The 55,938-nt window shown below is 71.1% G+C and carries 55 protein-coding genes (1 of these 55 only partly in view); 34 read left to right on the top strand and 21 right to left on the bottom strand.

Features of this window, described 5'->3' with window-relative positions; translation table 11 throughout:
- Positions 1-961: 961 nt before the first annotated feature.
- The 3 genes from HH310_RS13670 (at position 962) to HH310_RS13680 (ending at position 2,916) form a co-directional block, all read left to right on the top strand.
- On the top strand, positions 962-2,299 hold the full coding sequence (locus HH310_RS13670; protein WP_248293991.1) for an amidohydrolase family protein: 1,338 nt from the start codon (positions 962-964) through the stop codon (positions 2,297-2,299).
- Between the two features lie 75 nt (positions 2,300-2,374).
- Entirely contained in the window at positions 2,375-2,737 is a 363-nt protein-coding gene (locus HH310_RS13675) for a helix-turn-helix domain-containing protein (RefSeq protein ID WP_169175902.1), read from the top strand.
- Entirely contained in the window at positions 2,734-2,916 is a 183-nt protein-coding gene (locus HH310_RS13680) for a hypothetical protein (RefSeq protein WP_169175903.1), read from the top strand. Before HH310_RS13675 ends, HH310_RS13680 begins: the two co-directional genes overlap by 4 nt.
- Before the next feature lie 339 nt (positions 2,917-3,255).
- Here the strand turns inward: HH310_RS13680 and HH310_RS13685 are convergent, their stop codons facing one another.
- A complete protein-coding gene (locus tag HH310_RS13685; protein WP_169175904.1) occupies positions 3,256-4,104 on the bottom strand; it encodes a sulfurtransferase in 849 nt (282 codons plus the stop codon).
- Between the two features lie 145 nt (positions 4,105-4,249).
- Here HH310_RS13685 and HH310_RS44805 point away from each other — a divergent pair, with 145 nt between their 5' ends.
- A complete protein-coding gene (locus HH310_RS44805; RefSeq protein WP_312034052.1) occupies positions 4,250-5,623 on the top strand; it encodes an FAD-binding oxidoreductase in 1,374 nt (457 codons plus the stop codon).
- On the opposite strand, the gene HH310_RS13695 is transcribed toward HH310_RS44805, so the two are convergent.
- Complete coding sequence (locus HH310_RS13695) at positions 5,599-7,515, bottom strand: alkaline phosphatase family protein (RefSeq protein WP_211192119.1); 1,917 nt, start codon at positions 7,513-7,515, stop codon at positions 5,599-5,601. The two genes, HH310_RS44805 and HH310_RS13695, sit on opposite strands and share 25 nt — an antisense overlap.
- Positions 7,512-8,081, bottom strand: coding sequence for a hypothetical protein (locus tag HH310_RS13700; RefSeq protein WP_169175906.1), 570 nt, complete (start codon positions 8,079-8,081; stop codon positions 7,512-7,514). Before HH310_RS13700 ends, HH310_RS13695 begins: the two co-directional genes overlap by 4 nt.
- 108 nt (positions 8,082-8,189) lie before the next feature.
- On the opposite strand from HH310_RS13700, the gene HH310_RS13705 reads away from it, so the two are divergent.
- The 4 genes from HH310_RS13705 to HH310_RS43790 all read left to right on the top strand — a co-directional run bounded on the left by HH310_RS13705 (position 8,190) and on the right by HH310_RS43790 (position 10,256).
- Entirely contained in the window at positions 8,190-8,666 is a 477-nt protein-coding gene (locus HH310_RS13705; protein WP_211192120.1) for a DUF6069 family protein, read from the top strand.
- A 3-nt stretch (positions 8,667-8,669) separates the two neighbouring features.
- On the top strand, positions 8,670-9,158 hold the full coding sequence (locus tag HH310_RS13710; RefSeq protein ID WP_169175907.1) for a hypothetical protein: 489 nt from the start codon (positions 8,670-8,672) through the stop codon (positions 9,156-9,158).
- 100 nt (positions 9,159-9,258) lie between these two features.
- Complete coding sequence (locus HH310_RS43785) at positions 9,259-9,774, top strand: hypothetical protein (RefSeq protein ID WP_169175908.1); 516 nt, start codon at positions 9,259-9,261, stop codon at positions 9,772-9,774.
- Positions 9,771-10,256: an RDD family protein gene (locus HH310_RS43790; protein WP_169175909.1), complete on the top strand. Its 486-nt coding sequence runs from the start codon at positions 9,771-9,773 to the stop codon at positions 10,254-10,256. The genes HH310_RS43785 and HH310_RS43790 overlap by 4 nt, the downstream gene beginning before the upstream one ends.
- Here HH310_RS43790 and HH310_RS13725 read toward each other — a convergent pair.
- From HH310_RS13725 to HH310_RS13745, 5 genes are all read right to left on the bottom strand, one after another.
- Positions 10,253-12,835: a LuxR C-terminal-related transcriptional regulator gene (locus HH310_RS13725; RefSeq protein WP_169175910.1), complete on the bottom strand. Its 2,583-nt coding sequence runs from the start codon at positions 12,833-12,835 to the stop codon at positions 10,253-10,255. The two genes, HH310_RS43790 and HH310_RS13725, sit on opposite strands and share 4 nt — an antisense overlap.
- 293 nt (positions 12,836-13,128) lie before the next feature.
- A complete protein-coding gene (locus HH310_RS13730; protein WP_169175911.1) occupies positions 13,129-13,428 on the bottom strand; it encodes an SHOCT domain-containing protein in 300 nt (99 codons plus the stop codon).
- A gap of 6 nt (positions 13,429-13,434) precedes the next feature.
- Entirely contained in the window at positions 13,435-13,893 is a 459-nt protein-coding gene (locus HH310_RS13735; protein ID WP_211192121.1) for a DUF6325 family protein, read from the bottom strand.
- 81 nt (positions 13,894-13,974) lie between these two features.
- Positions 13,975-16,626 carry a LuxR C-terminal-related transcriptional regulator gene (locus tag HH310_RS13740; protein WP_169175912.1) on the bottom strand — a complete coding sequence of 884 codons (2,652 nt, stop codon included), beginning with the start codon at positions 16,624-16,626 and terminating at the stop codon, positions 13,975-13,977.
- A gap of 183 nt (positions 16,627-16,809) precedes the next feature.
- Complete coding sequence (locus HH310_RS13745) at positions 16,810-17,322, bottom strand: DUF1269 domain-containing protein (RefSeq protein WP_169175913.1); 513 nt, start codon at positions 17,320-17,322, stop codon at positions 16,810-16,812.
- A gap of 162 nt (positions 17,323-17,484) precedes the next feature.
- Between HH310_RS13745 and HH310_RS13750 the strand changes: the two genes are divergently transcribed.
- The 3 genes from HH310_RS13750 (at position 17,485) to HH310_RS13760 (ending at position 19,680) form a co-directional block, all read left to right on the top strand.
- Positions 17,485-18,852, top strand: coding sequence for a hypothetical protein (locus tag HH310_RS13750; protein WP_248293992.1), 1,368 nt, complete (start codon positions 17,485-17,487; stop codon positions 18,850-18,852).
- An 11-nt stretch (positions 18,853-18,863) separates the two neighbouring features.
- Positions 18,864-19,076 carry a hypothetical protein gene (locus tag HH310_RS13755; protein ID WP_312034053.1) on the top strand — a complete coding sequence of 71 codons (213 nt, stop codon included), beginning with the start codon at positions 18,864-18,866 and terminating at the stop codon, positions 19,074-19,076.
- 67 nt (positions 19,077-19,143) lie between these two features.
- On the top strand, positions 19,144-19,680 hold the full coding sequence (locus tag HH310_RS13760) for a hypothetical protein (protein ID WP_169175915.1): 537 nt from the start codon (positions 19,144-19,146) through the stop codon (positions 19,678-19,680).
- On the opposite strand, the gene HH310_RS13765 is transcribed toward HH310_RS13760, so the two are convergent.
- Positions 19,681-21,075 (bottom strand): DUF2252 domain-containing protein, encoded by a 1,395-nt coding sequence (locus tag HH310_RS13765; RefSeq protein ID WP_169175916.1) that lies wholly within the window; start codon positions 21,073-21,075, stop codon positions 19,681-19,683.
- Between the two features lie 147 nt (positions 21,076-21,222).
- Here HH310_RS13765 and HH310_RS13770 point away from each other — a divergent pair, with 147 nt between their 5' ends.
- The 5 genes from HH310_RS13770 (at position 21,223) to HH310_RS13790 (ending at position 27,369) form a co-directional block, all read left to right on the top strand.
- Positions 21,223-22,710, top strand: a complete 1,488-nt coding sequence (locus HH310_RS13770; protein WP_169175917.1) for an MFS transporter — start codon at positions 21,223-21,225, stop codon at positions 22,708-22,710.
- Between the two features lie 4 nt (positions 22,711-22,714).
- Positions 22,715-23,977 carry a threonine/serine exporter ThrE family protein gene (locus HH310_RS13775; protein ID WP_169175918.1) on the top strand — a complete coding sequence of 421 codons (1,263 nt, stop codon included), beginning with the start codon at positions 22,715-22,717 and terminating at the stop codon, positions 23,975-23,977.
- Between the two features lie 157 nt (positions 23,978-24,134).
- A complete protein-coding gene (locus tag HH310_RS13780; protein ID WP_169176117.1) occupies positions 24,135-25,604 on the top strand; it encodes an APC family permease in 1,470 nt (489 codons plus the stop codon).
- On the top strand, positions 25,601-26,041 hold the full coding sequence (locus HH310_RS13785) for a hypothetical protein (RefSeq protein WP_169175919.1): 441 nt from the start codon (positions 25,601-25,603) through the stop codon (positions 26,039-26,041). Before HH310_RS13780 ends, HH310_RS13785 begins: the two co-directional genes overlap by 4 nt.
- On the top strand, positions 26,041-27,369 hold the full coding sequence (locus HH310_RS13790; protein WP_248293993.1) for a dipeptidase: 1,329 nt from the start codon (positions 26,041-26,043) through the stop codon (positions 27,367-27,369). The genes HH310_RS13785 and HH310_RS13790 overlap by 1 nt, the downstream gene beginning before the upstream one ends.
- Positions 27,370-27,414: 45 nt before the next feature.
- Here the strand turns inward: HH310_RS13790 and HH310_RS13795 are convergent, their stop codons facing one another.
- From HH310_RS13795 to HH310_RS13810, 4 genes are read right to left on the bottom strand one after another with little or no spacing between them, the layout of a single operon-like run.
- A complete protein-coding gene (locus tag HH310_RS13795; RefSeq protein ID WP_169175920.1) occupies positions 27,415-27,867 on the bottom strand; it encodes a hypothetical protein in 453 nt (150 codons plus the stop codon).
- 17 nt (positions 27,868-27,884) lie between these two features.
- A complete protein-coding gene (locus HH310_RS13800) occupies positions 27,885-28,334 on the bottom strand; it encodes a hypothetical protein (protein WP_312034054.1) in 450 nt (149 codons plus the stop codon).
- 11 nt (positions 28,335-28,345) lie between these two features.
- On the bottom strand, positions 28,346-28,564 hold the full coding sequence (locus HH310_RS13805) for a hypothetical protein (protein WP_169175921.1): 219 nt from the start codon (positions 28,562-28,564) through the stop codon (positions 28,346-28,348).
- Positions 28,565-28,582: 18 nt separating this feature from the next.
- Entirely contained in the window at positions 28,583-29,425 is an 843-nt protein-coding gene (locus tag HH310_RS13810; RefSeq protein WP_312034055.1) for a M48 family metallopeptidase, read from the bottom strand.
- 112 nt (positions 29,426-29,537) lie between these two features.
- Here HH310_RS13810 and HH310_RS13815 point away from each other — a divergent pair, with 112 nt between their 5' ends.
- Positions 29,538-30,827 (top strand): diacylglycerol kinase family protein, encoded by a 1,290-nt coding sequence (locus tag HH310_RS13815; RefSeq protein ID WP_169175922.1) that lies wholly within the window; start codon positions 29,538-29,540, stop codon positions 30,825-30,827.
- On the opposite strand, the gene HH310_RS13820 is transcribed toward HH310_RS13815, so the two are convergent.
- Positions 30,815-31,567, bottom strand: coding sequence for a metallophosphoesterase (locus HH310_RS13820; RefSeq protein WP_169175923.1), 753 nt, complete (start codon positions 31,565-31,567; stop codon positions 30,815-30,817). The two genes, HH310_RS13815 and HH310_RS13820, sit on opposite strands and share 13 nt — an antisense overlap.
- 17 nt (positions 31,568-31,584) lie before the next feature.
- Positions 31,585-32,421 (bottom strand): class II glutamine amidotransferase, encoded by an 837-nt coding sequence (locus tag HH310_RS13825; protein ID WP_169175924.1) that lies wholly within the window; start codon positions 32,419-32,421, stop codon positions 31,585-31,587.
- A 110-nt stretch (positions 32,422-32,531) separates the two neighbouring features.
- On the opposite strand from HH310_RS13825, the gene HH310_RS13830 reads away from it, so the two are divergent.
- Positions 32,532-33,416 carry a YhjD/YihY/BrkB family envelope integrity protein gene (locus tag HH310_RS13830; protein WP_312034056.1) on the top strand — a complete coding sequence of 295 codons (885 nt, stop codon included), beginning with the start codon at positions 32,532-32,534 and terminating at the stop codon, positions 33,414-33,416.
- On the opposite strand, the gene HH310_RS13835 is transcribed toward HH310_RS13830, so the two are convergent.
- Entirely contained in the window at positions 33,346-35,997 is a 2,652-nt protein-coding gene (locus HH310_RS13835) for an MGH1-like glycoside hydrolase domain-containing protein (RefSeq protein ID WP_169175926.1), read from the bottom strand. The genes HH310_RS13830 and HH310_RS13835 overlap by 71 nt on opposite strands.
- Before the next feature lie 140 nt (positions 35,998-36,137).
- Between HH310_RS13835 and HH310_RS13840 the strand changes: the two genes are divergently transcribed.
- From HH310_RS13840 to HH310_RS13855, 4 genes are all read left to right on the top strand, one after another.
- Positions 36,138-36,584 carry a hypothetical protein gene (locus HH310_RS13840; protein WP_169175927.1) on the top strand — a complete coding sequence of 149 codons (447 nt, stop codon included), beginning with the start codon at positions 36,138-36,140 and terminating at the stop codon, positions 36,582-36,584.
- Complete coding sequence (locus HH310_RS13845; RefSeq protein ID WP_312034057.1) at positions 36,568-37,746, top strand: AI-2E family transporter; 1,179 nt, start codon at positions 36,568-36,570, stop codon at positions 37,744-37,746. Before HH310_RS13840 ends, HH310_RS13845 begins: the two co-directional genes overlap by 17 nt.
- A complete protein-coding gene (locus HH310_RS13850; protein WP_169175928.1) occupies positions 37,743-38,237 on the top strand; it encodes a DUF1269 domain-containing protein in 495 nt (164 codons plus the stop codon). The genes HH310_RS13845 and HH310_RS13850 overlap by 4 nt, the downstream gene beginning before the upstream one ends.
- 453 nt (positions 38,238-38,690) lie before the next feature.
- Complete coding sequence (locus tag HH310_RS13855; protein WP_169175929.1) at positions 38,691-39,176, top strand: DUF6082 family protein; 486 nt, start codon at positions 38,691-38,693, stop codon at positions 39,174-39,176.
- On the opposite strand, the gene HH310_RS13860 is transcribed toward HH310_RS13855, so the two are convergent.
- Positions 39,163-40,068: an AEC family transporter gene (locus tag HH310_RS13860; protein WP_169175930.1), complete on the bottom strand. Its 906-nt coding sequence runs from the start codon at positions 40,066-40,068 to the stop codon at positions 39,163-39,165. The two genes, HH310_RS13855 and HH310_RS13860, sit on opposite strands and share 14 nt — an antisense overlap.
- Here HH310_RS13860 and HH310_RS13865 point away from each other — a divergent pair.
- Positions 40,037-41,236: an MFS transporter gene (locus tag HH310_RS13865; RefSeq protein ID WP_248293994.1), complete on the top strand. Its 1,200-nt coding sequence runs from the start codon at positions 40,037-40,039 to the stop codon at positions 41,234-41,236. The two genes, HH310_RS13860 and HH310_RS13865, sit on opposite strands and share 32 nt — an antisense overlap.
- Positions 41,233-41,901 (top strand): SDR family oxidoreductase, encoded by a 669-nt coding sequence (locus tag HH310_RS13870; RefSeq protein WP_169175931.1) that lies wholly within the window; start codon positions 41,233-41,235, stop codon positions 41,899-41,901. Before HH310_RS13865 ends, HH310_RS13870 begins: the two co-directional genes overlap by 4 nt.
- 9 nt (positions 41,902-41,910) lie before the next feature.
- Here HH310_RS13870 and HH310_RS44810 read toward each other — a convergent pair whose 3' ends face one another.
- From HH310_RS44810 to HH310_RS13890, 4 genes are all read right to left on the bottom strand, one after another.
- Positions 41,911-42,762, bottom strand: a complete 852-nt coding sequence (locus tag HH310_RS44810; protein WP_169175932.1) for an alpha/beta hydrolase — start codon at positions 42,760-42,762, stop codon at positions 41,911-41,913.
- Between the two features lie 980 nt (positions 42,763-43,742).
- A complete protein-coding gene (locus HH310_RS13880) occupies positions 43,743-45,755 on the bottom strand; it encodes an ATP-binding protein (RefSeq protein WP_169175933.1) in 2,013 nt (670 codons plus the stop codon).
- 49 nt (positions 45,756-45,804) lie between these two features.
- Positions 45,805-46,440 carry a hydrogenase nickel incorporation protein HypB gene (gene hypB, locus HH310_RS13885; RefSeq protein WP_312034058.1) on the bottom strand — a complete coding sequence of 212 codons (636 nt, stop codon included), beginning with the start codon at positions 46,438-46,440 and terminating at the stop codon, positions 45,805-45,807.
- A gap of 58 nt (positions 46,441-46,498) precedes the next feature.
- Entirely contained in the window at positions 46,499-46,828 is a 330-nt protein-coding gene (locus tag HH310_RS13890; protein ID WP_169175935.1) for a hydrogenase maturation nickel metallochaperone HypA, read from the bottom strand.
- Positions 46,829-46,988: 160 nt separating this feature from the next.
- Here HH310_RS13890 and HH310_RS13895 point away from each other — a divergent pair, with 160 nt between their 5' ends.
- The 10 genes in view from HH310_RS13895 to HH310_RS13935 are tightly spaced (at most 13 nt apart) and all read left to right on the top strand, a layout consistent with a single transcriptional unit that may run on beyond the window.
- Positions 46,989-48,029 (top strand): hydrogenase expression protein HypE, encoded by a 1,041-nt coding sequence (locus HH310_RS13895; RefSeq protein ID WP_169175936.1) that lies wholly within the window; start codon positions 46,989-46,991, stop codon positions 48,027-48,029.
- Between the two features lie 13 nt (positions 48,030-48,042).
- Positions 48,043-49,830, top strand: coding sequence for a nickel-dependent hydrogenase large subunit (locus HH310_RS13900; RefSeq protein ID WP_169175937.1), 1,788 nt, complete (start codon positions 48,043-48,045; stop codon positions 49,828-49,830).
- Positions 49,827-50,270 (top strand): hypothetical protein, encoded by a 444-nt coding sequence (locus HH310_RS13905; protein WP_169175938.1) that lies wholly within the window; start codon positions 49,827-49,829, stop codon positions 50,268-50,270. Before HH310_RS13900 ends, HH310_RS13905 begins: the two co-directional genes overlap by 4 nt.
- Complete coding sequence (locus HH310_RS13910) at positions 50,267-50,821, top strand: DUF5947 family protein (RefSeq protein ID WP_169175939.1); 555 nt, start codon at positions 50,267-50,269, stop codon at positions 50,819-50,821. The genes HH310_RS13905 and HH310_RS13910 overlap by 4 nt, the downstream gene beginning before the upstream one ends.
- Positions 50,818-51,444, top strand: coding sequence for a DUF6084 family protein (locus tag HH310_RS13915; protein ID WP_169175940.1), 627 nt, complete (start codon positions 50,818-50,820; stop codon positions 51,442-51,444). Before HH310_RS13910 ends, HH310_RS13915 begins: the two co-directional genes overlap by 4 nt.
- Positions 51,441-52,652, top strand: a complete 1,212-nt coding sequence (locus HH310_RS13920) for a hypothetical protein (protein WP_169175941.1) — start codon at positions 51,441-51,443, stop codon at positions 52,650-52,652. The genes HH310_RS13915 and HH310_RS13920 overlap by 4 nt, the downstream gene beginning before the upstream one ends.
- On the top strand, positions 52,646-52,768 hold the full coding sequence (locus HH310_RS44815) for a DUF6893 family small protein (protein WP_282438460.1): 123 nt from the start codon (positions 52,646-52,648) through the stop codon (positions 52,766-52,768). The genes HH310_RS13920 and HH310_RS44815 overlap by 7 nt, the downstream gene beginning before the upstream one ends.
- A complete protein-coding gene (locus HH310_RS13925; RefSeq protein WP_312034059.1) occupies positions 52,765-53,220 on the top strand; it encodes a hydrogenase maturation protease in 456 nt (151 codons plus the stop codon). The genes HH310_RS44815 and HH310_RS13925 overlap by 4 nt, the downstream gene beginning before the upstream one ends.
- A gap of 1 nt (position 53,221) precedes the next feature.
- Entirely contained in the window at positions 53,222-55,843 is a 2,622-nt protein-coding gene (hypF, locus tag HH310_RS13930) for a carbamoyltransferase HypF (protein WP_169175942.1), read from the top strand.
- Between the two features lie 11 nt (positions 55,844-55,854).
- Positions 55,855-55,938, top strand: partial view of a HypC/HybG/HupF family hydrogenase formation chaperone gene (locus HH310_RS13935; RefSeq protein WP_169175943.1) — the beginning only. Its footprint extends 204 nt past the window's final position; the window shows 84 of its 288 coding nt (coding positions 1-84); its start codon is at positions 55,855-55,857; the stop codon falls past the right edge of the window.

Raw genomic sequence — 55,938 nt, forward strand, 5'->3', positions numbered from 1 at the left:
ATAAACTCTCCAAGGTCCACAAAACGTCGGCAAAATTGGTCGAACAAGAGCCGCAAAAGGGGAGAAAGATACTTCCACATTGGACCCGTGTCTCACATCGCGGACCTCTCGTCCATGATGCGGTCGACAGTTCCGCACAACGGACACTTGTCCCACATCATGGGCAGCGAACCGACGATCAACCTCCGGGATCGTCGAGCGTCGATGCCCAGCGACCGATGGCGGACGCGCGCGGCGTGAATCAGCGAGCGGTGCAAGTTAGTCCGGGAGTCGTCGCGGGGCCGGACGCCGAACTATGCGGTGACGCCGGGCTGCAGCGAGCCGTTCCAGGATTCATTGCGGACGGTGACGGTCGAACCGGTGACTGTTGCGATGCCGCCCCCAGGTCTGGCTCAGGGTCTGGGCCGTGGAGAGGGTCCAACTTATCTGCCAGGGAGCGGAGGCGGGGAGGGGACACGGCATTTCCCTTCGGTGCGTGATGGACATCGACGGGAGCGCTCCCACGGTAAGGGTAGCGGACGGAAAGCAGCAAGCCCGGCGAAAGGAAGGACGGCGAGCATGCACTCGCCGCCGGCGGAGGCGGCCCGGCGGAGGCGGCGCAGCGGAGGCGGCGCAGCGGAGGCGGCCCGGCGCAGGCGGCCCGGCGCAGGCGGCCCGGCGCAGGCGGCCCGGCGCAGGCGGCCCGGCGCAGGCGGCCCGGCGCAGGCGGCCCGGCGGACAAGCGTGAGGGCGAGGTCGGCGCTGAAGCGCCAGAACGCGGAGGCGCTAGACCGCCACAACGCCAAGCAGGACCGGGGAGTGCCGGCGACCGGCCAACGAGGGCGGTCGACGCCGTGGCGTCGGTCACGTCGGCGGCGCGCGTGGGCGCGTAAAAGCAGCCCCCGGTGGCCTGGGTCACCCAGACCAGGGTGAACCCGCGGGCGCCCACTGCGTGAAGAAGGGCAACAGAAAGGTGATTGCCTTGACTCAGATTCCCTTGCGCCTGCGGGCGCCGGTTCTGCTGACCTGTGACGTCGTCTGTTCGGTCGTGCGCGACGCGGTCGTGGACATCGCTGCCGACGGGCGGATCGCCTACGCGGGGGCGGAGCGCGACGCCCCGGGCTGGAACGGGGCGGTGCGTGGCCTGACGGGCATCCTGATGCCGGGACTGGTGAACACGCACGCGCATACCCCGATGTCGCTGCTGCGCGGGCGCGGCGGTGACCTCCCCCTGACGGACTGGCTGCGGAACGCCATGTGGCCGGCCGAAGGGATGATGGCCGCGGGTGACACGCGCGCGGGCATGATGCTGGGCTCGATCGAGATGTTGCGGCGCGGGGTCACGACGAGCACCGAGATGTACGTCCACACGGACGAGATGATCGAAGCGGTCGCCGCCACCGGGGCGCGGGCCGTGCTGACCGAGGCGATTCTGGCCGGGCCCGCGGGTGCGTCGTGGGAGGCGAGCGTCGCGGACATCGGCAACCGGATCGACAAGCTGGGGCTGGTCACCGGGCCGGGCGGGCGGATCGAGCTCGGGTACGGGCCGCACTCGGCGTACGAGCTGCCGCTGCAGGCGCTGCGGGCGATCGGCGAGGAAGCGCACCGTCGCGGGGCGCTGGTGCACATCCACGTGGCGGAGACGGTGGGCGAGGACCGGCCGCAGCGGGCCGCGTTCGGGTCGGTACCGCAGCTGCTCGACCACGTCGGGCTCACCCAGGGGCGGCTGCTGGCGGCGCACGGGGTTCACCTGGATCCGCGGGACATCGCGCTGTTCGCCGAGGCCGGGACCGGGGTGGCGCACTGCCCGTCGTCGAACGCGAAGCTGGCGGCCGGCGTGGCGCCGGTGGTCGAGCTGCGTGAGGCGGGCGTCCGCGTCGGGCTCGGCACCGACGGGCCGGCCAGCAACGATCGGCTCGACCTGCTCGAGGAGGCGCGCAGCGCGGCCCTGCTCGCCCGGATGCACGGCGGGGATCCGGCCGCGATGAGCGCGGTGGACGCGCTGATGCTGGCCACCCGCGGCGGTGCGGAGGCGCTCGGTCGCGACGACATCGGAACCGTGGAGCGGGGGCGGTTCGCCGATGTCGTGCACGTGAGTGTCGATGACCCGGCGTTCGCGACCGGCCTCGACGTCCCGGACGACGAGCTGATCGCTAACCTGGTCTGGGCGGCGGGGTCGCGTACGGTCACCGATGTCTGGGTCGCGGGCGAGCGGGTCGTCGAGGCGGGTGAGCCGGCGCGGGTCGACCGGGAGGCCGTCGGTTCGCAGGTGGCGGCCGCTGCGGCGCGTCTGCGCGTACCGGCGGTGGCGGCACGATGAACGGACGCACGGGGAGAAATGTCGGGCGTGCGGGCCGTCACGTGAACGATAGCGGTAGAAATCCGTCATAAAGACGTGAGCCGATCACCGCTTACCACCGGAACACCGCTCTCGCCCGCCGTCGAGCTGATCTTCACGCGCTGGACGCCGCATATTCTGTGGCTCCTGCACATGAACGGCCCGGCGCGCTTCGGGGACCTTCAGCGTGGGCTGGCCCCGCTCGGCACGGCCATGCTCGCCCGGCGTCTGCGGGAGATGGAGTCGGCCGGTCTCATCGAGCAGCATCCGTACCGCATGCGGCCGCCGCGCGTGGAGTACTCGCTGACCGAGCTCGGCCGCTCGGTCGTGCCGCTGCTGTCGGCGGTCGAGCGCTGGTCCGCGGACCATCTGTCCACAACAGAGAGTGCGCGGAATTCGCATGGAGGGGACGACGAATGAAGCACCGGACCGAGAGGCCGGCCACGCCGGCGGACACGGCAGGCCGGCGAGACGACCAGGCCGAGCCACGCGACGTCGCGCAGACGTTCCAGGAGATCGTCGAGCGGGAGTGGGGCCGTACCGGCCGCGCGCCCTGGGAAGACCCCCGTTACTCCTGCGTAGCGCCTTTCTGGATCTGAGACATGCGAACGGCCCGCCCGGATTTTCCCGGGCGGGCCGTTACATTTTGCTTTTCAGACGATCCGGCGCAACAGGTGGAACGCGATTTCCTCGTTGACCGGTGATCGCATCGCGGAGATTGCGGAACGCGCTGGTTCCTGGATGTCGCGGTGAGCTGCCGGCCGGCGGTGTACTCGCTTGCGAAGTTTCATCCTACAGATTCCCCCCTTGGACTCTGCACCCCGTTCTGGAGAACACCATCCATTCTGCTCGGTGCTCACGAAATGACAACGAAATCAAGGCGTGAGCCCGCCCACGCAGCGAGGCACGAAAATGACAGATAGACGACAGAGAAAGGGTCAGGCGGTACCCGGCTCGTCCCCGAGCGCGACCGGCACGCCGATCAACGACCCGTACTCGGTCCAGGAACCGTCATAGTTCTTGACATTCGGCCGGCCGAGCAGTTCTTTCAGGACGAACCAGCTGTGCGACGACCGCTCCCCGATCCGGCAGTACGCGATCGTGTCCTTGCCGTCGATCAGCCCGGCGTCGCCGTAGATCTTCGCCAGCTCGTCGTCCGACTTGAACGTGCCGTCCTCGTTGGCCGCCTTGCTCCACGGCACGTTGATCGCGGTCGGGATGTGCCCGCCGCGCTGCGACTGCTCCTGCGGCAGGTGCGCCGGTGCCAGCAACCGCCCGGAGAACTCGTCCGGGCTGCGCACGTCGACCAGGTTCTGCACGCCGATGGCGGCCACCACCTCGTCGCGGAACGCGCGGATGGACAGGTCGGGCGGCGACGCCTGGTACGAGGTCCGCGAACGCTGCGGCACCGAGGTCACCAGCTGCCGGGCGTCGAGTTCCCATTTCTTCCGCCCACCATCGAGTAAACGCACATCGCGGTGGCCGTAAAGTTTGAAATACCAATAGGCGTACGCGGCGAACCAATTGTTGTTGCCGCCGTAAAGCACGATGACGTCGTCATTCGCAATTCCGCGCGACGACATCAGCTCGGCGAATTGCGAACCGCCGACAAAATCCCGGCGAACCGGGTCCTGCAGATCGGTCCGCCAGTCGATCCGGACGGATCCCGGGATGTGTCCACCGTCGTACGCGGTGGTGTCCTCGTCGACCTCGACGAAGACGATCCCTGGTGTCCGCAGGTTCTGCTCGGCCCAATCGGCCGACACGAGAGCGCTCTCACGACTCATACAAGCAACCCCCTAATAGATAGCCCTGCCGCCAATAACGGATGTGCACGGGGAAAGTTCATCTCCCAAAATGACCGGTCGTCTGATAACGAGATGCCGTCGAATGACCGACGTCGTCCGCGCACGGCACGCGGACAGTCATCTCGTGACAGACAAGTTCGACTGGCTGCGTGACCATGTGACCGGGGCGGTCTTCGTGCCCGGCGAGACCGGCTACGCCGCCGAGTGCTCCACTTTCAACCTGCTGACCCCCCTCACGCCGCCGGTGGTGGTGGGCGCGACCGGCGTGGCGGACGTGGAGGCCGCGGTGCGGTTCGCGTCCGCGAACGAGATGCCCGTCGCCGTACGCGGGGCCGGCCACAGCCAGCCGCACCAAGCCTCCGACGCCGTGCTGATAACCCTCGACCGGATGACCGCGGTCCAGATCGACGAGGACAGCGCGGTCGCCCGGATCGCCGGCGGCGCGCGCTGGGGGGACGTCGTCGACGCCACCGCACCGCTCGGACTGGCCGCCCCGGTCGGCTCGGCGACCACCGTCGGCGCCATCGGCTACGTCCTGGGCGGCGGGCAGAGCCCGATCCTGGGCCGCGCCTACGGGTACGCGTCGGACTACGTCACCGAGTTCGAGGTGGTGACCGCGGACGGGGTGCGGCGCACCGCCAACGAGGTGGAGAACGCCGACCTGTTCCAGGCCCTCAAGGGCTCGCGGGGCAACTTCGGCGTCGTCACCGCCATGCGGATCGCGCTGCTGCCGGTAGAGACCCTCGTCGCGGGGGGCCTCTACTTCCCGGGGAACGACGCGCCGCGGGTGATCCGGGCGTGGCGGGACTGGGCGGCGAAGCTGCCGGACGCGGCCACCACCTCCGTCTCCATCCTGCGGGTCGCGCCGATGCCGCATCTGCCGCAGGTGTTGCGCGGCCAATTCGTCACGGCCATCAGGTTCGCGTACGCCGGTCCGGTCGGCGAGGCCGTCGAACAGTTCGCGCCGATGCGCGCTCTCGGCCCGGCGATGCTGGACACGGTCGAGGAGGTTCCGTTCGCCACCGCCACGACCATGCACTACGACCCGCCGACCCCGGTGCCGTTCCTGGAACGCGGGATGGCCCTGTCCGACTTCACCGACGAGGCGATCAACGCGCTGATCAAGGTGGACGGGCCAGGGTCGTACAGCCCGCTCGGCAACGTCGAGATCCGGGCGCTGGGCGGCGCTCTGGACCGGGCCCCGGCGCCCGACGCGAACCCGGGACGCGGGGCGGCGTACCAGGTCGTGGCCGTGGGCCGGGGCACCGCGAACGACTCCCCCGCGGTGCTGACCGCGCTGGACGCGCTGGAGCAGGCGCTGCAGCCCTGGCGCGAGGACCGGCAGCCGCCCAACTCGATGACGCCGGAGCAGGCCGGCGTCGACGAGGTGCGGCGGGTGTACGGCCCGGAGCTCTTCGACCGGCTGGCCACGCTGAAGGCGAAATACGATCCGGACAACCTGTTCCGGGTCAACTACAACATCCCGCCGGCTCTCTGACCGAGGCGTTCGAGCCAGCCGACGAGCCGCCGGTGCACCGCGTCCGCGCCGTACAGCGGCGGCCCGTCCAACGGCCAGTCCGCCGGGTGTACCAGCATCGCCTCGTTCTGCCAGCCGCCGAGGCCGCCGTGGCAGCCGACCAGTTCCTCGAACGCGTGCACCTCGAAGGTGTGCGGGTCGAGCGTCGAATGCACGTACAGGTCGGGGGCGTTGCCCATGGTGCCGACCCGGAGCAGGTCGAAGCGGGCGTGCGGGCCGAACGGCGCGAGCGGGTCGCTCCCCTCGACGGTGTCGTCGGCCAGGACGTGGGTGCCGGCGCTGCCGATGGCGACCGGCCCGCGCGCGCTGTCCGCGACGAGAAACCCCACGCCGGACTCGCTGAGCAGACCCGGAATCAGCTTCGGGAAGCGTTCGGTGAGCTCTTCCAGCGGCACCCGGCCGGGCAGCCGCGGGAACCAGACCAGGCCCAGGTTGCCGGAGCCGACGACGACCAGCTCGGGCCGGCCGGAATAGGAGGCGGTCTGCGGTGACCCGACCATGGCGGCCGCCGGGCGGCCGGTCTCCGCGTCGGTGGTGTCCGCGACGACCGCGGACAGCCCGGAGTGCTCCCGCACCGCGTCCTCCAGCCCGCGCCCGGTGAGCTGGCGGAACGTCGAGCCCTGGCTCTGACCGTGGTCGGAGAGCACCACGAACCGGTAGTCGCGCGGCGCCGCCGCGGCCACCTTCTCCAGAAGGTCCAGCACCCCGTCCAGCCCGGCGAGCGCGGCCAGCGACTCCGGCCGCACCACCCCGGCGTGGTGGGCGATCTCGTCGTAGTCGACGAAGTCCACGAAGATGACCGGGGCGCCGGCCATCATGTGCTCGGCGACCAGCCCCACGTTGAGGTCGCGCAGCATCGCGTTGGTCAGGCCACGCAGAGCCACGTACGAGCCACGCCGCCGGATCCGGGGCTCCACGCCGCGCAACCGTTGCCGCCGCCCCTGGTACAGCTCCTTGGCCATTTCGCCGAGCGTGCGCACCAGCGCCCGCACGAAGACGAACGGACGGGCGAAGAAGCGCACGTACGCCGCCCCGTTGTGCTTTCCCGTACGGCTCATCACCATCTGGGTCGTCGGCGCGTCCCCGCTGAAGATGTTCGACACGCTGACCCCGCCGCCGGCCAGCAGCCCGCGACCGTCCGAGATCCGGGCCTCGATGACCGCGGCGTCGGCGGGCCGGTTGGCCACCAGCAACCTGCCGGACTCCTTCTCGTACCAACGGAACGCCGGGATCTCGTCGTTGCGCCCGTGCAGCAGCCCGGCCTGGCTGACCGGGGTGGTCGAGGGCACCCGCGCCCACCACTTCACCGCCTCGTGACTTCCGGAGCGCAGCCAGCGGGCCAGGGTCGGCAGCGCCCCGGACGCCAGCCCGAACCGCAGCACCGGGAACGAGACGCCGTCCCACTGCACGATCACCACGCCGGTCCCGGGGATCCGGTCGCCGGACGGCGGCCGCCGCCGGACCAGGTCGGCCACCAGGTAGGAGCTGTCGTTGACGCCGAGCAGCCAGCGCACCGCGGTGAGGACCAGCCCGACCAGCAGCAGGGTCGCCACCGTCGTGCCGGCTCCCCCGGTGGTGACCCCGGGCGCCACCAGCAGCGCCAGCTCCACCAGCAGGAGCTGGGCCAGCCCGCCGAGCAGCAGCGCGGCGAACGGGCCGGCGCGACCGGCCAGGGCACGCAACGGCGGGCGGGACAACGCGTCACCGACCGCCATCACCAGGGCCACCAGCACCGCCGTCCACCACGAGGCGAAGGCCAGCCCGTCCAGCACGGCCGCCGCGATCAGCAGCGCGGCGGCGGTGGCGACCAGCCCGAACAGGGCATCCCGCAGGTCGCGCGCGGTGGCCCTCACCGGTGTCTCGTCCAGCGCGGGCCGATCTCGCTCCACTCGTCCTGCCACGCCCGCATCCGCCGCCGGTCCAGCACGAGCCGCACCGTGGCCTTGGTCAGCACCAGCGCGCAGAGCACCGCCAGCACCGCCACCGTGGTGGCCAGCGCCGCCTCGGTGCCCGGGTGCGGCGGCTCGGGCGCGGTCACCGGTTCCCCGGTGCGGTCGATCCACAGCCCGATCCGGTCGCCCGCGGACAGTTTCCCGGCGACCTGGACCGCGCCGACGTGCTCGGCGCCGGACGGGGCCGACCAGCGGGCCCGCGCCACCCACAGGTCGGCGGGCATCCCGGTGCCGTCGCTCGGTGCGGGCTCGGACGCGTCGTCGAGCAGCACCGCCTCGACACGGGCGACGCGGTCCCGTACACGCGAACTCTGTCCCTCCTCGGACCGGTATGCGACGTTCCAGACCCATGCCCCTACCAGCGGTGCCACCAGGAAGAACGCCACCACGAGCAGCAGTCCGAGCCGGCCCTCGACGCGGTCGGACCGGCGGCTCATCTCGCTGCGGCGCCAGGCGAACAACCTCACGCGCCGAGCATCACCGCACCCACGGGGAGACGGCGTCATCCACGTTGGATGAGGTGACCTCGGCGGCGGTCGGCGAGCCTCGCCTGGACACCCCCATCGGGAGGACTCATGACCGAAATGTATCGATCGTCGGCCGCACCCCCGCAGCCGGCGCTCAACGCCGGCAAGCTGTGGGCGGGCGGCCTGGCCACGGCGTTGCTCGCGGCGCTCATCGCGGTCGTCGGCATCGTGATCGGCCGCGGCCTGTTCGACGTGCAGGTGCTGGCCCCCAAGGGCGACGGTGTGTGGGGCGACGCCAGCACCTTCTGGTATGCGCTTGGTGCGGCCGGCGGCAGCCTGCTCGCGACCGCACTGGTCCACGTGCTGGTCCTGTTCGCGCCCAAGCCGATGCGCTTCTTCGGCTGGCTCATCGCGCTGGCGACCATCGGCGCGATGGCGGCGCCGTTCGCCACCGACCAGGAGACCGGATCGAAGCTCTACACCGCGCTGCTGAACCTGATCCTCGGCGTCGCGATCGGCTCGCTGGTCGCCGGCTCGGCCCGGGCCGCGATCCGGCCGGTCGCGCCGGCTCGCGCCTACCCGTAGCCCATGCGCACCCTCCGCGTCACGCACCAGCACCAGGAGGCCACCACCGCGGGCATCTACGGGATCATCGTGGGTGCCGCGGTGGTGTCCACCTCCCCCGCCGAACGCGCCGTCGCCGTGGTGATCAGCGTGCTGGTCACGCTGGTCATCTACTGGGCCGCGGAACGCTACGCGCGCATCGTCGCCGAGCGGGTGCACGGCGGGCAGCGGCCGACCTGGCACACCGTGCGGGAGCAGGTGACCACCGGCTGGGAGATGATCACCGCGACCTTCCTTCCGCTGCTGGTCCTGGCCTTGGTACGTCTATTGGGCGCAACGTTGCTGACCGCGGAGATCGCCTCGCTGGTGTGCAGCACGATCCTGCTCGCCGTCGCCGGCTGGCGGATGGGCGCCAACGGCCGCCTCAACCCGGCCGAGCGGCTGGTATCGACACTGGTGGCCGCCGCGTTCGGCGCCGGGATGATCGTTTTGAAGGCCTGGCTCAAGCATTGACCGGTTCATCCCGCTCGGATGAGGCGGTCGCCGCCGCGCCCGGATGGGATCGCGGCAGCGCCGGCCATCCCGGGCGCCGCCGCAGCCTGAGGAGGACACGATGGACGACAACAAGCTGACCTTCGGCCCGGGACAGGTGCGTGACGTCGCGGTGGGTGCCGTGGCCGAGGCCGAGGTGGTTTCCGTACGCGTGTTCGCCGTGATCCGCCGCGGGATGGCGGATCCGCGCGCGACGCTGAGCGGCGGCGCCGCCCTGGGCATGACCACCCTCCGCGCCCGGATCGCGGCCCTCGCCGAACGCGGCGCCGCCGAACGCGCCCGCGGCTGGGACTGGGCCACCGCGCGACTCAACGCCGCGGTCCGCTCCGTGGCGACCTCCCCGCCCGTCGACCGGGCCGTGGACGCGCAGCTCGAGCGCCTGCTGCGCCCGCTCGTCTCGACCGTGCTGGACGACATCCTGGAGATGCTGGAACGCGATCCGGAACGGATCCGGGCGCTGGTACGCAGCCAGCGCACCAGCATGGTCGACGAGCTCATGGACCGGGTCCGCTCGGGCGCCGCGGCCGGCGACCACAGCGTCGACCGGGTCACCTCGAAGGTGCTGGGCGAGCGGTGACGACCGCCGCGCGCCACGAGTATGCCGGGATCGTCAGCCGGTCGGTGGCGTACGTGGTGGATGCTCTGATCGTGGTCTTCGGCGTCTCCGGCGGGATCGCCGTGATGGGCGTGGTCGCCATGGTCGCCGGTGCGGCCGCGCGCGACATAGCCCAGGCGGCCGCGTCGGCGTACGTGTTCTTCCTGCCGGCCGTGCTGGCCGTCTACTGCGCGGTGTTCTGGCTGCTCGCCGGGCGCACCCCGGGAATGGCGCTGCTCGGCGTGCGGGTGATGCGCAGCGACGGGCGGCCGGTGGGCTGGCTCGGCGCGTTCGTCCGCGGCATCCTGCTGGCGCTGTTCCCGATCGGCTCGCTCTGGCTGCTCGTCGACCGGCGGCATCAGGCCGTGCACGACAAGGTGGTCCGCACCGTGGTCGTCCGCGATCCCGGGCCGTCATCCCGGCTGGATGAGGTACCCGTGCGGGCCGGATCGGAGGCGGTTTAGAGCAGGCCGATCTGGTGCGCCCGGACCACCGCCTCGCGACGCCGGGCGGCACCGAGCTTGCGGTAGATCGAACGCATGTGGGCCTTGACGGTGTTGACCGAGATCTTGAGGTCCGCGGCGATCTCGTTCGCGGTCAGCACGCTGGGCAGGTACCGCAGGACGTCGCGCTCGCGGTCGCTGAGCGGCTCGGCCGGCGCCGGGGCCTGCCTGGCCGGGATCACGTCGGCCAGGATGTCGCCGGCGACCGGGGCGACCGCTTCCTGCAGCCACTGCAACCGCTCGCCCAGCGCGGCCATCCGCTCGTTGTCGAAACGGTGGAACGGCCGTCGTACGCCTTCGGTCTCGGCCCGCGCGACCGCCCGCGCGAAGGCGTCCGCGGACTGACGGGCGTGCCCCTGCGCGTCGGCGATCAGCGCGGTCACCAGCCATGCGGTCGTCACCGAGACCGCGTCGGTGCTCTCCCGGACCCGGGCGAGCAGGATCTCGGCCGCCGCGTACTCGCCGGACATCTCGTACGCGCGGGCGAGCATCACCTGTTCGGCCGGCAGCATGACCTTGCCGGCGGCGTACCGGTCGATGACGGCGTCGTGATCGCCCAGCGCGAGGTCGGCCTCCGCCTCGGTGAGCGCCAGCCAGCGGTCGAGCAGGGGGGCGACCAGCGGCCAGCGCAGCCACGTCCGGCACCGGTGCAGCAGATCCCGGGCGGCGACCGGTTCCCCGGTGGCGAGCAGCGTCTGGGCGCGCACCATCGAGGCGACGACGCTCAACGTGGTCTCCGGCCGGTCGCCGGCGGCGTGCAGGCCACGGCGCAGGGCGTCCTGAGCCTCGGAGACCCGGTTGCGTTCCAGCTCGATCAACGCCCGGGTGAGGTGCGCCGCGGTCGACTCCACGGTCAGGCCGAGGTCGTGGCGGCGGGTCAGCTCGTCCACCGAGTCGATGTAGTGCTCCGCCTCGGTCAGCGAGCCCTGCAGGTAGACGAGCACGGCCAGATGGGCGTACGCGGTCATCTCGACGAGCTCGACGCCGGCGGTGCGCGCCGCGGCCGACGACGCCCAGAGGAACCGGTCGGCCAGGTCGGTGCGGCCGGACCAGAGCAGCCCGATGCCCTTGAAGCTCAACGTGATCGCACGGTATTGCAGCAGGGACGGCAGCCGGTCCATCCGCATCGACCCGAGCAGCGCCAGGATCCGCGACGTGTCCTCGATCAGCGCGGGCATGTCGCCGTCCATCCGCGGCGCCACGACGACGCCCATCACCGCGGCGGCGAGCTGCTGCGCCGGATCGCCGTCGATCATCGCGCCCACCCGGACGAGCTGATCGCGCACCCCGGCGTAGTCGCCGCCGGCGAACAGCAGCAGGGCGGCGCACAACGCGAGGTCGGCGTTGTCGGCGAGGTGCTCGGCCGGGATCCGGCGCAGGATGCCGACCAGCACGGCGCGCTCGCTCGACACGGCCATCGGCAGGGCGTGCTCGACCACCAGCCGGGCCAGGAACGGCCAGTCCCCGGCTTCCGCCGCGTGTTCCAGCGCGTCCCGGACACTGCCCTGCGCGGCGTACCAGGTGGCGGCGCGTACGTGCAGCTCGGTGACCAGGCCGGGCGAGCGTACGTCGGCCTCGTGGCGCAGCACGTCGCGCAGCAGGCCGTCGTAGCGGAACCACTGCCGTCCGGGACCGTCGCCGCGGCTCACGAAGCAGTTCGCCCGCTCCAGTCCCTCCAGGATCCCGGCAGCGTTCGGCGCCCTGGTCAGCGCCTCGGCCAGCGAGCCGCAGACGCGCTGGGCGACGCTCGTACGCAGCAGGAAGTCCCGGGTGTCCGGCGGCAGCGGATCGATCACCTCGCGCATCAGGTAGTCCCGGACGGTGTCCGGCCAGGTGCCGTCCGGCGCGGCCATCAGTGTGATGCCGACCGGCCATCCCTCGCTGCGTTCGACCAGCCGGGTGGTCTGGGCCAGCGACGCCGGCACACCGTGCATCATCAGCAGGTCACCCGCCTCCGGGATGCGGAACGCCAGCTGCGGCCGCCGGATCTCGGTGAGGTCGCCCTCGACGCGCAGCCGGTGCAGGGCGAGGTCCGGCTCGGTCCGGCCGGCCAGCACGACGCGGAGCTGATCCGGCAGGCCGGCCAGGAGCCGGGAAAGGCCGTCCAGCACCGGACCGGCGGGCAGGACCTGGACGTCGTCGAGGACCAGCACGGTCCGGGCGCTCAGGCCGGCGATCCGCTCGGTCAGCCACGGCGCGAACCCCTCGTCGCCGGGGCACAGCGGCAACGGGCCGCCGTCCGACGCGCCGAGCGCCGCCAGCAGGTGCGACCAGAAGGTGTGCGGGTCCGCATGCCGCGGTTCGAGGGTGAGCCAGGCGATCGGCGCGGGCACCATCTCCGCGGTGCTCCACGACGCGAGCAGGGCGGTCTTGCCCCAGCCGGCGCCGGCGCAGACCAGCGTCACCGGCCGCCGCGTCGCCGCGTCCAGCGTGCGCAGCAGCCGGCGCCGGATGAGCAGGGTGCCCGGGACGCGCGGACGCCCCAGCCAGGCCGCGGTTCCGGCCTGGTGGGCGAGCGCGGCGTCGTGCGCGCCGTTCATGCCAACCCCCTCACCGGATGGCCCGGCTGGACGACGGGCAGGCTCCCCTGTGGACACCCGCGTGCCGAACACTCTCAGTGAAGCGGTGCGGCGACCAACCCTGCGTACCCTTCCAGCTACGCAGAGCGATGTCGAGCCTGGTGGCGACGGTCGCGTCGCACGGCGCAACTCAGAGAAGTGGGCTGATCACTATTCGTGTATAACGAGCGCTTTGTAACCACCGCAGCACAACATGCCGCGATTCTCAAGGCCTAACATTGGGTCGTACTGACGACACTTGACGTGCAGTTTTCCTAACTGCCGAGAATCTGGGCCTTTTGGCGTTCCAGTTCCTCGTCGGTGAGCAGGCCCTGCTTCTTGAGCTCGGCGAGCTGCTGCAGCTGGTCCAGCCGGGTCTGCATGGGATCCTGCGCGGACGGCGGCGGTGCTGCCGCGGGAGCCGGAGCCGGCGCCTGGGCTTGCTGTTCCTGTTCCTGCTCCTGTGCTTGGCGCGACCAGCGGCCGGCCTGACGACGGGAGACCCGGTTCGACACCGACGTCGCGGTGCCGGCGATCACCGCCGTACGAGCGATGCCGCGCAACAGTCCGGGCATGATCGATCACCCCTTTCCCGCGGTTACCGGCGCGGTCTCGGCCTCGGTGGCGTCCAGTGCCGCCAGAATCGCCTGGACGTGGATCCGCCCGCCGGCGACCAGTTGCGCCCCGGCCCGTCGCAGCGCGGTGGCCAGCGGCGCGGCCCACAGGTTCTCGTAGACCATGATCACCGCGGTGGCGCCCGGGGTGAGCACCGCCTTGGCCTCCTCGAGGTCGTCGCCGCCCAGGATCCCGGACGACGCGCCGTGGAAGACGCCGAGCCCGGACTCCTCCAGCTCGTGCCGGTCGATGACGACGATCGAGCCGTCCCGGCCGCGACGCACGAACATCATGTCCAGCACCCGGATGATCCCCCGGTCGACGAGGTCCACCAGCCGCGGCAGCGCTTCGCCGTTCAAGCCGCCCGGCGGGAACTCGACGCAGAGGTAGTCGACCGGCCCCATCTGCTGTAGATCGTCGGTCATGGTTCCCCTTCCGAAGATGTCGTGGGCCAGCGTCGCCCGTCCGGGCAAGGCGGCACGTCATCCCGGGCGAAGGAACGGCCCTCAGATCAAATTGAGCGAACGGGCCCGCCGCACCGCCTCGTTACGGCGCGACGCGGACAACTTGCGCAGGATGCTGCGCACGTGCGTCTTCACCGTGTTGATCGAGACGAACATGGACGCCGCGATCTCCTCGGTCGGCAGCATGGCCGCCATCCCGCGCAGCACCTCCAGCTCGCGCTTGCTCAGCGACTCGACCAGCACCGGGTCGGTGTTGCGCTCGGCGCTCTCCCGCGCCGAGGCCTCGCTGGGCGCGCCCAGCGCGTGGTATTCGACCACCAACTCGTCGTCCTCGCGCAGCACCCGGCGCAGCTGGGTCCAGGCCTGGTTGAGCATCCGCCGGTGCGCCTCCGGGGCGGCGGCGCGCAGGGCACGGCGCAGCGACTCACGCGCCGCCGGCACGTCGTCCATCCCGGCCGCGCGCATCGCCAGCAGCAACCACGCGTCCACGGCGACCGGCGCGGTCACCCGCGAGCTGTCGGCCACGGTCCGGACGATGTCGTACGCCTGTTGCGACTCCCCGCCGGCCAGCAGCAACGCCGCGCGCACCACCGACACGTCCGGCTCGCGGGAACCGGCCAGCCGGTCGAGCAGCTCGCGAGCCTCGTCCAGGTGACCCGCGGCAACCGTCATCCGGACCCGGGCCAGCAGGTTCTCCCGGACCAGCCACTCGGGCGCGCCGCGCACCGCCTCGGCCTCGCGCAGCACCCGCATGGCACCGCGCAACTCGCCGCGGGCCTGCAGCCGCCGGCTCTTCACGATCGCGAACGCGGCCACCGCGGTCGGGTCGCCGCCCGACCGGCAGCGCGGCTGCGCGATGCGCAGATGCCGATCGGCGGCCTCGACGTCGTAACGCTCGAGCTCGATCCAGGCGAGCGCGAGCCGGCCCGCGACCGGACGGCGCTGCACGGTCAGCCCGTGCTGTTCGGCGAGCTCGATGGCTTGCCGGGCGAGCGTCTCGGCCCGGTTCAGATGACCGCGGTATGCCTCGATCAGGGCGAGCCGGCCCATCGAGTCGATCTTCGGAAGCTCGCAACCCGGCTCGGCGCCGGAGATCGCCGCGGTGAAGCTGGCCGCGGCCCCCTCGACCGCGCCGGCCCGGCTCTGCACGACACCCTTCGCGGCGAGCAGCAGCACCGGCAGCTCGGGATGGGCGTCGCGATGCTCCGCCGGCAGGACGGCGAGCAGCGTCTCGGCCTCCCGGATCGCATCGGCCACCACGTCGGCGTCCCCGGCGACCGCCGGGTGGACCTGGACGAGCAGCCGGGCCAGCCGGAGAGCGTCATCCTCGCCTCCGCTGAGCCGAGCGCACCGCTCGGCGTACCCGGCTGCCGCCTCACCCAGGCCGTCGGCGACCGCGAGTGCGGCTCGCACGACGGCGGTCTCGGTGCCGTCGGCCGTCTCCGGCATCGTCCGGAAGACGCCGCCCAGCCGCCCCCGCATCCCGTCGGTCACCAGCTTGCCGACCGCGTGCGCCCCGACCACGATCCGGGCCGCCTCGGTCCAGTCACCGGCCCGCGCGGCATGCCCGGCGGCCTCGGTGACCGCGCCGCGTTCGGCCAGCCACTGCGACGCCCGCAGGTGCAGCCCGCGCCACTGGTCCGGTTCCTCCCAGGTCAGCTGGGCGCGCAGCAACTCCGCGAACAGGCGGTGATAGCGATACCGGCCGGTGCCGCCGCCGACCGGTTGGATGAACGCGTTCTCCCTGGTCAGGTTCATGAGAATGCGCCGTGCGTCGCAGCGCCGGGTGACCGCCTCGGCCAGCTCCGGCGTGAAGTCGTCCAGCACGCTGGTCTCGACCAGGAACCGGCGTACCTCGCTCGGCTGGGTGCGCAGCACCTCGCCGATGAAGTATTCGGCGATGGTGGTGTCGTCGCCGGAGAGGGTCGCGACCACCTGCTCCGGGTCCCGGTGGCTCTGCAGGGTGCTGGCGCACAGACGCAGGCCGGCCGCCCAGCCCTCGGTGTGTTCCAGCAGGGCCGCGAGGGCGTAGTCGCTCAGCTTGACGTCGTGCAGGTCGAGCAGCCGTGCGACCTCGTCGGCGTTGAACGCCAGGTCGCCGCTGCGGATCTCGGTGAGCCCGCCGGCCAGGCGGTACCGGTACAGCGGCAGCGGCGGGTCCCACCGGCCCACCAGGACCAGCCGTAACCGCTGGTCGGCGTGCCGGAGCACGAACTCGAGATCGGCGGCCCACTCGCGGCCGTCGAGCTGGGACACGTTGTCGAGCACCAGCACGATCGGGCGGGGCAGCTCGCCCAGGGCGGCGGCGAGCCGGCCCAGCGAGGAGCGTTCGAGCGACTCGGACGGAACCAGCGCGGGCAGCTCGGCCAGCGACGGCGCGGCCCGGCGCAGAGCTTCGATGACGTACGTCCAGAAGCTCGACGGCTGGTCGTCCTCGTTCTCCAGCGTCACCCAGGCGGGCGCGTCGGCCGGTGCCCGGCCCGCGGCCCAGGACGCGACGAGCTGGGTCTTGCCGCATCCGGCCGGGCCGGTCACCACGGTGATCGGTTCCTGGGCACCGGCCGCCAGCCGGGCGACGAGCCCGGGGCGCGCGACCCAGAACGGTGGTGCCTCCGGGGTCGCAAACTTGGATTCAAGGATGGGACTTTCCGGATATGTCGTCGATGCCTGCGGAGCGATCATGTCGATGGTCATGCCGTAGCCCCCTGGTCATCCGGCAACTCCCGGATTCACGCTTGTTCACCCGAGGGGCACGCACATCGTTCGGATCGGATAATTCGAGGCCGCAACCTCGCACTTTTCGCAGTTGGCGAAGCTTGAAGCGTCCAGAAAGAACGCCGCCCGCGACCGGCGGACGGCGTTCTGGAACGATTCCGTTCAGGAGATCTCCACCTTCTCCGGCTTGTCGCCGCCGTGCAGCGCGTCCTGCAGTTCGGCCTCGGCCTCCTTGGACAGCGACGACTTGAGGACCCGGCCGCCGTACTTGCTGAGCGCCTCGACCGCCTTGTCCGGCGTGACCTGCTCGACCACCAGGAACAGCGCGGACGTGCCCGGCTCGAGCATGTCGCGGACCTGGCTGGCGAACTGCTTGTCGATCGAGCCCTTGGTGAGCTTGCCCATCAGTGCACCGAGACCCGCGCCGACCGCCATGCCCATCACCGGGATGAAGAAGAGCAGCCCGAACAGCAGGCCCCAGAACATCCCCCAGCTGGCGCCGCCGCCGACGGGGTGGTGGTTGGTCGTGACGTGGAACTTGCCTTCCCGGTCGCGAATGATCACGGCGATCGCGTCCGGTTGGATGATGAGGTCCTTGGCGAGCCGGTCCGCCTCCAGCGATGCGGCCGTGGCCGTCGTCTCGTCGGGGTACCCGATGGCGACCAGAGTTGACATGTCGTGTCCTTCCTCCTGTACGCGTCCCGGTCAGTCAGCCATGCCGGGGCGGCACCGGTCCTCATGCGGAACGGATGAAAGAGGGCCGCTCATCACGCGCGGGTGAGGTGTCGCGCCCGGTCGCGGGGTGAGAGTCGGGGACGGACGCGAGGGAGTTCTGTCATGACTATTCCGACCAGCCCGCCGCCCACCGTCGTCGACGACCGGGACGCCGCGGAGATTCAACGGCTGCGCGCCGAACTGGAGACGTTGCAGGGCCGGCTCGACACGCGCGCCAGGCGTGCCTCCCGGGTCCGGACCGCCCGCCGGATCGCCGCCGCCGTACTCGTGGCCATCGCCGCCTTCGCGCTGGTCATCAGCGTGGTCGGGGTGTGGTCGGCGCGCACCGCGCTGAGCACCGACCGCTTCGTCTCGGCGGTCGCGCCACTGCCGCAGAACCCTCAGGTGGCGGCCGCCGTCTCGACGTACGCCACGGGTCAGATCTTCGAGGCGGTCGACGTCGAGCAACGGTTGCGTGAGGTACTGCCCCAGCAGGCCGGGTTCGTGATCGGGCCGCTGGTCGGGCAGCTGCAGACGCAGGTGCGCAACACTGTCGACAACGTGCTGCAGAGCGAACGCTTCCAGCCGATCTGGACCGAGCTGGTGCGCCGGACACACACCCGCGTGATGGAGATCGTCAACGGCGACAGCGCGATCGTCCAGTCCGCCGGCGACCAGGTCAACATCGACCTGTTGCCGCTGATCAACCAGGTGCTGCGCACGATCAGCGCGGAGCTGCCGACCCTGTTCGGCAAACAGATCACCCTGCCCGACCTGAGCAGCGGCGCGATCCCGGACAACCTGCGGGTGCGGGTCGAGGACGCGCTCGGTGTCACGCTGCCGGCGAACTTCGCCCAGTTCACCGTCTACGACTCCGGCAAGCTGCAGGCCGCCCAGGACGCGGTGGTGGCGGCCAAGCGCTACCTGGCGCTCGGCGTCGCGGCCACCATCCTGCTGCTGGTCCTGGCCCTGGTCATCTCGCCGGCGCGCCGGCGCACCGTGCTGCAGCTCGGCTTGTGGCTGGTCATCGCCGCGATCGCGGTCACCGCGATCCTGCGCGCCGTGCGCCGCGAGCTGCTCGCCCAGGTCCCGGAAGGGGTGTACCGCGACGGCTTCGCGGCCACCCTCACCACCGTCCTCGGCGGCCTGCGCGAACGCGGCACCCAGCTGATCTGGCTCGGCGCGATCATCGCGGTGGTGGCCTACCTGGTCGGTCCCGGACGGCTTCCGGTCTGGCTGCGCCGCCAGGTCGTCCGCGGCGGCCGGGCGGCCGGCCGGGGCATCCAGGTCGCGGCCGTGCACGCGCCCGACTGGATCGCCGACCATCTGGACCCGGTACGGATCGGCGGCGCGGTGGTGGCCGGCATCCTCGCCCTGATCCTGTCGTCCTGGCTCTCGCTGCTGATCATCGTGATCGTCCTCGCCGTCTTCGAGGTCGCGGTCACCCTGATCGCCCGCGCGCGGCCCCGAACCTCGGAGGCCACCTCATGAGAGAGCGCTACGTGCTTAGGATCCGCGGCATCATCGGCCCGCTGCTGCGGATCTCGCTCGGCAACGTGCATTATCGCGCGGTGCCGTGCCAGACGACGATCACCGGGGCGCTCTCCGAGGCCGCTCTGCACAAACTGCTCACCCGGCTCGACGAGTCCGGCCTCGAGGTCGTTCACCTGCAACGATTCCCGCTGCGAGCGGACACGCTCACTCCCGCCGGATGAACCGCGGACCACCTCGCGCGTCGCACGCTGGCCGGAGCCATGACGTGAGACCAGAGAGGTGACAGCCATGACGATCGGACCGGTACAGCTGCTTCTGCTCGGCTTCCCGCGGCCGGAGTTCCGCGGCGAGGTGATCGAGGAACTGGAGCGGCTGCGCGCCAGCAACACCGTGCGGGTGATCGACTCGCTCGCGGTCTACAAGGACAAGCACGGCGAGATCACCACCGAGCACCTGAGCAACCTCACCCAGGAGGAGGCAACCGAGCTCGGCAGCAAGGTCGGTGCGTTGATCGGCCTCGGTTACGGCGGTGAGGCGGGGCTGGCAGCGGGTGCCGAGCTGGGCGCGGCCGCGTCGGCCGACGGCGTGCACATCCTCGACGAGACGGACGCCTGGGACGTGCTGGCCGACATCCCGAACGACTCGGCCGCCGCGCTGCTGCTGATCGAGCACCACTGGGCGGTGCCGCTGCGCGACGCGATCGCGCGGGCCGGCGGCTTCCGGATCTCGGACGGCTTCATCAGCCCGTTCGACCTGGTCGGCATCGGTCTGCTCGGTGCCGAGGAAGCTGCACAGGTCGCCGCCTTCGAGGGACAGCCGGCCTGATCAGAGCTGCTTCGCGGCGACCATCGCGGCGTGATCGCTTTCGGTCTGGTCGGCGTACCGCTCGGCGAATTCGGCGACGGCGTGGTCAAACTCCGCGCCGTCGCCGAGGTACGCGGCGATGGCGATCCGGTCGCCGGTCCGCGCGTGCGCCCTGGCCAAGGTCCAACCACAGAGTTCCCCGTACGCCCGGAGCCCCTTCTCGTCCATCTCCTCCACCGTGATCGCGCCCTTCCAGTCGCGCAGCTGCCGCACGTAGAAGTCGCGGCCCTCCACGGTGGCCCAGCCCAGGAAGATGTCGCCGGTCGCCTGCATGAGCCGCTGCCCCTCGACCACCCGCCGGCCCTGACCGCCCGGCTGCGGCCACGACGGCGGCAGGTGGCGCGCCACGACGGGCGTACCGGCCTCCTTGACCTGCAGGAACAGCGGGTCCTGATCATCGCGGCCGGTCATCAGCACGATCCAGCACCGGGTGCCGACGCTGCCCACCCCCACCACCTTGCGCGCCATGTCGACGAACGCGAACGCGTCGAACAGGTGCCGCCGCTCGAACGCGAGGGTGCGCCGATATTCCGCGAGCACGCCACGCAGCCGCTGCTCCAGATCGTCGCGCTCGGCCGCGTCGCTCAGCATGTCGCCGACCGGGACGATCAGCGGCGGGTCCGACACGATCCGGCGCTGCCCGTCCACGACCGCGGTGAGCTTGTGGAACGCCTGCAGGCTGTCCCGGGAGCGCGCCTTCTCGGTCATCTTGCCGATCTTCTTGCTGCGCGCGCGGCCGAGCTGATCGGCGAGCGTCTCGCGGAGCTCGTCGATGTCGGCGTGCGCGTACCAGACGTCGAGCTCGCCCTGCCCGGCGAACCAGGCCATCGCCGTGCGGTAGCGCCGGGCCGTCGCGACCACCACGGCGGTGCGCGCCTTGCGGCCGAGACCGTTCTCCCGGCCGGCCACCGCGAGGCTCGCGACCAGCCGCTTGACGTCCCACTCCCAGGGGCCCGGCGCGGTCTCGTCGAAGTCGTTGATGTCGAACACCAGACGCCGTTCCGGCGACGCGAACATCCCGAAGTTGAGCAGGTGGGCGTCGCCGCACAGCTGGCTGCTCAGCCCGGAGACCGGGGTGCCGGCCAGATCGGCGGTCATCACCGCAGCGGATCCGCGCAGGAAGGCCAGCGGCGAGGCGACCATCCGCTGGTAGCGGATCGGCACCAGATCGCTCAGCCGGTCGGTGTCCTGCGCGGCGAGCGTCTTGATCGGATCCTCCCGGCCGCTGGGCGCGAAGCCGGCGTGGCTCTCCAACGGCGCGCGGCGGCGCGCGGCCAGGCCGGAGGCGGCCCGGTCGGCGGCGTCTCGCGGGCGCGAGGCACCCGGCGCTATCGGTTCGGCGGTGCCGGGGCTCATGGCGGTCCCCCTTCGACGACGATCCGGCAATGAAACTCCTGGTCGGCGGCCATGTCGTCATTCCCCGCGGGTGACAGCCATCCGTGGCGGGTGAGGTCACCGGATCGCTGCTCTCGCAAGCTGAGAATCCCCCATCGAGGAGAACTGATGGCTGAGCTCGACTCCAAAAAGGCGGCGGCCGGCCTCGGCGTGCTGCTCGCCGCGTGCATCTCGGCGCTCGTGGTCAACGCCAACACCTCCGCCGTGACGATCCTGCTCCCGGCGATCAGCGACGACCTGGGCGCACCGCTCTCCCAGCTGCAGTGGGCGGTCACCGGCTACTCGCTGGTCGGCGCCGCGGTGATCGTGACCTCCGGCGCGCTCGGCGACGTCTTCGGCCGCCGCCTGGTGTTCCTGGGCGGCCTGGTGCTGTTCGTCGCCTCGTCCGTCCTGATCGCCCTCTCCGCCGGCGGCGCCGGCGTGGTCGCCGGCCGGATGATCCAGGGCGCGGCCGGCGCCACGATCCTCGCCTGCGGGATGAGCCTGCTCTCGGTCGACTCGACCGGGGCCGCGCAGATGCGCGCGATCACCCTGTGGGGCGCCGCGTCGGCGGCCGGCGCCGCGCTCGGCCCGCTGGCCGGCGGCGCGCTCGTGGACGCCACCGGCTGGCAGGGACTGTTCTGGATCGACGCCGCGGTCGCGGCCGCCTGCATCCCGATCACCCTCGCGGCCGTGCGGGAGTCGCGCGACCCGGACCGGCCACGCTCGATCGACGTCGCCGGCACCGTCCTCATCGCGGTCATCCTGGTTCCGCTGGTACTGGCGCTCAGCGAGGGCGGCGACTGGGGCTGGGCCTCGGCCCCCACGCTCATCTGCTTCGTGGTCGCGATCCTCGGCGCGGTCGGCTTCGTCTGGGCCGAGAAGCGGGTCACCGCTCCCCTGGTCGACCTGCAACTGCTGCGCAACCGCGTGCTGGTCGGCGCCACCCTGGCGATCCTCATCGTGGCCGGCACGGTGAACGCGCTGATGTACGTGCTCAGCCTGTACTTCCAGGACCCGGCCGCGTTCGGGCTCAGCCCGCTCGAGGCGGGGCTGGCCACGCTGCCCGCCGCGGCCGCGATGATCCTGATCACGCCGATCATCACGCCGCTGGCCGTGAAGATCGGCTCGCGCCGCGCGGTCGTGCTGGGCTTCCTGGTCGCCACCGCCGGTTATCTCGTGCTGTGCTTCACGCAGGCGTCCTGGAAGTACGCGGTGTTCGTACTCCCGCTCATCGCCATCGCGGCCGGCCTCGGGCTGGCCAACGGCCCCGCCTCGTCGGCGTCCACCTCGGCGGTCGACGAGGCCGAGGTCGGTCAGGCCTCGGGCATCTCGAACATGGCCCGCTACGTCGGCGCCGCGCTCGCGGTGGCCGCCACCGCCGCCGTTTACAACAGCGCGATCGAGACCCACACGGCGGCCGGCGAGAGCGCGGGCGACGCGCTGGCCGCGGGACTCTCCCGGTCGGCCATCGTGATGGGCGGCATGGTGGCGTTCGGCATCCTGCTGGCCGTTCTGATGAAGCATCACCGGCCGCGCCGCCCGACGATGGCCGATCGGGCCGCCGCCTCGGCGGTCACGGCACACACCATCCCGGCCACCTTCGCCAATCGCTGAGCACATGGACGAGGTGGCCACCCGGGCCGTGGGCGACCGGGAGCTTCGGGAGTTCCTGCTCTATCTCGGCAGCGCGCTCACCGCTGCGGGCGAGGCGACCAACGAGATCGAGGATCGCCTGCGCCGGGTCGCGGCCGCGTACGGCGCGCCGTACGCGAGGTTCAGCGTGCTGCCCACCTACGTGGTGCTGTCCCTGACACCCGGCGGCACGGCCACCCTGGAACCCACCTACCAGCTGCGCGGCGGCCTGCGCCTCGACCAGATGACCGCGCTCTACGACCTGCTGCGGGCGGCCGGGGACGGGCGGGTCGTGCCGGCCGAGGGCAGCCGCCGGGTGCGCGACGTGATGGCGATGCCACCCCGGTTCCGCCGCGCCGTGCAGGTGTTCGGGCACGCCGTGCTCACCTTCGGCATCTGCCTGATCCTGCAGCCCACCTGGGGTGATCTGATCCTCGCCGCCTTGTTCGGGGTGCTCGTCGGCGTCCTGAAGCTGGGCAGCGCACGCTGGGAAAGCCTGCAGATGATCATGCCGGTGGTCGCCGCGTTCACCGTCGCCTCGCTGACGTTCGTCCTGGCGCGCACCGACTGGGCGAACGCCGACCTGCGGGCGATGGTGGCCCCGCTGGTGACGTTCCTGCCCGGCGCCATGCTGACGATGGCGGTGGTCGAGATGTCCGCCGCCGAGATGGTCACCGGGGCCAGCCGGCTGGTGGCCGGCGTCCTGCAACTGCTGCTGCTCGCCTTCGGCATCATCGGCGCCACCCAGACCATCGGCGTCCGGCACGGCCAGACGCCGGACGGCACCCCGGAGAACGCGCTGGGCTCCTGGGCGCCCTGGCTCGGCGTGCTGGTCGTGGCGATCGGCAGCTATCTGCTGCAGTCCGGCCCGCCCCGGTCGTTCGGCTGGCTGCTGCTGGTCCTGTACGCCGGATGGACCGGCCAGTTCCTCGGCAACATGCTCGTCGGTGGATACCTCAGCGGTCTGGTCGGCGCGCTGGTGCTCACCGTGACCGCGTACATCGTCGAGCGGCGGCCGTCCGGCCCACCCGCGCTGGTGTCGTTCCTGCCCGGCTTCATGTTGCTGGTGCCGGGGGCGTTGAGCCTCATCGGACTGACCGAGTACCTCAGCCGGGATTCGGTGCGCGGTGCCGAGGATCTGCTGGGCGCGCTCGGCTCGATGATCGCCGTCGCGTTGGGAGTCCTCTGCGGACACCCGCTCTACCGGTCCCTGTCCGCCTTGTTCGCGCGGCTGCGACGGGTCCGATGACGACCGCGCCGCCGGAATAGGGATGCTCGTCGCTGCCGCGGCGGTCATCCGGTCCGGATGAGGCCGCCGGTCGGTCCGGGAGTGACGCTCTGGCTGCCGGGCACGATCGTGCCCGGCCGGTTGGGCGTCGACACCGAACGGAGGCAGCGTGAGCACGATGGATGTGCCCGCCAGGCGGTCGGAAGCACCGCCGGTCAAGGCCGCGGGCGACAAAGGACGGACCGCGCGCGCGGTTCCCTACATCTCGTGGGTGGCACTGGCGTTGATGACCACCAGCTCGGTGGCCAGCCTCCGCCCGTCGCCCACGATGGCCGTCTACGGACTGGCCAGCATCTTCCTGTACGTGGTGCCGGCCATCGTCTTCCTGCTGCCGACCGCGCTGGTCTCCGCCGAGCTCGCGTCCGGCTGGAACGGCGGCGTCTACAACTGGGTGAGCCAGGGCGTGTCGAAGCCGATGGGCTTCCTCGCGGTGTGGTGCCAGTTCGCGATGACCATCTTCTACTACCCGAGCCTGCTCGGATTCGTGGCCAGCACGCTGGCGTACGTCATCAACCCCGACCTGGCGTCCAGTGGCGTGTGGACCGCCGTCGTGATCATGGTCTGCTACTGGGCCGGCGTGTGGGTATCGTCGCGCGGCACCAGCGGGGTGGCCGGGCTGGCGAGCGGCGGCCTGATCATCGGCACGCTGGTTCCGGGCATCCTGCTCGTGGTGCTCGGCGTCGTCTTCCTGGGCCAGGGCAACGCGTCCGCGGCGCCGATGACCGCCTCGCACCTGTTGCCGGCGTGGGCCGGGCTGTCCAGCCTGGTGCTGATCGTCAACAACTTCCTGTCGTACTCGGGCATGGAGATGAACGCGGTGCACGTGTCCTCGCTGCGCAAGCCGGCCACGGAGTTCCCGCGGGCGATGTTCATGTCCATGGGCCTGGTCCTGCTGATCTTCATCCTGCCGGCGCTGGCGATCTCCTGGATCGTGCCGGCCGACGAGCTGTCCCTGACCGCCGGCGTCATGCAGGCGTTCGACGCGGTGCTCGCGAACTTCGGCGCGCAGTGGCTGACCCCGGTGCTCGGCGTCATGCTGGTCGCCGCCTCGCTCGGCGGCATGCTGACCTGGCTGGCCGGCCCGTCCAAGGGCCTGCTGCTGATCTCGCGTAAAGAGGGCTACCTGCCGCCGTTCCTGCAGCGGCTCAACAAGCACGGCGTGCAGCAGAACATCCTCGTGACGCAGGGTCTGGTCACCACGGTCATCGCGCTGGCCTACGCGTTCATCCCGGACGTCTCCAGCGCGTACTGGATCTTCTCGGTGATCACCACCCAGGTCTATCTGATCATGTATCTGCTGTTGTTCGTGGCCGCCGTCCGGCTGCGCCGCACGCAGCCCGAGCACCCGCGCGGCTACCGTGCGCCGATGCTCGTCGGCCTGTGCGGGGTCGGCTTCGCGGCCTCGCTCGCCGCCCTGCTGATCGGCTTCGTGCCGCCCTCGCAGTTCGAGTCCGGCAACGTCGGCGTCTACCTGCTGATCGTGGCCGGTGGGGCGCTCGGCCTCGGCCTGCTCGTCCCGTACCTCTTCTACCGGTTCCGCAAGCCGTCGTGGAAGACCGACGACACCGAGGAGGTGGCGGTGGCATGAGCGACGACCGGAACGGCCACCAGAGTCATCTCACCCTCTACATCGTCTCCGGGCTCGTCTTCCTGCTCCTCGCGTTCGCCGGGATCCTCACCTACCGCGGCGCGCAGAAGAGTCAGGAGGCGGACGCGAAGGCCGCCCAGCTCAGCCTGGAGCTGAGCAAGGCCGGGCTGCGGGTGCCCACCACCGACGCGATCGCCGGCGTGCTCGGCGACGACGGCGGCGCGGTCTGCCAGGATCCCGGCAACGCGCTGCGCCGCGCCACCCTCTACGGCATGCTCACCAACGGCGCGGCCGGGCCGGGACTGCGGCCGATCGTGGCGGACAACAACGCGCTGCGGGGCCAGCTGGCCATCATGAAGGTCTACTGCCCGCAGCACCTCGAGACGCTCCAGCAGGTCGCCAACGAGCTCAAGCTGGCCAAGACGGTGCGGGAGTGATGGCGATGCAACTGCGTGAGCGGGTCGCGTCCCTGATGGACCGGGCGCACGGCGACCTGGCGGAACTGGTTGCCATCCCGTCGGTCGCCGACGCCCGGCAGTACCCGCCCGAGGAGTGCGCGCGGGCCGCCCGGTGGGTGGTCGACCACTTCGCCGAGGTGGGCTTCACGAACCTGGGGCTGCATGAGACCAGCGACGGCAGTCACGCGGTCTACGGCGAACGCCCCGGGCCCGGCCCGACCGTCCTGCTGTACGCCCACTACGACGTGCAGCCGCCGCTCGACGAGAAGGAGTGGCGCACCCCGCCGTTCACCCTCACCGAGTCCGGCGGGCGGTGGTACGGGCGCGGCGCCGCCGACTGCAAGGGCAACATCGTCATGCACCTGACGGCGTTGCGGGCGCTCGGCGACGACGTGCCGGCGCACCTGAAGCTCATCGTGGAGGGTTCCGAGGAGCAGGGCACCGGGGGCCTGGAGGACTTCGTGGTCAAGCACCCGGACCTGCTGCGCGCCGACACGATCCTGGTCTGCGACACGGGCAACGCGGCGGTCGGCGTGCCGGCCGCCACCGTCACCCTGCGCGGCATGGTCAACGTGGTGGTCACCGTGGAGGCGCTGGCCGGCGAACTGCACTCCGGGATGTTCGGGGGTGCCGCGCCGGACGCGCTGGCGGCGCTGGTACGCATCCTCGCGTCGCTGCGCGACGAGGCCGGCAACACCACGGTCTCCGGTCTGGACAACGGCCAGACCTGGTCCGGCGCCCCGTACGCCCCCGAGCAGTTCCGGTCCGACTCCGGCCTGCTCGACGGCGTCGACCTGCTGGGCAGCGGCTCGATCTCGGACATGATCTGGGCCCGGCCCGCGGTGACCGTGCTCGGCATCGACTGCCCGCCGGTGGTCGGTTCGGCGGCGGCGATCCAGCCGCACGCGCGCGCCCGGCTGAACCTGCGCGTGCCGCCCGGAACGGACGCGGTCAAGGCCCTGGACGCCCTCATCGCGCATCTGCACTCGGCGGCGCCCTGGGGCGTGCGGGTGACGGTGACGAAGGAGGCGCTGGGGCAACCGTTCGAGGCCCGCACCGACGGGCCGGCGTATCGGGCGTTCGCCGCGGCCATGGCCGAGGCGTACGGGCGGGAGATGACCACGCTCGGGCAGGGCGGGTCGATCCCGCTGTGCAACGTCTTCGCCGACACCTTCCCGCAGGCCGAGATCATCCTGATGGGGGTGGAGGAGCCGACGGCCGCGATCCACGCGCCGAACGAGAGCGTCGACCCCCGCGAGATCGCGTCGCTAGCCGAGGCCGAGGCCCTGTTCCTGCGGAAGCGCTGACAGCCGAAAACGATGAAGGCCCCGGTGACCGGGGCCTTCATCGGCTCAGTTGCGCACCTCGCGGCCGTGCACCGCCAGGGCGTAGATGACCAGGACGTCCAGGGCGATGACGATGGTGGCCCAGATCGGGTAGGCCGGCAGGAACGCGAGGTTCGCCAGCGCGCTGATCCCGGCGATGATGATGCCGATCACGCGGGCCCACATCTGGCCGAGGAAGACCCCGATACCGGTGAGCGCGGCGATGACCCCGATGATCAGGTGGATCCAGCCCCACGTGGTGTAGTCCCAGGTGAGGACCAGACCGCTGCGGGTGACGAGGAAGTAGTCGTCCCGGACGATCGCGACGATCCCCTCGATGACCTGGAACGTTCCGGTCATCAGCAACATCACGCCGGCGAACACGACCATACCCACCCAGGCGGTCGGCCCAGGGGTGGAACGGACGTTGTACGGCTCCTCGGCCGCGTGGGCCGACTGCTTCTGCTGAGTGTCGGACATGATCGATGGCCCTTCTGCTATCGATGGAAGCGCCGGGGTACCGGCGCCTTGGGGAGATGGGTTACGGCGGCGGCGAGGTAGGGGCCGACGAGCTGGGTACGCGACCAGTCCGGCGCGGCGACCTGGATCTCGCGGTCGCTCAGTGCCAGGCGTACGGCGACGCCGTGCTCGCCGAACGGGCGCAGCGGGCAGGGCGTCAGGTTCGCCGGCACGCGGGCGGCGAAGCGGACCCGGCGATCCAGGACCGGCCCGCGCCGGATCACCAGCACGTCGCCGTCCCACCACGCCCACCTGCGGCGCGACCAGCGGCGGCGCAGCAGCCGCCAGCCGGCCGGGGCACGGCCGAGCGCGCGGACCCGGCACTCGAAGACGTGCACGTCCTCGATCAGCCGGCGCCGGCGGCGCCGCTCCACCACGTCGGCGGCGACCAGCGCGGCCAGGACGGCGAGTGTCAGCAACGAGAACACCAGCGATCCCCTCACGGGAGGTCATCGGCGGGCAGGCGGCGCACCTCGATGAGCCGCAGCCCCATGCCGTGGATGCGGGAGATGAGACCCACGACCGCGGACTGGTCCGGCAGGTAGCCGTGCAGCACGGTCTCCGGCGGCTCCACGCTCACCTTGAGGTCCTGAAGTTCGGACAGCAGCTCGTCGGGAATCAGTCCCGAGACCCTGACCTGGTAGGTGGCGTCCGTCATGAAGAGTCCCCCAGTCCGTCACATGGTCGTTTCCGGTTCCGGCTCCCGCACCCGCGGGTGGAACAGACCGAGCCCGTACAACCGCTCCAGACGGCGGACGGTGAACGGGTGCGACTGCGGCAGCTGGGCCAGCCACACCCAGAAACCGTGCAGCTGACGGCCCTGCTGGACGAGCTGGTCGACGTCGACCACGTTCTCGGTGTGCCGGCCGGAGGCGAGCAGCACCAGACCGGTCGCCCCGAGCGGGCACAGCCGGGCACCGTGCCGGTCGCACGAGTACTCGCGGAAGCGCGACAGCGTCGGGCCGAGGATCGGGATCCGCTCCGAGTACGCGACCGAGAGCTGGTACCAGAGCGAGACGTGGTGCAGGCGGATGTGCCCGAGCTCGTGGCCCAGGATGAACCGGAGCCCGTCCCGGTTGCCGTGGTAGAGCTGCGTGAAGAGCTCGTTGGACAGCACCACGTAGTCGTGGCCGGTGGCCTGGGCGGCGAAGGCGTTCAGCGTGCCGTTGCCGTTGGCCAGGAAGATGTTCGGGCGCCGCGGCAGCTCCAGCTTGTGCGCGAACTCGTCGGCGGTGTGGTAGAGCTCCGGGTACTGCTTCGGGGAGAGCTGCACGGCGGTGCCCCGGATCGAGGCCCGTTGCGTCTCGCGAATGATGACCAGTGTCGGGACCAGCAGCAACAGGGCCCACGCCGCGGAGCGGATCGCGGTCCCCCAGCCCGAATCCTGGACGCGTTCCGGCAGGAACGGCAGCACCAGGGCGAACTGCACGATGAAGCCGATGATGAGCAGGTTGAGCACGACCATGAACACGTAGAACGGCACTTCGGCCGGGTGTCTCAGCTCGCGTGACCTCGACACGATCGCTCCTCTCCAGCGCGCCGACTGCCCCCGACGGTTCACCCGGTGATGTCCGCGCACCTCATCCCGGCGGTATGAGGCCGGACGCGGCGGCGGGGACGAGGCTGCGAGGATGACTTCACCGGTACGCGCGAGCTGGCTGGCCCGCCTGGCCCTGGTGCTGATGGCGGCGGCGACCGTGTTCGTCATCGCCGTCGCCGGGGCGCGCGGCAGCCTCGGACTCATCCTGATCGGACTAGGCGGCACCGCGCTCGGCCTGGCGGCCGCCTGGTGGTTCCTCACGCACCGCCGGTGGAAGCGCTGGCTCGCCGCGATCGTGGTGGTGCTGGCGCCGATCGCGGTGATGGTGCTGTTCGCGATCGCGAACCTGATCTGGGTCGTGGTCGTGTTCGGCGTCCTGTGGCTGACCGGCGTCGGCGTCGGCCGCCGCGCCCTGGTCAAGCCCGACGACTTCGCCACCGAGCGGGAGGCGGCACCACCCCGGCGACCGTTCCTGATCATGAACCCGCGGTCCGGCGGCGGGAAGGTGGTCCGGTTCGGCCTCGCCGAGAAGGCGCGCGAGCTGGGCGCCGAGGTCTTCCTGGTGGAGGGCCGGCAGGTCGACATCGAGGCGGTGGCGCGCCAGGCGGTGGACGACGGCGCGGACCTGCTCGGCGTGGCCGGCGGGGACGGCACCCAGGCGCTGGTCGCGTCGGTCGCCGCCGAGCACGGCCTGCCGTTCCTGGTGATCTCCGCGGGCACCCGCAACCACTTCGCCAAGGACCTGGGCCTGGACTGCGAGCAACCGGCGAACTGCCTGGACGCGCTGACGGACGGCGTCGAGGTGCGGGTGGACCTCGGCCGGGCCGGCGACCGGGTGTTCGTGAACAACGCGTCGTTCGGCGCGTACGCCGAGGTGGTGCAGAAGGAGTCCTACCGGGCGGAGAAGCTTCGCACGGCCCTGGACACGCTGCCCGACATCCTGGCCGGCGACCATCCGAAGACGCTGCGCATGGTGGCCGCCGGCCGCACCGTGGACCGGGCCGCGACCGTGCTGATCAGCAACAACCCGTACACCGCGCGCGGGCACCGCAACCGGATGGACACCGGGCGGCTGGGCGTGCTGGTGGTGACCGGGCCGCGGTCGGTCTACACCGACAAGGTCACCGAGGCGTCGGTGGAGGCGGACGGCGACAGCCCGACGGTGGCGGTCGGTGTGGACGGCGAGGCGCTGATGATGCCGTCGCCGGTGCGTTGCACGATCCAGCCCGGCGCGCTGCGGGTGCGGGTGCCGCGGCACCGCCCCGGCCTGCGCCCCCCGGAGCCCGAGCTGGAGTGGGCGCGGCTGTGGGAACTGGCCCTGCCCCTTCATTCGCGCGGCATGCGGAGCGCCCCGGCCGAGGACGTGACTCAGCTGGCGTGAAGCGGCTGGAAACCGGCCATCGGGCAGCGCACGCTCCGCCCGGTGTACCAGCCGTCCGGGCCCAGGTAGCGTTCGCGCACCTGGAGCTCGTCCGGCCCGACGGTGAGCAGGCTCCAGGACGGCGGGATGCCGCGCGTGCGGCGGCTCGTCGCCGTCCCGGCCACCACGAGCGTGCCGTGCGGCGGTAACGGCCGCACGGCGGGCAGGTGCGTGTGCCCGGCCAGCAGCAGGTCGGCGGCGGGCAGCCGGGAGTGCCACAGCAGCTGCGGCGGCGGGTGGTGCATCGCGAGCAACCTCAGGTCGCCGGCGGGGGCGGCGGCCAGGGTGGCGGCCGCCGCACGGGCCGGCCGCCGCGCCACCCGCCCCTGGGTGAACCGCCATCGGGTGCTCGACTGCAGACCCACCGCGGTGATCCCGCGGACCCGGACCACCGGCGCCAGGTCGTCGTCGATCCAGCGCCGGAAGCGGCCGTACGGGCTGAGCAGCCGTCGCGGGCTCAGCAGCGGCAGGTCGTGGTTGCCGGAGACGGCGAGCACCGGGTCGGGCAGGCTGTCGAGCAGCGCCGCGGCCCGCCGGAACTGCTCGGTGTAGGCCCGCATGACGAAGTCGCCGGTGACGACGGTCAGCACCGGCCGGGCGGCGGCCACGTCGGCGGCCAGCGAGCCGACCGCGGCCGGGTCGTCCGCCCCCAGATGCAGGTCGGACACGTGCGCCACCACCAAGCCGTCCGCGCCGGGCATGCGGCCACCGTAGCCGGTCAGGGCGCGACCGGCTGGAACGCGCCCAGCTCGTCCTGGCCCTTCTGGACCACGCCCCAGCTCGATTCCGGCACCGGGATCCACGCGCCTTCGAGGTCGCCCAGCGGTTCGGACACCACGAGCCGGGTCTCGTCGGACAGCCCGCGGAGCACGTCGACGTCGGGGTGGGTCGCCTGCAGGGCGGTGATGTCGTTGCTGAAGAACAGCGAGCGGCTGTCACGTTCGGTGGAGTAGCGGAAGCACCAGAGCCGGTCGCCGTCGGTGGTGGCCACGGTCATCTGCATCGGGAACTCGATGTGGTTGGCCCGCCCGATCGACTCGACCAGCCCGACCATGCGTTCCACCGCGCCGACCGGGCCGTGCTCGAGGCCCAGCGAGAGCGCCAGGAAGAACATCACCTCGGTGTCGGTGGACCCGGACATCTGCGGGTAGAGCTCGGGATCGATCGCGAACACCAGCTCCCGCTTGATCGTGTGGAAGTCGCGGATGGCGCCGTTGTGCATCCACAGCCAGTTGCGGTAGCGGAACGGGTGGCAGTTCGTCTGCTGCACCGGGGTGCCGGTGCTGGCCCGGATGTGCGCCAGGAACAGCGGCGAGACCGTCGAGCGGGACACCTCGCGCAGGTTGACGTCGCTCCAAGCCGGCCCGACCCCGCGCAGCAGCGCCGGCTCCGGGACGCCGTCGGTGCCGTACCAGCCGACGCCGAAGCCGTCCCCGTTGGTCGTCTCCACCCCGAGCCGGGAATGCATGCTCTGGTCGATCAGCGAGTGCTGCGGCTTGTAGAGCAACTCCTCCATGCGGATCGGCGTGCCGGAGTAGGCCAGCCAGCGACACATGACGGCTCCCTTCCTCAGATTCTGTCGGCATCGTGTCCGGCGGGCCGGGGCGACGGGCTCACCCCGGACGGATGAGGACCGGGCCGGGCGGCGGCACGGACCATGTGCCGGTGACAAGCCCGAGCGAACCGCAGGTGCGGCTGGACGCGGTGCCGCGCCGGCTGCGCCCGCTCGCCGAGGCGGTCCTCGCGCACCGGCTGGGCGCCCTGCTGCTGCGGGTCACGGGCGAGCTGATCCGGGTGCAGATCTTCGACCGCGCGATGACGCTGGCCGCGCAGGCGTTCACGTCGATCTTCCCGATTCTGATCATGTTGAGCGCCCTGTCCGGCGTCGCCGTCCGCAAGTGGGTCAACGACCGGCTCAACCTGCCGGCGCAGAGCGAACGGCTGCTGCAGGAGGCGCTCGGCGGCAGCAACAGCAACGCGTTCGGGATCGTGGGCGCGCTCATCGTGGTCGTCTCGGCCACCGGCCTGGCCCGGGCACTGACACGGGCGTATCGGGTCATCTGGATGGTGCCGGCGCGCAAGGCCGGACCGGCCGCGACCGGGCTGCAGGTTCTCTCGGTCCTGATCCTGGCCCTGTTCGTGGTGGCGATCCGGCTGCTCGCCGATCTGACCGACAAGTTCCCGGAGCCGCGCCTGGCCGGGGCGGCCGTCACGCTGGTGGCCGATCTGGCGGTCGCGGTGGCCCTGCCGCTGATGCTGCTCGGCCCGCTGGTGGTGGCGCGGTGGCGGCTGCTGGTGGCCGGCGCGATCTTCGGCGGCATGATGATCGCGGTGCGCGCGGCCGGCGACGTGTACCTGCCGCGCGCCATGGTCAGCAGTTCGGAGAAGTACGGCACGATCGGCCTGGCGTTCACCTACATCGGCTGGCTGTACGTGCTCTCGTTCGCCCTGCTGCTGGCCGCGATCGTGGGCAGCGTCGTCACCGCCCCCCGAACACCCCCCGCATCCCCCGGGCCAGCAGATCCGGACCCGACAGACCCTCGAACATGACCGGGAAGATCGCCACCAGCCCGGTCCAGCCGGTCTGGTGCGAGGCGCCGAGCCCGGCACCGTTGTCACCGTGGAAATACTCGGAGTAAGTGATCAGATTCCGCCAATGCTCGCTCGCGAAGATGTCCATGCCGCCGTGGCAGGGCCGGTGGCCGGCGTCGTCCGGCACGAACACCCGGGTGAGCCGGTCGCCGATCTCGCGGGCCACCTCGAACAGCGTCATCTCGTTGCCGGATCCGGTCGGGCACTCCACCCGGAAGTCGTCGCCGTATCCGACGTAGAGGTTCAGCAGCGCCCGGACGAGCAGCGTGTTCACCGGGAACCAGACCGGCCCGCGCCAGTTGGAGTTGCCGCCGAACATCCCGCTGTCCGACTCGGCCGGCCGGTACGCGACGGTGTAGCTGTGGTCGCCCAGGTTCAGCGATAACGGTTCCGCCGCGTGGTGCCGGGACAACGAGCGGATCCCGTACGGGCTGAGGAACTCCTCCTCGTTGAGCAGGCGCGCGAGGATGCGGCGCAGCTGCGTCTCGTCGAAGAGCGTGAGCAGCCGCCGCTGGTGGTCGTCGGCCGCCCGGCCGGTCCGCAGCACCGACGCCACCTCGGGGTGGTCGGCGAGGAACGCGCGCACCTCCGTCATGATCCGCGGGTGCCGCTCGACGACCGCGGGCTCGAGCACGGTGACCGCGGCCAGCGGCAGCAGACCCACCATCGAGCGCACCCGCAGCCGGGTCGCGCCGCCGTCCGGCAGCCGCAGCAGGTCGTAGAAGAAGCCGTCCTGCTCGTCCCACATGGCCGCGCTGCCGGTCTCGTGGGCGACCGCGGTGGCGATCCAGACGAAGTGCTCGAAGTAGGTCAGCGCCTGCTCCACATAGCTCTCGTCGTCCTCGGCGAGCTCCAGCGCGAGCTGCAGCATGCCCTGGCAGTACAACGCCATCCACGCGGTGCCGTCGGCCTGGTCCAGATGGCCGCCGGTGGGCAGCGGCGCGCTGCGGTCGAAGACGCCGATGTTGTCCAGCCCCAGGAAGCCGCCCTGGAACACGCTGCGGCCGTCGACGTCCTTGCGGTTCAGCCACCAGGTGTGGTTGGTGACCAGCTTCTGGAAGACGCGTTCCAGCCAGGCGCGGTCGCCACGGCCGGTGCGGGCCCGGTCCAGCTCGTACACCAGGTACGCGGCGTTCGCGTGCACCGGCGGGTTCACGTCGCCGAAGTTCCACTCGTACGCCGGGATCTGCCCGTCCGGGTGCAGGTAGCGGCGGCTCAGCAGCAACTCGATCTGCGCCTTCGCGAACGCCGGGTCCACCACGCTCAGCGCGATCGCCTGGAACGCCAGATCCCAGGCCGCGAACCACGGGTACTCCCAGGTGTCCGGCATCGAGATCACGTCGTGCGCGTTCAGGTGGAACCAGGAGCCGTTGCGCAGGTCGCGCGCGTCCAGCGGATCGCGTCCGTGCTCGGTCAGCCACTGCTGCACGTCGTACTCGAAATACTGCTTGCTCCACAGCATCCCGGCCATCGCCTGGCGCACCACCCGGCGCCGATCCGGGTCCAGCCCGGGCCCGATCAGCTCCTGGTAGAACTCGTCGGCCTCGGCGCGCCGCCGGTCCACCACGGCGTCGAAATCGCTCTGGTCGCCGACGTGCTCGCTGAGCCGCACCCGCACGGTTTGCTGACCGCCCGCGGGCACCGTGAGGGTGATGTCGGCGGCCGCCTTGGTGCCGGTCCCGGCCGGGTTCACCGCGTCGGTCTCGCCGTGCACCACAAGCCGATCAAAACCGTCCTTCCCGTACGGCGTACCCGCGCTCTCGTTGTCGGTGAAATGGACGGCCTCGTCGCCGAGACAGATCCAGTACCGGGTGCCGAGCCGTTCGTGCGTCGCCTCCACCACGGACAGCCCGGCCGGCCCGTCCACGCGGCGCAGCAGCGGCTCCTTGCCGGCCCCGCCGGACCAGGTGTTGCGCCACCAGACGGTGGGCAGCAGACGCAGCGTGGCCGGCTCCGGCCCGCGGTTGTGCACGGTGATCCGCGCCAGCAGGTCCTCCGGAGCGGCCTTCGCGTACTCCACCTCGACGTCGAAATAACGGTCCTCCGCGAACACCCCGGTGTCCAGCAGCTCGTACTCGAAGTCCTCGCGGCCCCGCGCCCGGTTGGTCTCGATCAGATCCAGGTACGGGAACTCGGCCTGCGGATACTTGTAGACCATCCGCATGTACGAATGGGTGGGCGTCCCGTCCAGGTGGAACCAGTATTCCTTGACGTCCTCGCCGTGGTTGCCCTCGCCGTTGGTCAGCCCGAAGAACCGCTCCTTGAGGATCGGGTCCCGCCCGTTCCACATCGCCACCGCCAGGCACAGCAGCTGCCGGTCGTCGCTGAACCCGGCGATGCCGTCCTCGCCCCAGCGGTACGCCCGCGACCGTGCCTGGTCGTGGCTGAGGTACGCCCAGGCCTCGCCGTCGGCGCTGTAGTCCTCGCGGACCGTCCCCCACTGCCGGTCGCTGAGGTAGGGCCCCCACCGCCGCCACGGCACCTGATCGTTATCGGCCTCGGCCAGTCGTCGCTGTTCGGCACCCAGTTCGTCCGTCATGGATACCTAGCGTTCGGCCGGCCCGCCTCCCGGTCGTCATCCGGCGGGGATGAACCGGCCGTTCACCCCGCTCGGGTGAGGTAGCGCGGCGCGCGGTGGGCGACCGTCGGGACGACGCACCGACAACCCGGAGGACGACCATGACGCACACCGAGTCCCAGCGGGCGACAACCGACCCGTCATATCCCGTCCAGCGGACACCGCAAGTGACCCCCTGGGTCGGCATGGTGGTCTTCGCGGGCACCATGCTCATGCTGCTCGGCGGCTTCCAGATCTTCCAGGGCCTGGTCGCCCTGATCCGGGACGACTTCTACGCGGTCACCCGCACCGGGCTGCTGCTGGAACTGGACTTCACCGCCTGGGGCTGGATCCACCTGGTCATCGGGGTGATCGCCATGATCACCGGTGTCGGCGTGCTGGCCGGCCAGATGTGGGCGCGCGTGATCGGCATCATCATCGCCGGCCTCAGTGCCCTGGCCAACCTCGCGTTCCTGCCCGCGTACCCGATCTGGTCCACCATCATGATCGCCCTGGACGTGCTGGCGATCTACGCACTCGCGGTACACGGCCGTGAGGCCCGGTACTGAGGGGACGTCCCTGCCGCGCGGGGTGATCGTGCTGCTCGGCTGCGCGACCCTGGTGGTCGTCGTGGCCGGGATGCGCGGCGTGGCCGGGATCATCGGGCCGGTCTTCCTCGCCCTGATGCTGACGGTCACGGTGAGCCCGCTGACCGGCTGGCTGCGCCGGCGGGGCGTCCCGGTCTGGCTCGCGACGCTGGCCACCATCCTGACCTCGTACGCGATCCTGGCGCTGCTCGGCGGTGCCCTGGTGATCTCGATGTACCGCCTGGTCGGCCTGTTGCCGGAGTACGAGCAGCAGTTCGCCAACCTCCGTAATGATGTCATCGCGCAGCTGAACAACATCGGGATCAGCACCCAGCAGGTGCGCGACTGGATCTCCGGCGCGGACCCGCGCACGATCGCGAACTGGGTCGAGGCGCTGGCCGGCGGGCTGGCGAGCCTGCTGTCGAACACCGTCTTCCTGCTCGCCGTGCTGCTGTTCATGTGCATCGACGCGGTGAACTTCCCGGCCCGGCTGCGCTCGGTGGCCGGCGATCGGCCGCAGGTCGTCACCGCGCTCCGCTCGTTCTCCCAGGGCACCCGGCGCTACCTGCTCGTCTCGACCATCTTCGGGCTGATCGTCGCGGTCGTCGACACCCTGCTGCTGTGGGCGCTCGACGTGCCGCTGCCGGTCCTCTGGGGACTGCTGGCGTTCATCACCAACTACATCCCGAACATCGGCTTCATCATCGGCCTGGTGCCGCCGGCGCTTCTCGCCCTGCTGCAGGGCGGGGTGGAGCTGATGGTGACGGTGATCGTGCTGTACTGCGTGGTCAACTTCGTCATCCAGTCGGTGATCCAGCCGAAGATCGTCGGTGATGCGGTCGGCTTGTCCGCGACCGTGTCGTTCCTGTCGCTCGTGTTCTGGGCCTGGGTGCTCGGCGCGCTGGGCGCGCTGCTGGCGATCCCGCTGACGCTGCTGGCCAAGGGGCTGCTCGTGGACGTCGATCCGTCGACCACCTGGATCAACGCGTTGCTGTCCGGTGGCGCCGCCCCGAAGGCCGAGGCAGCCCCGAAGGCCGCGCCCGAGGAATCCTCGCCCCACCGGGATGAGGCACCTCCGGCGCCCGAATCCCACGATGGTGCCGCATCACCACCCCTTACCAAATCCCCTGGGAGTACGGCATGACCACGTTCACGGTGTGGAAGTTCGACGACCCGCAAGGTGCGCAGAAAGCCGAAACCATCCTGGAGTACGCCGCGGCCGACGGGCTCGTGAAGATCGTCGATCACGCGGTGGTCACCTGGCCGAAGGGCGAACCGCAGCCCAAGACCGAGCACAAGCACGACGACCGCCGGCGCGGTACCGGCTGGGGCGCGCTCTGGGGCCTGATGGTCGGCACGCTCTTCCTGGTGCCGGTGGTGGGCGCCGCGGTGGGCGCGTCGATCGGCGCGATCAGCAAGGCCACCGAGGGCACCGGCATCCGGCGCGAGGATCTCGAGAAGATCCGCACGAGCATCACCGAGGGCACCTCGGCCCTGTTCCTGGTGACCGAGAACGCCGATCTGGACCGGCTCGGCGAGCGGTTCCACGGGCTGCCGAAGACGTTGGTGACCACCAACCTCACCGACGCCGAGAGGGACGTGCTCATGGAGACCTTCGGCGGCACCAGCCACTAACCGTATGTAGTCGTACGGTCACGGAAACAACTGCAGGTCACGGGGCACGCCCGGTGAGTCCGTAATGCTCCCGTTCGCCATAATCGGCACTCACAGTGATGACCAAGGGCGCTCATCCGTGGCGGTGAATGGGGCCGGGCCTTCGACGGCGGCGCCCGGACGGGCCACAACATCGACGTGGATCCATCATGACCAGCGGACGGGTCAGCAAACCGCGACGGTCCAAGAGCGTCAAGAACGCACCTGCGTCGAATAATCCGCCTACTGGAAAGCGTCAGACAACGACGGACACGCTGTGCGACATGGGTTGCCGAGGCAGGGCTTGCGTGAGAACTTGCCCTGCATTGGCCCTACTCGTGACTGCCCGCCTTTGCCTGAAGCCGGAGGGCTCGTTTCGACCGAGCCGGCCGGTTCGATGGGTTGGTATGGCACCCAACGAAACAGAGAGTGGAGATGACCGATCTACCGACCATCATCTCGATTGCCGCACTTCTCGCCGTTGCGATCGCCCTGGTCGTTCAGCAGCAACAATCGCGCACCGCGCAAGCGGTGGACGTCAGGGAGCGGCACTTCGAGCTGATCAAACTGATGCTCGATCACCCGGAACTGGACTACAACGCCACCGAGCGACCACCCGCCGACGAGCGCATGACGGCGATCGGTATGAGTCTCTGGGTCGCACACTGGAACACGCTGTGGCACATGGGGAGCCTCGACGAGAAAGCGTTGCGGTTCAACCTCGACGACCTGTTCACCAAACCGGAGGCCCGGGACTGGTGGCACAAGGTCGGCAGCGGCTGGTCGTCGAAGGGCTCGCGCAAGGAGCGCAAGTTCATCGACATCGTGACCGAGGAGTGCACCTCGGCCACCACGCGTGCGAAGAAGTCCGCGCCATCGACCCCGCCGGCCGGGCGGGTGGAGAGCGTCAAGACCGCGTGAACAGGTAAGCGATCAGCAACAACGCCGGTACGCACGCGAGTGTGGACAGAAAGATCGCGTCCCGGATGAGCACCAGCCCGGCCGAGAAGCGCTGGGCGTAGAGGAAGACGTTCTGGGCGGTGGGCAGACCGGCCAGGACAGTCACCGCGTACGTGGCATGGTTCGGTAGACGCAGCGCGCTTGCCAGCCCGAAGGCTACGGCCGGCATGACCGCGGTCTTCATCACCACCGCGGCGATCGTGGCCACCCGGTCCGAGCCGGGAGCCAGCAGGCGCTGCCCGTGCAGCGACAGACCGAAGACGAGGAGCACGACCGGCACCGCGGCCTCGCCGACCGTGGCGATCGGATCGGCCACCACCGTGGGGAGGCGGACCCCGGTGACGGCCACCAGCGCGCCGAGGATGACCGCGGCGATCAGCGGGTTCTGCAGCGGCGTGGCGAGCACGGACCGCACCGACGCGCGCCCGACGGTGACGATCTCCAGCATGGTGAGCGCGACCGGCGTGATGACCAGCACCTGCAGGATCACGATCGGGACCACCAGCGCGGCGTCGTGCAGCACGTAGGTGGCGATCGGCAGCCCGATGTAGTTGGCGTTCGTGTAGCCCCCGGCCAGCGCCCCCACGATCCGCGTGCCCTTGTCCCTCCCCCTGATTATCAAGGGGTAGAGGGCGAAGCAGACGCACGCGGCGGCGGTCGAGACGAGCAGCGGCTCGCTGAACAGAACACCCAGGTCAGCCTTGGCGACGACGGTGAACAGCAGGCACGGCGCCAGCACCAGATAGACGAGCCGGCCCAGCGCCGCCACCGGGAATTCCACCCATCGGCCCACCAGCCAGCCCATGAAAACAATGACACCGATGAGCGCGAACCCCGAGAATGCCGAGATCATGTCGTTGATCCTGCCGCGCCGCCGGGCCTGGGCCGCGCTCGCCGTCCTGTCGCTCGCCGCCTTCGCCTTCGTCACCACCGAACTGCTGCCGATCGGCCTGCTCACGCTGATCGCGCCCGACCTGGACCGGTCCCGCTCCCAGGTGGGCCTGCTGGTCTCCGGGTACGCCTTCGTGGTCGTGCTCGCCTCGGTGCCGCTGACCGTCGCCACCAAGCGGGTCCCCCGCCGCCTGCTGCTCGGCACCACGCTCGCGCTGTTCGCGGTCGCCAATGCGGCCGGCGCGCTGGCGTCGACGTACGAGATCCTGGCCGTGGCCCGGCTGATCACCGCGCTGGCCCAGGCATTGTTCTGGTCGATCGTCGGGCCCACGGTCAGCGGCCTGTTCCCGGTCGGCATGCGCGGCCGGGTGATCTCCCTGTTCGGCGCCGGCGCGGCCCTGGCCCCGGTGGCGGGCGTCCCGATCGCGACCTGGGTGGGTCAGCAGGCCGGCTGGCGCGCGGCCTTCGCGGGGATGGCCGCCGCCGGCGTGGCGATCGCGGCCGCCGTGGTGGCGCTGCTGCCGGCCGTGCCCGCCGGGTCCGGCACCGCCGCCACCGGCACCGCGCCGGACCGCCGCCACTTCGTGAACCTGCTGATCGCCACCGCGGTCGGGGTCGGCGGTTTCCTGACCCTCAACACGTACATCACGCCGTTCCTGCTGGACGTGAGCGGATTCGGCAGCGCCGCGCTGGCCCCGCTGCTGTTCGTCGCCGGCGCGGCGGGTGTCGCGGGCACCATCGCCATCGGCCGCATCCTCGACCAGCACCCGGTCGGCTCGCTGCTGCTGCCGCTCTCGGTGGGCGTGGTCGCGCTCTTCGGCCTGTACGCCCTGGGCCCGTCCCCCACCGCCACCATCGTGCTGATCGCCGGAACCGGGCTGGGCTACGCCGGGTTCGCCACCGCGGCGCAGAACCGGATGCTGCAGGTCGCCCCCGGCAGCACGGACATGGCCTCGGCCGGCATGAGCACCGCGTTCAACGTCGGCATCGCGGGCGGGTCGCTGCTCGGCGGCGCGTTGCTGCCCGGCCTGGGCTCGCGCCCGCTTGCCCTGGTCGCCGCGCTGCTGACGGTGGCCGCGCTCACGGTCCTGGTGGTCGATGCACGCGAGAAGACTAGCCTTCGATCATGACCACGATTGCCATCGTCGGCGCCGGACCCGGCGTCGGAGCGGCCGTAGCGCGCCGCTTCGGCCGCGAGGGGTTCGACGTCGCGCTCGTCTCCCGCACCCAGACCAAACTCGACACGCTGGCCGCCGCCCTGAAGGCCGAGGGGGTCAACGCCCGCGGTTTCGCCGCCGACGTCCGCGACCGGGAGGCCCTGGACCGCGCGCTCACCGAGGCCGCCGAGACCCTGGGCCCGGTCGAGGTGCTGCAGTACAGCCCCCTGCCGCACCGCGAGTTCCTCCGCTCGACCCCCGACACCACGATCGAGAACCTGACGGCCGCCATCGAGTTCTCCGTGTACGGCTTGTTCACCGCGGCCAACGCCGTGCTCGACGGCATGCGCACCCTGGGCCACGGCACGATCCTGCTGGTCAACGGCGGTTCCGCGGTCCGCCCGCGAGCCGCGGTGACCGGCACGTCGGTCGCTTTCGCCGCGGAGAGCGCCTACGCTCAGACGCTGCACCAGACGCTGGAGCCGTCGGGCATCCACGTTACCCAGCTGATCGTGCCCGGCGGCATCCGCGACGACGACCCGGTCACCAACGCCCCCGCCATCGCCGACCACCTGTGGACCCTGCACCGCGACCGCGGCGACTTCCGCGTCTTCCACACCCCCATGCCGGAGCTCTGACGCCCGGCGTCAGCCCGCCGGCCGCGAGGGCGGCGACGGCGTCGTAGCCGCGATGAGGTCCCGGAGCAGTTGCTCGCCCCGGGGCCACGGCCCGAACCCGGCCTCGACATTGACGTGACCGGCGTCGCCGACGTCCACGAAGCGCGCGCCCCACTGCCCGGCCAGCCCCCGCGACCAGCCGACGGTCGCCCACGGGTCGGTGCTGCTGGCCGCCAGCACGGCCGGAAACGGCAGCGCCCCCACCGCCGCGGGCCGGAAGCTCGCGATCGGCAGCCCGCGAGCCGCCCCGAAGTCAAGGTCGGGCGGCGCCACCAGCAGCGCCGCCCGAACCCGCGGCCCACCCGGCCAGCGCGTTGCGCCGCGCTGAGCAGCACCGCCGGGCTGGGCGCCACCACCAGGCCGGGCGCCACCGCCGGGCTGAGCAGCACCGCCAGGCTGAGCAGCACCGCCAGGCTGGGCGCCACCACCAGGCTGGGCGCCACCGCCGGGCTGAGCAGCACCGCCAGGCTGAGCGCCACCACCAGGCCGGGCGCCACCACCAGGCCGGGCGCCACCACCAGGCCGGGCGCCACCACCAGGCCGGGCAGCACCGCCAGGCTCGGCACGACCCCCGGGCGCATCGGCGTATCGGCTAGCCCAGTGGGCCACGGTGTGACAGCCGAGGCTGTGCGCCACGAGCACCACCGGCCCGGTCGCCCGCTGCACCGTGGCGTCCAGTGCGGCAACCCACTCATCCCGGTCCGGCCGATCCCAGTCCCGCTGCTCGACACCTACAGCACCATTCAGATCCCAAAGCCAGTCGGCCTGCCAGTGCCCCGCCCCGGATCCACCCAGCCCCGGCACAACGATCACGCTCTCCACCGCGGCAACGGTAGCCGTGACGACTCAGAGTGAGGCTGCCGTTGACGTTGCGTCACTGATCGAGCGATGCGACGCCGCGTTCTCACTTGGGCGCGCCCACCGGCGTTCCGCATGCGCCGCATTCTCACTATTCGGTCTCCGGCGATCGCATGGTGGACGATCATCCAAAGAGGACGATTGCTTTGTCCATTCCCGTAGCTTTTGTGCCCCCGCTTGAGGCCCCAATGTCGAGACCTTGGAGAGTTACGCCCACATACGAGCCATAACTCTCCAAGGTCTCGAAAATCCGGGTGTCAGCACCTGAAATCGGCAGTATCGACCGCGGCCAACGCTCACCGGCGAGAACTCGACCTTGGCGCCACTCACGCTGGCACAGCAAGTGGCGGCAGCGACCGCAACCAGCCGCGACACCGCCATGGCCACCCAGCGCACCCACCCCGCCAGCACAAGCGGCGGCAACAAGCCCGACCAGGCATGACACCGCCATGGCCACCCAGCGCACCCACCCCGCCAGCACAAGCAGCGGCAACAAGCCCGACCAGGCACGACACCGCCATGGCCACCGCGCGCGCAAGCGGGGCAGTGAACGTGAGCGGGAGCGCAGCGTCGGCAGCAGTGCGAGCGGTGACAGCGAACGTGGGCGAGAGGGTGGCCGCAGCGGGCAGCGGGAGCGACGGCAGCAAACGCGGGCCGGGCCGCGGCCCGCTACGCAGCGCAAGCGCCGGCAATGAGCGCGAGCAAGTGGGTGGCCGTGGCGGCGCGCAAACGACGGCAGTAAGCGGACGTGGGGCTGGGTCAGTGCGCGAGCGGCGGCAGTGAGCGGGAGCTAGGCTGCGGCCGGCGCGCGAGCGGCGGCAGTGAGCGGGAGCTAGGCTGCGGCCGGCGCGCGAGCGGCGGCAGTGAGCGGGAGCTAGGCTGCGGCCGGCGCGCGAGCGGCGGCAGTGAGCGGGAGCGAGGCTGGGGCGGCGCGGGCTGCGGGGTCAGAGCTTGAGGCGGGCCGCGGACGGGGTGTCGGCTGCCGGCAAGGTGAAGGTGAACGCGCTGCCGGTGCCGCCCGGGTTGTCCTCGGCGAGGATGCGGCCGCCGTGGCGTTCCACGATGCGCTTGCAGATCGGCAGGCCCAGGCCGGTGCCGGCGTACCCGGCCTCGCGGTGGGCGCGGTGGAAGTTGTCGAAGACCGCCACGTGCTGGCCGGGTGGGATGCCGATGCCGTTGTCGGCGACCGTGACGCGGACGTCGCCGGCCCCGGCGGTCGCGGTCACCGTGATGGTGGGGATCAGGTCGGTGGCGGTGTATTTGATCGCGTTGCCGATGAGGTTGTCGAGCAGCTGGCGCACCTGGGCCGGGTCGGCGTGCACGTGGGGCAGCTCGCCGATCGTGACGCGGGGCGGGGGCGTGCCGGTGCTCTCGGCGCGGTCGGCCCAGCCCGCGACGATGTCGGTCGTCAGGTCGGTCAAGTCCACCGTGCCAGGGGTCAGCGCGTTGTCGCGGGCCGTGGCGTACGCGAGCAGGTCGTTGATCAGGTTGCGCATGCGCGCCGCCGCTCGCTGGATGCGCCGGATGCCGTCGGCGGGGAGGCCGGCGTCGTCGCCCAGTTCGTCCGCGACTTCCGAGGACCAGCCCTCGACCGTGGTGAGCGGGTTCGACAGGTCGTGGGCGACCACCCCGGCGAACGCGGCCAGCTCGTCGCGGTGGCGGCGGTCGGCGGTCACGTCGGAGAAGGTGCTGACCGCGTAGGCGCGACCGGCGACCTCCAGCGGCAGCGGCGTGGCGCGCACCGCCAGGATCCGGCCTTCGGGCAGCGCGGTGTTGCGGACCAGCAGGTCCATGGCGTGCGACGATCCGGTGGCGAGCGCGCGCTGGAACGGCAGTTCACCCGGCGCGATCGGGGTGCCGTCGGTGTGCGAGAGGCCGTAGTGCGTGGTGGAGGCCATCTTGTCGCCGCTGATCGGGGCCACGCCGAGCAGCCGGGCGCCGGCCGGGTTGCGCAGCAGCATGCCGCCGTCCGCGTCGATCACGGCGAGGCCCTCGCCCATCGCGTCGATGACCGAGGCGAAGATCCGGGTCTGCTCGTCGGCCGAAAGCTGCAGCGCGACCCGCTCGTCGCGGCCCAGCGCCAGGGCCAGGCCGATCACCGCGATCACCGCGACGAAGAGCTGCGACACCAGGGCGCGCAGCGGGTTCGACTCGATGGCCGCGAACGGGCCGTCGCCGATCAGTGTGAACGCCACGCTCGCGGCCCCGAACGCGAGGGCGTGCAGGATGACGAAGGTGGTGCTCATCCGGGAGCCGGCCCACACCGTCATGACGAGCAGGACGAACGCCAGCGGCAGGCCGTGGGCGAGCGTGAACACGCCGACGTAGGCGACGGCGGAGACCGCGATCAGCACGGTGCCTTCGACAACCGCACCACGCAGCGCCACGCGCACCGGGCACGGGCCACCCTTCCGGCGCAGTGCGCCCAGCCGCAGCAGGGCCGTGCCGACCAGCAACGTGCCGGCCGAGTTCCGGGCGATCCACACGGCCGCGGCGGTCGGCGAGTACTCCCCGTTCAGCAGCCACATACCGGTCGGCCCGACGAGCACCCCGGCCAGGGTGGCCAGCGCCGTGATCGCGACCAGCCGCCACAGCTGCCAGGAGCGGGTGATCTGCTCGTCGCCTCCCGCGCCCCACAGGCTCGGCAGCCAGCGCCGGATCAGGTAGGCGAACAGGCCGGCCTGCACGAGGTTGGCCAGCACGAAGACGCCCGCGAGCGCCGCCGGGGCCCCGGTGAGAACGTTGACCAGCATCGTGATGATCGACAGACCGAGCGCGTCGTACGCGATCCGGCGCGACCCGCCCTGCACCGCGAACCAGACCGCGGCCACGCCGGCGGCCGGCCAGACCAGGCTGAGGTTTGTCCCGTCCATGATCGTGAGGCGGCCCGCAAGGGTGGCGAGCAGGTACAGCACCGCGAACGCCAGGGTGCGCAGCAGGTGCCGGGACGGGGTCATGCCCTTTGTTCGGCGGCCCGAACGCGCGGTGTAGTTCGGGGCCGGATTGCTACCGATCGGCAACCCGGGCGTACCACGCGTCCATGTTCTCGCCGGTACGAGCGGAAAGGGCGATCACGGCGGCGGCCGGGTTCACCGACTTCACGTGGGCACGGCACAACGGCAGATCGAAATCCACGTACGGGAGAAGGTCGAGTTTGTTGACCACGATCAGGTCGGCGGCGGCGAACATGTACGGATATTTCAGCGGCTTGTCGGTCCCCTCGGTCACCGAGATGATCACGACCTTGGTGTTCTCGCCGAGATCGAACAGGGCCGGGCACACCAGGTTCCCGACGTTCTCGACGAAGAGCACGCTGCCCGGCGCCGGGTCGAGGCGGTGCAGCGCGTCGTGCATCATCGCGGCGTCCAGGTGGCAGCCGGCGCCGGTGTTGACCTGGGTGACCGGGCAGCCGGTGGCGCGGATCCGGTCGGCGTCCAGCGCGGTCTCCTGATCCCCCTCGATCACCGCGACCGGACCGGGCATCTCGCGGATCGTGCGCTCCAGCAGCGTCGTCTTGCCCGACCCGGGCGAGCTCATCAGGTTGACGGCCCGGATGCCCCGCGCGGCGAGCGACGCCCGGTTGTGGGCGGCCAGCTCGTCGTTGCGGGCCAGAACTTTCTGCTCGAGCGTGACGGTCTCCACCGAGCCAGCCGAGACCGAGCCAGCCGAGACCGAGCCGCAGCCGCACGTCGCGCACATGTCAGCCCACCTCCATCGAGACGATCTGCAGCTCGCGTCCCGCCGTGACGGCCAGGTCGGCGCTGCCGCAGGAACACAGCAGTATCGGGCTCTCCAACATCACCGTGGCGCCGCACGATCGGCAGGACGCGGCCCCGGGCAACTCGACGATCTCCAGCGCGGCGCCGTCGGCCACGGTGCCCTCGACCGCCAGGTCGAAGCAGAACCGCATGGCCTCCGGAACCACCGCGGTCAGCGCCCCCACCCGCAACGTCACGCGGTGCACGCGGCGGCCGACGGCCTTGTCGCACACCGCATCGACGATGCTTTCCGCGATCGCGAGCTCATGCACGGGACGGCCTCACCACCAGCTACGGGATGGATTGACATTGTTACACGCCGGGGTGAAGTCTGTTACTTGAGTCACACGCGCCTTAGACGAAACAAACGGGCCGAGCGTAGACCCCCACATGCCACGGGGTCATGGAACAGACCCCAGAAGGGCCTGGGCCATGACAGCACCGGACGACACCCTCATCCATGTCCTGTGGATCAACGCGGGTCTCAGCTGCGACGGTGACTCGGTCGCGCTGACCGCCGCCACCCAGCCCAGCATCGAGGAGATCGCGCTGGGGGCTCTACCGGGACTGCCGCGCATCGCCGTGCACTGGCCGCTGATCGACTTCGAGTGCGGGCCGGCCGGTGGCGCGGACGACTTCCTCTCCTGGTTCTTCAAGGCCGACCGCGGCGAGCTCGAGCCGTTCGTGCTGGTCGTCGAGGGCTCGATCCCGAACGAGCAGCTGCACGAGGAGGGCTACTGGTCGGGCTTCGGCAACGACCCGGCCACCGACCAGCCGATCACCGCGAGCGAGTGGCTCGACCGGCTCGCGCCCAAGGCCACCGCGGTCGTGGCGGTCGGCACGTGTGCCACGTACGGGGGAATTCACGCCATGGCCGGGAACCCGACGGGGGCCATGGGCGTGCCCGACTACCTGGGCTGGGAGTGGAAATCGAAGGCGGGCATCCCGATCGTGTGTGTTCCGGGCTGCCCGATCCAGCCGGACAATCTCTCCGAGACGCTGACCTACCTGCTCTACATGGCCACCGGCCAAGCCCCGATGATCCCGTTGGACGACGCGCTGCGGCCGGCCTGGCTGTTCGGCAAGACGGTGCACGAGGGCTGCGACCGGGCCGGCTATTACGAACAGGCCGACTTCGCCGAGGCGTACGGGGAACCGGAATGCATTGTGAAACTCGGGTGCTGGGGCCCGGCCGTGATGTGCAACGTGCCGAAGCGGGGGTGGATCAACGGCGTGGGCGGCTGCCCGAACGTCGGCGGCATCTGCATCGGCTGCACCATGCCGGGCTTCCCGGACAAGTTCATGCCGTTCATGGACGAGCCGCCCGGCGGCCGCTTCTCGACGACCGCGGTCCGCGCGTACGGCCGGACGGTCAAGCGGCTGCGCGGCATCACCACGCACACCCTCGACCGCGAGCCCAAGTGGCGCCGCAAGGGCGAGAAGCTGACCACGGGCGCCACCCGGACCTGGTGACGGGAGAGGACGAATGACCGCGACGGAGAGCAAGCGGGCGGCCGGCGGATCGACCACCGAACTCGTCGACATGGCCTGGGACCCGATCACCCGGATCGTCGGCAGCCTCGGCATCTACACCAAGATTGACTTCGCCGGCCGGACGGTGGCCGAGTGCAAGAGCACCAGTTCGATCTTCCGCGGGTACTCGATCTTCATGAAGGGCAAGGACCCGCGCGACGCGCACTTCATCACCAGCCGCATCTGCGGGATCTGCGGCGACAACCACGCCACCTGCTCGTGCTACACGCAGAACATGGCGTACGGGGTGAAGCCGCCGCACCTGGGTGAGTGGATCGTCAACCTGGGTGAGGCCGCCGAGTACATGTTCGACCACAACATCTTCCAGGAGAACCTGGTCGGCGTGGACTACTGCGAGAAGATGGTCGCGGAGACCAACCCGGGCGTGCTGGAACAGGCGAACCGCACCGAGGCGCCGCACGCCGGGGCGCACGGCTATCGCACGATCGGCGACATCATGCGCTCGCTGAACCCGTTCACCGGTGAGTTCTATCGCGAGGCGCTGCAGGTCAGCCGCATGACGCGGGAGATGTTCTGCCTGATGGAGGGCCGGCACGTCCATCCGTCCACACTGTACCCGGGCGGCGTCGGCACGGTCGCCACGATCCAGCTGATGACCGACTACCTGAGCCGGCTGATGCGCTACGTCGAGTTCATGAAGAAGGTCGTGCCGATGCACGACGACCTGTTCGACTTCTTCTACGAGGCGCTGCCCGGCTACGAGCAGGTCGGCAACCGGCGGATTCTGCTCGGCTGCTGGGGCTCCTTCCAAGATCCGGAGCATTGCAATTTCTCGTACGCGGATATGACGAACTGGGGTCGCAAGATGTACGTGACCCCGGGCATCGTGGTCGACGGCAACCTGGTGACGACCGACCTCGTCGAGATCAACCTGGGCATCCGGATCCTGCTCGGCTCGTCCTACTACGAGGACTGGGAAGACCAGGAGATGTACGTGACGCACGACCCGCTGGGCAATCCGGTGGACCGGCGGCACCCGTGGAACCAGCACACCAACCCGCGCCCGCAGAAACGCGACCTGGACGGCAAGTACAGCTGGGTGATGTCGCCGCGCTGGTACGACGGCAAGGACTACCTGGCGCTGGACACCGGCGGCGGCCCGCTCGCCCGGCTCTGGACGACCGCGCTGGCCGGGCTGGTCGACATCGGCTACGTGAAGTCGACCGGCAGCAGCGTCCAGATCAACCTGCCGAAGACCGCGCTGAAGCCGCCGGTCGAGCTCGAATGGAAGATCCCGCGCTGGAGCAACACCATCGAGCGGAACAGGGCCAGGACCTACTTCCAGGCGTACGCGGCGGCCTGCGCTCTGCACTTCGCGGAGAAGGCGCTCGCCGAGATCCGCGCCGGGCGTACCAAGACGTGGGAGCCGTTCGAGGTGCCGGACGAGGGCATCGGCTGCGGCTTCACCGAGGCGGTCCGCGGCGTCCTGTCGCACCACATGGTCATCCGGGACGGGAAGATCGCGAACTACCACCCGTACCCGCCGACACCGTGGAACGCGAACCCGCGCGACACGTTCGGCACGCCCGGCCCGTACGAGGACGCGGTCCAGGGTCAGCCGATCTTCGAGGAGAACGACCGGGAGCACTTCAAGGGCATCGACATCATGCGTACGGTCCGCAGCTTCGACCCGTGCCTGCCCTGCGGCGTGCACATGTACCTGGGCGGCGGCAAGAAGCTGGAGCTGCTGCACTCGCCGACCGGGTCCGTCGCGCAGTGACCGACAACTGGCGGGCGGCGGCGGCCCGGATCGACGCGCTGGCCACCTCACCCGCCGACGAGGACCTGGTCCGGGCGGTGACCGACCTGTACGGGGCCGGCCTGGAACGGATGCTCGACCTGCTGGACTCGTGCGGCGCGCTGACCGATCCGGTGGTCTCCGCCCTGGCCGCGGACGAGCTGGTCGCCGGGTTGCTGCTGGTGCACGGGCTGCACCCGTACGACGCCGTGTCGCGGGTTTGCTCGGCTCTGGCCGGCACCGGCGCCGCACTGGTCTCGCTCAGCCCCGACGGTGTGTGCCGGGTCCGCATCCCGCCGGGGCACCGCCCGCCCGGCCTCGCGGAGGCGATCGAGGCGGCCGCGCCCGAGGTCACCCGCATCGAGATCGAACAGCCGGCGCCGCTGATCCCGGTGTCCGCGCTGTTCAGCCGCCCGACATGAGCGAGTCGCCGCTGTCCACGCTGCGCCGGATCGCCCGCAGCCGCGGCGGGCCGCCCCCGCCGCGGCAATGCGACATGTGCACGGAGACGGTCGGGGACGAGCACTCGCACCTGGTCGACCTGGAGACGCGCAAGCTCATGTGTGCGTGCCGGCCGTGCTATCTGCTGTTCACCGACGACCACGCGCATCTGCGGTATCGCGCGGTGCCGGACCGGTACGCATCGGTTTCCCTGGACGACCTGGAGGTCCCGGTGGGGCTGGCGTTCCTGTTCTATCACTCGACGCAGGAGCGGATGGTTCTGCTGTATCCCGGGCCGGCCGGCGCGACCGAGTCCGAACTGGACATTCCGCTGCCATCCGTGCCGGGGCTGCGGCCGGACGTCGAGGCGGTGCTGATGCGGCACGGGTTTCCGTCCTACATCGTGCCGATCGACGCCTGCTATTCGCTTGTCGGCCGGCTGCGGACGGTGTGGAAGGGGTTCGACGGCGGTTCCGAAGCGCACGCGGCGATCGACTCGTTCTACTCCGACATCCGGAAGCGGGCGCGATGAGCGCCTACCGGTTCACCGTGCTGTCGGTCGCCGCCGAGCCGTACGCGGTGGCGCCGCAGCTGACCGCGCGCCTGCGCATCGAGGAGACGCGCGGGCTGGCGGTGCACGCGATCGCGTTGCGCTGCCAGGTGCGCATCGAGCCGCAGCGCCGGGGATATGCGTCGGATTCGCTGTTGCGGGGGTTGTTCGGGCCGCGGGAACGGTGGGCGGAGACGCTGAAACCGTTCCTGTGGATGCAGGCGAACGCGACGGTGCCGGGTTTCCAGCATTCGGTGGAGACGGAGCTGGCGCTGCCCTGCACGTACGACCTGGACGTGATCGGCAGCAAGTACCTGCACGCGGTGGAGGCCGGCGACATCCCGCTGGACTTCCTCTTCTCCGGCACGGTCTTCCTTCGCGGCGAGAGCTCCTTCTCCGTCGAGCAGGTCCCGTGGGAGTGCGAGTCGCGCTACGCCATGCCGGTCACCGTGTGGCGCACGATGATGGACTCCTACTTCCCGAACAGCGGCTGGCTGCGCGCGGACTCCGAGATCGTCAAGGAACTGGCGGCCTATCGCGCCCGGCACGACCTGATCAGCTGGGACGAGACACTGCGCCGGCTGCTCGACGAGGCCGGATCATGACCCTGGACGCGGCCCGCGCGGTCGCCGACGCCGTTCTCTACGAGGGCTACCTGCTCTATCCGTACCGGGCCAGCGCCGCCAAGAACCGCTCCCGCTGGCAGTTCGGCGTGCTCGGCCCGCCCGGCGCGACCCCCGCGGCCTTCGCCGAGCCGCCCGGCCTCTCGATGACCTGCCTGCTGTCCTCCCCCGTACGCCTCCCCGCCGTCACCATCCACCTGCGCTTCCTCCAGGTGCAGGTCCGCGAGGTGCGGGACGTTACGGGCCGGCCGGTCCCGTCGCTGACCGTGGGCGGGGAGACGTTCCTGAGCTGGGACGAGGCCGTCGAGCACGAGATCACGATGCCGCTCGTCGCATCGTCGGCGATCGAGATCCCCGGCGGTGAGGACGTCGAGCCCATACCAGAAAAAAGCCGAATTATCCGGCGAAGGATGCCTCTCTCGCTGAGCGTGCGGACAACGATCGAACCGGACGGCGACCTCCTACGACTCACGATCACCGTGACCAACGACCATCCGGGAGAAATCTCGGACAAGTCCGATGCGATCCGCCACTCGGCGCTCGGCGTCCACCTCCTGCTCGAAGCCGCCGACGCCACCTTCGTCTCGCTGATGGACCCGCCGCCGGACGCCGAGGACGCGGCTGGGCGCTGCCACCAGAACCGGTGCTGGCCGGTGCTCGCCGGCGACGATCATCTCCTGCTCGGGGCGCCGATCATCCTCTACGACCACCCGAAGATCGCCGAGCAGAGCCCCGGGGAGCTGTTCGACGGGACCGAGATCGACGAGATCCTCACGCTGCGGGTCATGACGATGACCGACGCCGAGAAGGCCGAGGCCCGCGCGACCGACCCACGCGCCCGCACGATCGTGGACCGCAGCGACGCCCTCACCGCGGAAGAGTTCGCCAACCTGCACGGTGCCTGGTCGGTGGACCCCGACCAGGACGGGGTGCTGATCGACGGCGTACGGGTGAGCAAGGGAAGCCTCGTCAAGGTGCATCCCCGACGGCGGGCCGACGCACAGGATCTGTTCTTCGCCGGCCAGACCGCGCGGGTCACCAGGGTCATATCCGATGTGGACGGTGACACGCACGTCGCGCTGGTGCTGGCCGACGACCCCGCCGCCGACCTGCACGACCAGGCCGGCCGCTACCTCTACTTCGCCCCGGACGAACTCGAACCACTGACCGAAGGAGGCAGGGCATGCTGAAACTCATCGGCGCCGTCACCGTGACCGTGGCCGGGGTGGCCACCGGCTATCTCGCCACCATGGCGTTCCGCTCGCTGCCCGACATCCAGCGCTACCTGAAGATCCGCTCGATGTGAACGTGCTGGTGGCCGGCATCGGCAACATGTTCCTCGGCGACGACGGCTTCGGGCCCGAGGTGGTCCGCACGCTGGCCGCCGAACCGCAGCCGGACGGCGTGCGGGTGGTCGACTACGGCATCCGCGGCATGCACCTGGCATACGACCTGCTCGACGGCTACGACCTGCTGGTGCTGGTCGACGCGCTCCCGGCGAACGGCCGGCCCGGCGAGGTCGTCGTGCTCGAGGTCGGCCCCGACGACCTGGGCGACGGCGACTACGACCCGCACGGCATGAACCCGGTCGCGGTCCTCGGCGGCGTGTCCCGGCTCGGCGGCACACTCCCCCGCACGTACGTGGTCGGCTGCCGCACCGCCTCGGTGGCCGACGGAATCGGGCTGACCCCGCAGGTCGCGGCCGCGATACCGGACGCCGTCAACGCCGTCCGCGAACTCACCACCGGGAGGGTCTGACATGTGCCTCGGAATCCCCGGACAGATGGTCGAGGTCCTCGACGGCTACGCCGGACAGCTCGCGCTCGTCGACGTCGAGGGCGCCCGCCGCCAGGTCAACATCGGCATGCTGGACACACCACCGGACCCGGGCGCGTGGGTGCTGATCCACCTCGGCTTCGCCGTCGAGATCATCGACGCGGCCGAGGCGTCCCGCGCGATGTCCGGCCTCGAACTACTCGGGCAGGCCCGCCGGCTACGCCGCCGATACACGGTGACCGGCCTGGTGCAAGGCGTCGGCTTCCGGCCCTTCGCGTACGCCCTCGCGGCCGACCTTGCACTGTCCGGCTCGGTGGCGAACACCGCCGACGGCGTCGTCATCGAGGTCGAAGGCGACGCGGACGCCGTCCACGACTACGGCCACCGCCTGCGCCGGGACGCACCCCCGCTCGCCATGATCCTGGCGCTGGACACCGACGACCTGCCCGTCCAAGGCGGCACCGGCTTCACCATCGAGGCGTCGGTGCACGGCCCGGCCCGCACGCTGGCCTCGCCGGACGTGGCGATCTGCGGGGACTGCCTGCGCGAACTGCGCGACCCGGCCGACCGCCGCTACCGGCACCCGTTCATCACCTGCACCAACTGCGGGCCGCGGTTCACGATCATTAAGTCTCTCCCGTACGACCGTGCGGCCACCACGATGGCCGGATTCACGATGTGCGCGGACTGCCGGGCGGAGTACGACGATCCGGCGGACCGGCGGTTCCACGCGCAGCCGATCGCGTGCCCGGCGTGCGGGCCGCGGGTGGAGCTGGTCCGGCCGGGGACTATCCACAATCCCGAGTTGTCCACAGGCCCAGAACACGATCAAGCCCAATTCCGCCACAATGACGAACGGGGGCTTCCCCCTGGGAGGGCGGGGTCGGCTTCGGGGCTGGGCGATCACGAAACGCCCGATCCGATCGCGGAGGCCCGCAGACTGCTCGCGGCCGGCCACATCGTCGCCGTCAAAGGCCTAGGCGGCTACCACCTGGCCTGCGACGCCCGCAACCCGCACGCCGTCGCCGAGCTGCGCCGCCGCAAGCACCGCGGCGGCAAACCCTTCGCGATCATGGTCCCCGACCTCGCGACGGCCCACACTCTGGCCCGCCTCAGCGACGACGAGCAGGCACTGCTCACCGGCATCCGCCGCCCGATCGTCCTCGCCCCTCGCCGCGCCGACGCGGACCTCGCCGCCGAGGTCGCCCCGGACAACCCCGACCTGGGCCTGATGCTCCCCTACACCCCGCTGCACGTGCTGCTGTTCGGCCTGCCCGGCGACCCGCCCGGCCCCGACGCCCTGGTCATGACGTCCGGCAACGTGTCCGGCGAGCCGATCGTCATCGACGACGCCGAGGCCCTCGTACGGCTGGGCCGGATCGCGGACGCCTGGCTGCGGCACGACCGGCCGATCCGGGTGCCGTGCGACGACGCCGTCAGCCGGCACACCGACGGCGCCGAGCTGCCGATCCGGCGGTCCCGGGGGTACGCGCCGCTGCCGATCGCGCTGCCGTTCGAGGTGCCGCCGATGCTCGCGACCGGCGCCGACCTGAAGAACACGTGCGCGCTGGCCGCCGGCCGGTACGCGTGGGTCAGCCAGCACATCGGCGACATGGACGACCTGGCGACCATCGAGGCGCTGACCGCGACCGAGGCGCACCTGGAGGAGCTGACCGGGGTGCGGCCCGAGGCGCTGGTGGCCGATCTGCACCCGGACTACCGGTCCACCCGCTGGGCGCGCGAGCACGCGGACGGGCGGCCGGTGCGGTTCGTGCAGCACCACCACGCGCACATCGCGTCGGTGATGGCCGAGCACGGCCTCGACGCCGACGAACGCGTGATCGGGGTGGCGTTCGACGGCACCGGCTTCGGCCCGGACGGTGCGGTGTGGGGCGGCGAGGTGCTGGTCACCAGCTACAAGGCGTACCGGCGGGCGGCCCGGCTGGGTTACGTCCCGCTGGCCGGGGGTGACGCGAGCGTGCTGCGCCCGTACCGGATGGCGCTGGCCCACCTGCAAGCCGCCGGGGTGCCATGGCAGGACCAGCTGCCCGCGGTCCGGGCCTGTCCGCCGGCCGAGCGGGATCTGCTGGCCCGCCAGTTCGGGACCGGGGCGGGCTGCGTGCCGACATCGAGCATGGGCCGGTTGTTCGACGCGGTGGCCTCGCTCACCGGGGTGCGGCATACCGTCGAATACGAGGCGGAGGCCGCGATCGTCCTCGAAGGACTGTCGCGGAGTGAAGCGCCCGGGGAGGCGTACGGCTGGGAAGTCCGCGCAACCCGGGACGGCCTGGACGTCGCGGATCCCGGCCCGGTCATCCGCCGGATCGCGGCCGATCTGCTCGCCGGCGTGGCACCCGCGGTCGTGGGCCGCCGATTCCACACGGCGGTGGCGGAACTGATCGCCACCCTCGCCGTGCGCTGCCGTGAGCAGACCGGCCTCGACGTGGTCGCGCTCGGCGGCGGCGTCTTCCAGAACACCTTGCTGATCGCGGACGCGACGCGGCTGCTGCGGGAACGCGGCTTCACGGTGCTGCGCCCGCGGCTGCTGCCGCCCAACGACGGTGGCATCGCCCTGGGCCAGCTGGCGGTCGGCGCATCACTGTGAACGGAGGAGATATGTGCTTGGCGGTACCCGGACGCATTCTGGCGATCACCGAGGTGGACGGCGTGCCGATGGCCGACGTCGACTTCGGCGGCGTC

Source organism: Actinoplanes sp. TBRC 11911 (genome assembly GCF_012933445.1).
Classification (GTDB): Bacteria; Actinomycetota; Actinomycetes; order Mycobacteriales; family Micromonosporaceae; genus Actinoplanes.

Bases quoted from the DNA above. Each gene is read 5' to 3' on its own strand.
- HH310_RS13680 (WP_169175903.1), top strand. From the start codon at position 2,734: ATGAAGCACCGGACCGAGAGGCCGGCCACGCCGGCGGACACGGCAGGC.
- HH310_RS13685 (WP_169175904.1), bottom strand. From the start codon at position 4,104: ATGAGTCGTGAGAGCGCTCTCGTGTCGGCCGATTGGGCCGAGCAGAAC.
- HH310_RS13705 (WP_211192120.1), top strand. From the start codon at position 8,190: ATGACCGAAATGTATCGATCGTCGGCCGCACCCCCGCAGCCGGCGCTC.
- HH310_RS13710 (WP_169175907.1), top strand. From the start codon at position 8,670: ATGCGCACCCTCCGCGTCACGCACCAGCACCAGGAGGCCACCACCGCG.
- HH310_RS43785 (WP_169175908.1), top strand. From the start codon at position 9,259: ATGGACGACAACAAGCTGACCTTCGGCCCGGGACAGGTGCGTGACGTC.
- HH310_RS13725 (WP_169175910.1), bottom strand. From the start codon at position 12,835: ATGAACGGCGCGCACGACGCCGCGCTCGCCCACCAGGCCGGAACCGCG.
- HH310_RS13730 (WP_169175911.1), bottom strand. From the start codon at position 13,428: ATGCCCGGACTGTTGCGCGGCATCGCTCGTACGGCGGTGATCGCCGGC.
- HH310_RS13735 (WP_211192121.1), bottom strand. From the start codon at position 13,893: ATGACCGACGATCTACAGCAGATGGGGCCGGTCGACTACCTCTGCGTC.
- HH310_RS13740 (WP_169175912.1), bottom strand. From the start codon at position 16,626: ATGACCATCGACATGATCGCTCCGCAGGCATCGACGACATATCCGGAA.
- HH310_RS13745 (WP_169175913.1), bottom strand. From the start codon at position 17,322: ATGTCAACTCTGGTCGCCATCGGGTACCCCGACGAGACGACGGCCACG.
- HH310_RS13750 (WP_248293992.1), top strand. From the start codon at position 17,485: ATGACTATTCCGACCAGCCCGCCGCCCACCGTCGTCGACGACCGGGAC.
- HH310_RS13760 (WP_169175915.1), top strand. From the start codon at position 19,144: ATGACGATCGGACCGGTACAGCTGCTTCTGCTCGGCTTCCCGCGGCCG.
- HH310_RS13765 (WP_169175916.1), bottom strand. From the start codon at position 21,075: ATGAGCCCCGGCACCGCCGAACCGATAGCGCCGGGTGCCTCGCGCCCG.
- HH310_RS13770 (WP_169175917.1), top strand. From the start codon at position 21,223: ATGGCTGAGCTCGACTCCAAAAAGGCGGCGGCCGGCCTCGGCGTGCTG.
- HH310_RS13775 (WP_169175918.1), top strand. From the start codon at position 22,715: ATGGACGAGGTGGCCACCCGGGCCGTGGGCGACCGGGAGCTTCGGGAG.
- HH310_RS13780 (WP_169176117.1), top strand. From the start codon at position 24,135: ATGGATGTGCCCGCCAGGCGGTCGGAAGCACCGCCGGTCAAGGCCGCG.
- HH310_RS13785 (WP_169175919.1), top strand. From the start codon at position 25,601: ATGAGCGACGACCGGAACGGCCACCAGAGTCATCTCACCCTCTACATC.
- HH310_RS13790 (WP_248293993.1), top strand. From the start codon at position 26,041: ATGGCGATGCAACTGCGTGAGCGGGTCGCGTCCCTGATGGACCGGGCG.
- HH310_RS13795 (WP_169175920.1), bottom strand. From the start codon at position 27,867: ATGTCCGACACTCAGCAGAAGCAGTCGGCCCACGCGGCCGAGGAGCCG.
- HH310_RS13805 (WP_169175921.1), bottom strand. From the start codon at position 28,564: ATGACGGACGCCACCTACCAGGTCAGGGTCTCGGGACTGATTCCCGAC.
- HH310_RS13815 (WP_169175922.1), top strand. From the start codon at position 29,538: ATGACTTCACCGGTACGCGCGAGCTGGCTGGCCCGCCTGGCCCTGGTG.
- HH310_RS13820 (WP_169175923.1), bottom strand. From the start codon at position 31,567: ATGCCCGGCGCGGACGGCTTGGTGGTGGCGCACGTGTCCGACCTGCAT.
- HH310_RS13825 (WP_169175924.1), bottom strand. From the start codon at position 32,421: ATGTGTCGCTGGCTGGCCTACTCCGGCACGCCGATCCGCATGGAGGAG.
- HH310_RS13835 (WP_169175926.1), bottom strand. From the start codon at position 35,997: ATGACGGACGAACTGGGTGCCGAACAGCGACGACTGGCCGAGGCCGAT.
- HH310_RS13840 (WP_169175927.1), top strand. From the start codon at position 36,138: ATGACGCACACCGAGTCCCAGCGGGCGACAACCGACCCGTCATATCCC.
- HH310_RS13850 (WP_169175928.1), top strand. From the start codon at position 37,743: ATGACCACGTTCACGGTGTGGAAGTTCGACGACCCGCAAGGTGCGCAG.
- HH310_RS13855 (WP_169175929.1), top strand. From the start codon at position 38,691: ATGACCGATCTACCGACCATCATCTCGATTGCCGCACTTCTCGCCGTT.
- HH310_RS13865 (WP_248293994.1), top strand. From the start codon at position 40,037: ATGAGCGCGAACCCCGAGAATGCCGAGATCATGTCGTTGATCCTGCCG.
- HH310_RS13860 (WP_169175930.1), bottom strand. From the start codon at position 40,068: ATGATCTCGGCATTCTCGGGGTTCGCGCTCATCGGTGTCATTGTTTTC.
- HH310_RS13870 (WP_169175931.1), top strand. From the start codon at position 41,233: ATGACCACGATTGCCATCGTCGGCGCCGGACCCGGCGTCGGAGCGGCC.
- HH310_RS13880 (WP_169175933.1), bottom strand. From the start codon at position 45,755: ATGACCCCGTCCCGGCACCTGCTGCGCACCCTGGCGTTCGCGGTGCTG.
- HH310_RS13895 (WP_169175936.1), top strand. From the start codon at position 46,989: ATGACAGCACCGGACGACACCCTCATCCATGTCCTGTGGATCAACGCG.
- HH310_RS13900 (WP_169175937.1), top strand. From the start codon at position 48,043: ATGACCGCGACGGAGAGCAAGCGGGCGGCCGGCGGATCGACCACCGAA.
- HH310_RS13910 (WP_169175939.1), top strand. From the start codon at position 50,267: ATGAGCGAGTCGCCGCTGTCCACGCTGCGCCGGATCGCCCGCAGCCGC.
- HH310_RS13915 (WP_169175940.1), top strand. From the start codon at position 50,818: ATGAGCGCCTACCGGTTCACCGTGCTGTCGGTCGCCGCCGAGCCGTAC.
- HH310_RS13920 (WP_169175941.1), top strand. From the start codon at position 51,441: ATGACCCTGGACGCGGCCCGCGCGGTCGCCGACGCCGTTCTCTACGAG.
- HH310_RS44815 (WP_282438460.1), top strand. From the start codon at position 52,646: ATGCTGAAACTCATCGGCGCCGTCACCGTGACCGTGGCCGGGGTGGCC.
- hypF (WP_169175942.1), top strand. From the start codon at position 53,222: ATGTGCCTCGGAATCCCCGGACAGATGGTCGAGGTCCTCGACGGCTAC.